Below are 57,073 nucleotides of genomic sequence, written 5' to 3'. Positions count from 1 at the left end.
CGTGCGCTTCGACGCCAATATCGACCCGAAGACGCACGAGCTGATCGACTCTCCGCGCACGGACGCTGCGCGCGCCTTCGTGAACAAGGTCTGGAACGCAAGTCGCTTCGTGCTATCGAACCTCGAGGGCTACACGCCGGGCGAGCCTCGCGTGACCGGCCCCGCCGACGCGTGGATCTTCTCGCGTTTGGCCGAGCTTTCCGAGAGCGTGACCAAGGGCATCGAGACCTACCAGTTCGGCGAAGTGGCTCGCGACCTGCATGGCTTCTTCTGGAATGAATTCTGCGACTGGTACATCGAGTTCTCCAAGGCCTCGCTTCATGCGGAGGGCGAACAGCGCCTGCAGGTCCAGCGCAATCTGGTCTATGTGCTCGATAACGCCTTGCGCCTGCTGCATCCGGCCATGCCGTTCGTGACCGAAGCTATCTGGGAGAAGGTTCCTCACGGCGATGCGGCACCGGCCCTCATGATGGCGTCTTGGCCCGAGCCCGAAGGCCTGGCTCGCTGGAAGGACGAGGACGCAGAGCGCGCCATGGGCATGGTGTGCGGCATCGTGTCGGCGGTTCGCTCCGTTCGCGCCCGGTACGGCATTTCCCCCAAGCAGGAGCTTGCCGTCACGGTGAAGGCCGCCACGGACAAAGATTCGTCTTTGATCGATGAGCAGCGTGCCTTGATCGAATCGCTTGCGCGCCTTTCCGGCATGCAGGTTTCCACGGATGCCGGAAAGCCTGCAGAAAGCGCTGCGACGCTCGTTTCCGGCTGCGAGGTCTATTGCGAGCTTTCCGGTCTGGTGGACTTCAAGGCCGAACGCGACCGCTTGGTCAAGGAGCAGGAGAAGCTTCAGAAAGAGATCGCGAAGGTGGAGAAGAAGCTCTCGAATCCGGGTTATCTGGCGAAGGCAAAACCCGAAATCATCGAGAAGGACAAGGCGAAGCACGCCGAGCTCGAGGCGAAGTTCGATCTTCTGGCAAGCCAGATTGCCGAGCTTGCCTAAACGGCATCGCGCCGAAAGAAAGGCCATCGATCGCGTGCCGCATTCTTTGCGACGGATATGACAGAAAGACGCGTCCTTCGGGGCGCGTCTTTCGCTGTCGGCGTCTGTTTCGGCGCATGGCGCTCTTCTCGGGGGGGCTTCGTGCGCGATGCCGTCCTGCGATGCGACCTGTCTGCAACGTGAAACGGGCGGGTCGTCATCGAATCTTTCGTACTTTTCGCGAAGGGTCCATATCTTTGCTACAATGATGAGCGGTAAAAAGCGGAATGAAGGCTCTCGTTTTTACGGAGAGCAATGAAAAGGAAGCGAAATGAGCGAGATTCTCTCTCAATTATGGACCCCGGAACTGCAGATGGCCATGACGGTCTTTGTTGTCATGCTGGTTATTCTGTACGTTTTGTCCGTTGTGTGGGTGGTGCGCGATGCGTATCTTCGCGGAACCATGTGGTATGTATGGGCGATTGTGGCCCTGGTTCCTGTGGTTGGCATCATCGCATACTGCCTCTTGCGCCCTCCGCTGCTGCAGATCGACCGCGACGAGCAGGAGCTGGAAGTGGCTTTGAAGCAGCGTCAGCTTATGCAGTATGGCGAATGCGGCAACTGCGGGTATCCCGTCGAAGCAGACTATATCCTGTGCCCGAATTGCCATCAGCGCCTGAAGAACCAATGCGTGAAATGCGGTCATGCCCTCGATCCTTCCTGGACGGTCTGCCCGTATTGCGCAACCTCCTTGCCTGCGGCGCCGGCTCGTCGCGGTGCTCGAACTACCAGCCACCCGCATCAGCAGGCGGCACCTCAGGCAAATCCGGCCGGCAAAGCCCCTCTGCAAGGCGCCACGCGTCAGCAGGAGCGATAACGGTTCTTGGTTGCAAAAGCCGCCTCGACGGGCGGCTTTTCTTGTAGCGCATTATGCCTTGCATGATGCGAGCATTCCGTCTCGCCGAACGATGCGGGTGGACCGCCCGCTTGCCGCAGCATCGCCGTTTCTTCAGCCTGCGGTTGAATGTACGGTATTGATTATGCGTATTCGCATTTTGAGAGGAGATAATCCATGAAGGCCCTTTACAACGACGGCTCTGTCGCTGAAGTCGCGCAGGACGAGGTAACGCACATCGTTCGTCATTCTGCCGCGCATATCATGGCCCAGGCCATCAAGCGCCTCTATCCCGAGGCCGATTTCGCCTACGGCCCCGCAACCGACAACGGCTTCTACTACGATGTCGACCTGGGCGATAAAAGGCTTTCCGAGGACGATCTTCCCGCTATAGAGGCGGAGATGAAGAAGATCGTGAAGGAAAACCTGAAGTTCAGCGCTTTCGAACTTCCTCGCGCCGAGGCTATCGCTTTGATGGAAGAGCGCGGCGAGAAGTACAAGGTCGAGCATATCGGGGACCTGCCGGAAGACGCCCGTATCACCTTCTTCCAGCAGGGCGATTATATCGACATGTGCGTCGGCCCCCATATCACCTATACCAAAGCTCTCAAGGCGTTCAAGCTTACGAGCGTTTCCGGAGCGTATTGGAAGGCCGATTCCAACAATAAGATGCTGACGCGCGTGAACGGCACTGCGTTCGCGACGAAAGAAGAGCTCGACGCTCATCTGACGATGATCGAAGAGGCGAAAAAGCGCGATCATCGCAAGATCGGTCGCGAAATGGACCTTTTCATGATGCGCGACGAAGCCCCCGGCTTCCCGTTCTTCCTGCCCAACGGCATGATTCTCAAGAACGCCCTGCTTGATTACTGGCGCGAGATCCATCGCAAGGCGGGTTATATCGAAATCTCCACGCCCCAGATTATGAACCGCCATCTCTGGGAGACTTCCGGCCACTGGGATCACTACAAAGACAATATGTACTCCACCACGATCGATGACGAAGAGTACTGCATCAAGCCCATGAACTGCCCGGGCGGCGTTCTCGTGTACGCCTCCAAGCCGCGCAGCTACCGTGATCTTCCCATTCGTGCGGGCGAAATCGGCCTCGTTCATCGCCATGAGCTCAAAGGTGCGCTGCACGGCCTGTTCCGCGTGCGCTGCTTCAACCAGGACGATGCGCATCTCTTCGTGACGCCTGAGCAGCTCACCGATGAAATCGTGGGCGTGGCGAACCTCATCACGTCGGTCTACGACAACTTCGGCTTTACGTATCATGTCGAACTTTCCACGCGTCCTGAGGATTCTATGGGCTCCGACGAAGATTGGGAGGCTGCGGAGCAGGGTCTCAAGACCGCTCTCGACAAGCTTGGCATGGACTACGTTATCAACGAAGGCGACGGTGCTTTCTACGGTCCGAAGATCGACTTTCATCTGGAAGACTCCCTGGGTCGTACGTGGCAGTGCGGCACCGTGCAGCTCGACTTCCAGATGCCGCTGAATTTCGAAATCGACTACACTGACGCTGACGGCTCCAAGAAGCGTCCCATCATGCTGCATCGCGTATGCTTCGGCTCCGTCGAGCGTTTCATCGGCATTCTTATCGAGCATTTCGCCGGCAAGTTCCCCACGTGGCTTGCTCCTATCCAGGTGAAGGTTCTCCCCGTGTCCGAGAAAAGCCGCGACTACGCTCATGCGGTGGCTCAGAAGTTCGACGAAGCGGGCGTGCGCGTGGTCGTCGACGATCGCGATGAGAAGATCGGCTACAAGATTCGCGAGGCGCGTGGCATCGACCGCGTTCCCTACATGCTGATTCTCGGCGAAAAGGAGGCCGAGGAGGGCAATATTTCCGTACGCGATCGTTCCAACGAAACGGTCCAGAAATCCGTCGAGGACTTCATTGCGGAAATTACCGAGGAGATTCGCACGCGCGCATAGCCTGCGTGTCGCTTCTATTGCAACGCCTCGTTCTCGGGCAGTCGCATAGAGGGCGTGGCCGAACGGCGGAGTCGAAGGGCTCCGCCGTTTTATTGTGCGGCCCATTGAACCTTGTCAATGGCGCAGATGTAAAGTGGGTCGTTGCGGCGCAGGCTCCTGTCGGACGCGCGTTTCGGCGGCGACTGCGTTAGGACGTGCGTTTCGGCAGCGAATGCTTCCGGAGACGCGCTTTTGGCGAATGAAGCGAGGTTTGACGTAAGGAGGAAGAATGGTCGGGCCGACGTACTCTCTGCACGCGATCGTGCTGCGCAAGACGAAGCTGGGCGAATCGGATTTGATTCTGACCCTGCTCGCCGAGGATGGACGCCAGGTGCGCGCCGTGGCCAAGGGCGCGCGCAAGCCGAATTCCCCGTTCTCCTCCCGGCTTGAAATCTTTGCTGAAGTGGAAGCTCTCATGGCGTCGGGGAAGAGTCTCGATATCGTCAAGGAAGTGCGCCTTGTCGACGCCCATCAGGGCATCGTTTTTGACGCGCAGCATGCTGCGGCATGCGCTCCTGTGGTGGACCTTGCATCGCGCCTCACGCAGCCTGACCTTGCGTCGCCGAAGATGTTCGCGCTTCTCTCTTCGGCGCTTGGCCACGCTTGCTCCTGCAATGCCGAGGAGGCGTTGGCGGTATGCGCCGCCTTTATGCTGAAGGCCTTCTCCTTCGCGGGATTTCGCCCATGTTTCGATCGCTGCGTCGGCTGCGGAGTCTCCATGCCTTTATCGTGCACGGAAACGGCGCGAGACACCGTTTTGTTTTCTGCGGCGGAAGGGGGCGTGGTCTGTTCGAGATGCCTTCTGTTCTCGGATGCGCAGCGCATTCCCGTCGAGGTCTTATCGTGGGCGCATTTCCTGCTTATGTCGACGTTCGACGATGTCGTGGCTTCAAGGCCTCCGTGCAGGGTTATGTTTGAAATATTGCATCTCTGCCAATCTTGGGTGCGCGAGCATGTGGGTTCCCGCCTGAAATCGCTCGATTTCCTGTTCGTTTCCGGGCTGTTCTGATGGCCCGGCGCCTCAAGTCTCGAGAGGTCTTGCGCTCTCAAACCGTAATGCCCTGGGGCGGGGCGTTTTCGCTTTATGCGCAGGATGTGCTTCAGTTCGTCCGCTCGCGTATGCGCGGGCTTGGGAAACATGAAAGGTAATCGTTATGCTTGATGAACGAATTATCGAAAGCTGCAAGAGCCATATCAGGAATCTGAGGGGCTTTGATCGCTCGGAGTTCGTCTCCGTCGAAAAGGGACGTTTCGAGATGCGCGCGTACCCCGGCGCCGATTGTGCGAACGAATACGACAACGTTCACGGGGGCTTTCTTCTCGCCCTGGCGGATGAGGCCGCTTCGGGTGCGGCCGATACGTACGGCTACGACAATGCGACCATGACTGTTTCGGCGAACTTTCTTCGTCCCGCCCGAATCACGGACGAATACCTGTCAGTTGTAGCCGTTGTCCAGCATGCGGGAAAGCGCACTGTTGTGGCGGAGGTCTCTATAGCGCGTCCGAATGGGGAAGTGGCCTTCAAGTCGACGTACACGATGGCAGTATTTGAGACGCGGATTGGAGAGTAGGGAGCAACATGAAGATAGCGGTGCTGTGCGTGGGCAACAGGCTTATGCTCGATGACGGCGCGGGTCCGGCCGTATACGACGAATTGAATGAGCGCTACTTGCTTCCTGAGAACGTGGCGCTTTTCGATGCCGGATGCATGAGCATGGACCTTCTTCCCGTCGTGCGCGATTACGACTTCGTCATTGCTGTCGATGCGGTCGATGTTCCCGATGCGAAACCCGGTACGGTATACCGCTTCGCCCCTGACGAGATAGGCGGGCACGGCATCATGCAGTCGCTGCACGATCTGCGTCTTATCGACCTTATTCAGGCTGCGACGCTACTGGGCTACGAATGCGACGGAATGTGCTTCGGGGTGCAGGTTGAAAACATGAGCCCCGCCACTCTGACCGAAGGCCTTACCCCCGATGTTTTTGCCGCGCTGCCTCTTCTGGTGGATTGCGTGCTCGCGCAGCTCATAGACCTTGGCGTCGAGGTTCGCAATGCGGACGGAACGGTTTTCGTTCCGCCGACCGAGGGCGGAAACGTGGAGGGCGCCCCGTGCGGCGATACGAGCATGGTGGACGATGTAGCATTGCGTGCGATAGGCGAGGAGGCCGGACATGTCGAAGAAAATCGCTAAGAAGGAGGCGCAGGCGCTTCGCCGGAAAGAGGTCGAGGAGATGAACGCGGGCGTTCCTCGGCTCAATATCGGAGCTCTGTTTCTTCCGCCGATTTGGGGGTGCGCCCATGGGCTCTGGGTGTCCATAGCGTTCTATCCGCTATGGCTTGTGGCCGATACCTGCTTCGTGAACGCCTTAGCGGAGCGGACGCCTCTTGCTGTCGTTCTCGGCATTGTCGTGTTCGTGGCGCTTACGGCAGTCACGTTTGCGTTCGCCGTGCTTTCCCAGCCCTATGCGTTCAACCGGGCTTTGTCCATGGGCGTTTCGAAAGAGACCTATCTGAAGCGACAGAAGATCTGGGCCGTTGTTTCTGTCTTGGTGGGAATTGGTCTTCTTGCTGCTGCAACCTATTACAACCTCGTTCTGAACACCCGTCTCGCAGGACTTCTTTAATATCAACTGCGAATCTATACACTGTAAAATTTCGTAAAACTCAGGCTTTTAGGTATTTTGGGCCATGTTTGAAAAAATATAATAAAGCCTGAACAAAAGCTTATTTTACGTTGTATAGATAATAAGTGCGACTGAACCTTGAGGAGGCAATTCCTCTGGACAGGGCGTTTCTCCGAACAGGTCAATTCCTCTGGACGGACCATTCCTCTGGACAGGGCCTTGATTAGGGTTGGCCCATCCGCATGGCGCTGAGTTTCTTGCGGCGGCTGTATTTTCGTCCGTGTGGTCAATAGGGGTCTATAGGGGGAACAGCATGCGTGTATTTCGGCGTTTGTGGTCAATAACGAACGATACGGGGAATGATGTGGCAACATCTTTTTGGGCGATCCGGTCAGAGACTCAGGCCCGCCTCCCTGAACCCGACCGGGGTCATGTAGCCCAGCGTCGAGTGCAGCCTGCAGTTGTTGTACCAGTTCACCCAGTCGAACAGCTCGGTCCTCAGATGCTCCTCCGAGGCGAAGGGGCGCCCCCGCACCAGCTCTCGCTTGAGCACCCTGTTCGTCGACTCGACCACTGCGTTGTCGTGGGGGTTGCCGGGGCGCGAGACCGACCTCTCGATGCCGAAGGCCGAGAGCAGCGCGTCGATCTCCGAGTTGCAGAACTCCGACCCTCCGTCGCTGTGGAACATCTCGACTTCGTCTAGCGGGAAGTCCACGTTCGAGAACGCCGCCTTGACCAGGCGCGCGTCCTTGCGCCGCCCGCACGAGCTGCCGACTATCTCGCGGTTGCACAGGTCGACCAGGAGGCAGACGTAGCACCACGAGCCGCCGGCGCGGACGTAGGTGAGGTCGGCCGCCAGGTGGGTGCGCGGGGGGTGGCCGTCGAACCTCCTCGCCAGCACATTCCCCGCGGAAGGCGGCTGCGCGGGCCCGCGGCCTCCCCGCGGGGCGCGTCCCGAGTACGCGCTCGCCAGGCCGTTCTCCCTCATGATGCGGCATATCCTGCGCCTCGAGGCGACGACTCCCGACCTCGCGAGGACGATCTTCAGCCTCCTCGCCCCGTATCCGCCGCGGGACGCCTCGAAGGCGCCGACCACGTCCGGCTCGATCGGGTCGGGGGCCTTCGGGCGCGGCGGGTGCGCGAGCATGTGGTAGTAGGTCGAGCGCGGGACGCCCAGGATCCTGCACTGCGCCGATACCGGGTAGCGGCGGGCGTTGGCCGCTATCACCGTCACTTTCGTGCGAATATCAGCGCCGCTTGTTTTAAAACATCGACCTCCATCCGCAGTCGCGCGTTCTCGCGCTCGAGCTCGAGCAGCCTCGACTCCTCGGGCGTGCGGTTGTCCGCCGCGGGGGGGGAGCCGGTCTCGTGGACGAGCTTCACCCAGCGCCGGAACGTCGACCTGCCGAGATCGTACTCGCGCATGATCTCGGCGGCGGGCTTCCCGCCGTCGTAGAGCGCCACGATCTGGCGCTTGAACTCCTCGGTGAACTTCCTCGGGTGCTTCGGGTCGCGCATCGGAGCCTCCTTCCGCAAAGGGCCCTCCGTCCCTCATGAAACCGTCCAAAACAGTATAGCCACATCAGAACCCGGTTGTTGCAAACAGGGAATCATTGCCGCTCTGAACAGGGGAAATGCAACCGCTCTTTTATTGCCTTGCAGCCTTTGGGAACTATTGGCGGCAAACGGTAGCAATATGGCGGCAAGCGGTGACGGTTTTTCTCCCGATAAGTGCATTTTGACCACGAACCCAATTGGGTACCATGCCGCATCCGGTTGTGCATGGACGCGGGGCGCCCGCCTTTACGCTTGCGTGAAAAAGCCGCCAAGTAGGCGGCTTTTTCGTGTGGGTCCGGACGATTTCGTCAGGCGGTCTCTCGCATGATGCGCAGGCGTCCTTCCGTATGGTGGCAGGCGGGCGTAAGCAGGTGGGTCTAAGAGAGAAAGCGCATAGGGTACCTCTAGGAAACGCGGGTTGCGTTGTCAGGATTGATGGACATGCTCTGGAAACGGTGTTCCATGAAGTCGTTGTCGTAGTGCTCGGCACAGAAGCGCTCGATTGCGTTGGTGGGCTCATGGCCGGCTTCGCGCTGGTACCAGGAGTCCAGGGCGAACAAAGTCATGGCGCCGTTCGCGATCATGAGCGCGGCGCATACGGTGGTGACGCTGTAGCGCCAATTCCAGGGAATCATGTTGACGAGCTTGAGCATGCGCGGCAAAAGCAACTTGACCCATAGGCAGCCGAGGACTCCCCACATGCACATGAACACGAAGTTCGTGCGGCCGTCTATGGAAAGGAAGGTTCCGGTGTAGTCCCACGCCACGATGCCGAAGGCGAACTGCATGAACCAGCTCGTCAGGTACTCGAAGGCGCCGCCGATAATCGCGCTTACCAAGAAGATAATCGCAATGGGTTTATTGTGGAAGCGGTTGAGGGCCACGGTCATCAGCACGGCTCCGAATCCGTAGATGGGAGAAAACGGTCCGTAGAGAACGCCGGCTCGGTCTTGGTAGCCACCGAAGACGATCGCGTGATACACGGTTTCGATGAGCAGGCCCAGAACGCAGCATACGACGAAAATCCAGAACAGGTTGAAGAAGTCGAGTTCGATGTAACCCTTGCCGGTCTCGTCTCGTCCGAGCGTTCCTTCCTCGGCCCGTTCCCTTGTCTCCATGTCGCGCAGCTTTCGACGCAGCTCTCGCTCTTCGGAGAGGGAGGGGTCAATATAGACCATGAGCGCAATGGCCAAAACCAGGCGGATAAGCGATGCGATGATGCCCTGGAGGCTGAATCCGTAGACCATGACATCGCAGAGGAAAAGGGAGATGTCCAAAATGATGAGCGTCTCCAGAGCATGCCGTGCCAAGCGGCGCTTGTTGCGCAGCAGATACACGCCGAGCGCTATATAGAGCACGCCCGATACGGCGGTGAGCGCCACTTCCACGCCGAAGATGACGAGGGTGGTGGTGTCGTAGTCGGACAAAGACTTGGTGAAGCCTTCAGAGATTCCGAAGGCGGAAAGGGCGATGGTGGCCACGGTGAGCGAGCCGACGACGATGAGCAGGATGCCGAACACCTTCAGCACAAGGGGGATTTTCTTCCTTGAAGGCTGTACGAGGGAAGGCGCGAGGTCTTGGGCGTGCTTGGTCATGGTTCTTTCTCCTTCAGGGTGTTGCAGCCAGGAGCGCTTGCGGCCGGCTGCGCGCGTCGCACGCCGAGGCGGGCTCGACTTGGCGTTGGCTTCGACGAAAAAACGAAGAATGCGCATCGGGCGGATGCGCGGATTCGGACGTGCCGTTTAAGTGTACCCGTCGCAGCTTAAGGAAACGATGACGCTTTGGTGACAAGGTCCGAGAACGGCGCCGAGATGCAAGAGCGCATGTCTGCCTCTCATGTGTAAAAGCCTTCCTATATTCACGAGGATGCATTTTTTCATGAAAAGGGGTTACGGACGAGGCGAGGAACGGCTATACTGTCAAACGTCCTTTAAGACGGTACAGAGAGACCGGCAAGGCCGCGCGAACGGTGCCTGGCAAACACGCGCAAACATACGGCACCCACGAAGCCTTCGCCTCCTCGGCCAAGGCATTTTTTATGCCCTGGTTCGGAGGCAACCGAGGTCAGTCTGTACGCACTCGTATACGAAGAGAGGAGAGTGTGTATGAAAGACACCTACCAGGTGAAGTCCGTCGTCATGGACGACGTGGAAATCGAGCGTTCGCTCACGCGCATCGCTCATCAGATCCTGGAGGCGAACCACGGCGCGCAGGATATCGCGCTTGTGGGAATCGTCACCCGAGGAGACCTGCTCGCCAAGCGACTGGTCGAAAAGATCGAGCAGATCGAAGGAGCAAAGGTACCCCTGGGCAGCCTTGACATCAGCTTCTATCGCGATGACTTCATGACCAATTTCGCCCCTGAAATCCATGCGACCCACATTCCGTTCGACGTCGACGGCAAACGCATCGTTCTTGTGGACGACGTTCTCTACACGGGCCGCACTATCCGCGCGGCGCTTGATGCCGTCATGGATCTCGGTCGTCCCGAGGTCATTCAGCTCGCCGTCCTGGTCGACCGAGGCCATCGCGAGCTTCCTATTCGCGCCGACTACGTGGGCAAAAACGTCCCGTCTTCCCGCGACGAGAACGTGCGTCTTTTCCTCGAAGAGGTGGACGGCACGTCGGCGGTTGAGATTTTGGACATGAAGCCGGGCGAGCGTGCTGGCTCGGCACCCCTCGGAGGTGAATAGCGATGGCGTTCAACCATAAGCATCTTATTGACATCACGGAGTATTCCGACACCGATATCATGACCATTCTTGAAACCGCGAAGGCGTTTCATGAGGTCAACCAGCGTGCTATCAAGAAGGTTCCCACGCTGAAGGGCAAGACGATCGTGAATATGTTCAACGAGCCGTCCACCCGCACGCGCAGCTCCTTCGAGCTCGCCGAGAAGCGCCTGTCCGCCGACAGCCTCAACTTCGGCGGCTCTTCCACGGCAACCGTGAAGGGCGAAAGCCTCATCGATACGGTGGCAACCCTGAACTCCTACAAGATCGACATGGTGGTCGTGCGCGACAAGCATGCGGGCGCTCCCCACATCATCTCTCAGCATACGCCGGCTTGCGTCATCGACGCCGGCGACGGCAAGCATCAGCATCCCACCCAGGCGCTGCTCGATCTCTATACCATCTGGCAGCATAAGCAGTCCTTCGACGGCCTCAAGGTCGGCATCGTTGGCGACATCGGACACTCCCGCGTATGCGGCTCTCTGGTTCCCGCGCTGAAGATCATGGGCGCAGAGGTCACGCTGATCGGCCCCGGCACGCTCATGCCGGCCCGCCCCGACGTGCTCGGCGCCGACCATGTGACCGCAGACCTGGACGCCGCTCTCACCGAGCTCGACGTTGTCTACATGCTGCGCATCCAGCGTGAACGCCTCGAGGGCGCTCCGTTCCCGAGCCTGCGCGAATACCACCAGCTTTTCGGCCTGACCAAAGAGCGCGAGAAGTTCATGAAGCCCGACGCCATCATCTGCCACCCCGGTCCGATCAACCGCGGCGTCGAATTCGACAGCTACATGGCCGACCATCCGCAGCGCTCGGTCATTCTGGAACAGGTCTACGCCGGCATCTGCGTGCGTATGGCTGCAATGTATCTGCTTTTGGGAGGTGCCGACAATGGCCTTGATTCTTAAGAACGCTCACGTCGTCGATCCGTCTGTCGAGCTCGACGGAGTCGTCGACGTCCTGATCGAAGGCGATAAGATTGCTCGCGTCGCCGAGAACATCGAGGTCGAGGGCGCCGAGGTTCGCGACCTGTCCGGCAAATACCTTGTTCCCGGCCTGGTGGACATGCACGTGCATCTGCGCGAGCCCGGTTTCGAGCACAAGGAAGACATCGCAAGCGGCACGCGCGCTGCTGCCAAGGGCGGCTTCACCGGCGTATGCGCCATGCCTAACACCAACCCCGTTGCCGACAACGGCGTCGTGATCAGCTACATGATCGCCCGCGCCGCCGAGGTGGGCAAGTGCCGCGTCTATCCCTCCGGAGCCATGAGCAAGGGTCTCAAGGGCGAAATTATCTCCGAGATGGGGGACATGGTGGCTCGCGGCGCTGTCGCCTTCACCGACGACGGCCGCGGCATCCAGGAAGCCGGCATGATGCGCCGCGTCATGGATTACGGCAAGATGTTCGGCAAGGTGTTCATGAGCCACTGCCAGGACGAAAGCCTGGTCGGTGCTGGCCAGGTCAACGAAGGCGTCGTCTCCACGCGTCTTGGTCTGCTCGGCTGGCCGGCGCAGGGCGAAGAGCTTCAGATCGCGCGCGACATCATGATGTGCGAGCTGACGGGATGCCCGCTGCATATCCAGCACATCTCCACCGCCGCAGGTCTTGATATGGTTCGTGCCGCGAAGGAGAAGGGCCTGCCGGTTACCTGCGAGGTTACCCCGCATCACCTGTTCCTTTCCGAGGACGACATTGATTCTACCTATAACACCTCGCTCAAGGTCAACCCGCCGCTGCGCACGCAGGAAGACCGCGAGGCTTTGATTGAAGGCGTCAAGGACGGCTCCATCGACGCCATCGTCACCGACCATGCTCCCCATGCGGAATGGGAGAAGGCGCATGAGTTCGAGTACGCCCCCTTCGGCATGACCGGCCTCGAGACCAGCCTTGCGCTTGTTCTCACCAACCTGGTCAAGCCGGGCGTGATCGATTATTCCGAGATGGTCGAGCTTATGGCCATCGCTCCTCGCGAGATTCTCGGCCTCGAGCCCGTCAAGATCGCGGAGGGAAGCGTCGCCGACATCACCGTCTTCGACCCGACGGTTGCCTGGACCGTCAACGACGACGAATTCGTCTCGAAGTCCAAGAACTCCGGCTTCATCGGATTCGAGCTTGAAGGCCGTGCGACCGACGTCTTCGTCGGCGGCGTGGCAACGCTTGAGAACGGCGAAATCGTCGAATAGCTCGAACGAGCGCTCACTTCTTCGGTGGGGCTCCTGGTTTGAGCTCCCGACTTCTTTCGTGGCAGAGGGGACGTGCGCAAGCGCGTCCCCTTTCTTCGCGTTTGCTTTTGAGGGTCGCTGCGAGGTCTTGCGGCGACGATGCGCAATGTCGGCGTATTCTGCTACTTCGCGCAACGTGGAGTCCCGCTTGAGCAAAGGCGGGTACAATAATGCCATGCGCGCCGAAACGTGTCGTTTCAGCGCGCGCAATACGTGTCCAACTCAGAGAGACAAGGTTTCGACATGTGTGATTGCAGCCCATCGAAACACTTCGACGAGAAAGCCCGCGTGCTTGCCAACGAGCAGCTGGGTCCTCGTCTGTATAAGATCACGCTTGCGGCGCCGAGGATGGCCCGTGCCATTCGCCCCGGCCAGTTCGTCCACATGCAGCTTCCCGGTATGGAGGCGCATATTCTTCGCCGCCCGTTCTCGGTGTATCGCTCCAATGTTCAAGACGGCACGATCGAGATCATCTACCAGGTAGTAGGCGAGGGCACGGCCTTCATGACGCAATACGCCGAAGGCGTCGAGTGCGCCTTAATCGGCGCTATGGGTCGCGGGTGGCAGCCTGTTGACGGCAACATCCTGCTTGTCGGCGGCGGCGTTGGCGCGGCTCCGTTGTTCCTGTTCGCCGAAGAGCTGGCGCAGGCGGGTCGTTCTTTCGAGGTGATTCTGGGCGCTCAGACCGAATCCATGCTGGTTACGCGCGCCGATTACGCGCAGCTCCTCGGACGCGATCCTATTCTGGCTACTGATGACGGCTCGGTCGGATTCTCTGGTTTTTGCACCGAGCCGGTGCGCGAAGCGCTTGCGACGGGCGAGTACGATGCCGTGTATTGCTGCGGCCCCGAGCCCTTGATGCGCGCCGTCGCCGGCATTGCCGAGGACGCGCAGGTGCCGTGTTGGATTTCCATGGAGAAGCGCATGGCGTGCGGTGTGGGCGCGTGTCTCTCGTGCGTGGTGGAAACGGTTGCGGGCAAGAAGCGCTCCTGCGTGGACGGCCCGGTCTTCAACGCGAAGGATGTGGTGTGGTAATGTCGCTGAATCTCGAGGTCAATCTGGGCGGGCTCGTCATGCCCAATCCCGTAACCGACGCGTCGGGCACGTTCGCCGCAGGCCGCGAATACTCCGATTTCGTCGACGTATCCCGCATGGGGGCTATCACCACCAAGGGCGTCTCGCTCAATGGATGGGAGGGCAACGACTCTCCTCGCATCGCCGAAACGCCGAGCGGCATGCTCAACTCCATCGGTCTGCAGAATCCCGGCGTGAAGCATCTGTGCGAAGTGGACCTTCCGTGGATTAAGGCCCAAGGGATTCCTTCCATCGTGAACGTTTCGGGCCACAGCATCGAGGAATACGTGCAAGTTCTCGAGGCTCTCGAGGAAGACGGCCAGGCCGATGCGTACGAAATCAACATCAGCTGCCCGAACGTCGACGCTGGCGGTCTGACCTTCGGCACGCACGTTCCCAGCGTGACTGCGGTGGTTTCCGCTTGCCGCGAAGTGGCGACCAAGCCGATGATCGTGAAGCTGTCTCCCAACGTGACCGATATCACGGAAATCGCGCGCGCCGCCGAAGCGGCCGGCGCAGACGCCATCTCGTTGATCAACACGCTTTTGGGCATGGCGATCGATGTCGAACGCCGCCGTCCCAAGCTTGCCCGCGTCGTCGGCGGCTTGTCGGGCCCTGCGGTCAAACCCGTTGCCTTGAGGATGGTGTGGCAGTGCCATCAGGCCGTCAAGGTTCCCCTTCTGGGCATGGGCGGCATCTCTACGGGCGAAGACGCCATCGAATTTATGCTCGCCGGCGCCACCGCCGTTGCCGTGGGCACGGCTAACTTCGTCAATCCCCATGCAGAAAACGACGTGCTCGACGGCATGATCGCGTATTGCGAGCGTCAAGGCGTCAAGGACATCAACGAATTGATCGGAGGACTCCAGTGCTAGCAGCTTACGAAAGCACCCCGCGTGCCGACCGCGTTATCGTGGCTTTGGACTGCGATCGCCAGACGGCGCTCGACCTTGCGAAAAAACTCCAGGGCAAGGCAAAATGGCTCAAGGTGGGCATGACCTTGTACTACGCAGAGGGTCCGCAGATCGTCGAGATCTTCAAGCTTTTGGGCTTCAAGGTTTTTCTTGACCTGAAGTTCCACGATATCCCCCATCAGGTGCAGGGCGCGGCGGCTTCCGCGGTCGAAGCTGGTGCCGATATGATCACCATGCATGCCGTAGGCGGCATTCCGATGATGCAGGCGGCTCAGGCTGCCGTCGACGAATCGGGCACCGAGGCCGATACCCTCGCCATTACGGTTCTTACCAGCATGAACGAAGAGACGCTTGCTCAGACGGGTGTTTCTCGTGGGGTCGGCGAGCAGGTGAAGGCGCTTGCTGCCTGCGCTCAAGAGGCGGGCCTTTCGGGCGTCGTCGCTTCGCCTCAGGAAGCCGCCATGCTGCGCGAGCTGCTGGGCCCTGATGCGTTGATCGTTACTCCGGGTGTGCGTCCTGTCGGCGCTGCGCTGGGCGACCAGAGCCGCGTTGCCACGCCGAAGGCCGCCTTTGACGCGGGCGCTTCTCATATCGTGGTGGGCCGCCCGATTACGCAGGCGGACGATCCCGCAGCCGCCTTTGATGCCATCGCTGCCGATCTTTAGGCGTGTGACCAGGGACGCAGGTTACCTTGCGCACATGCGCCGTGTCATGTAATATCCACACCTTGATGCTTGTACGGCGGTATTTTCAACGATAATGCCGCCGTAATTGAAAATACGGGCAAGACTTGTTGAAACGTGCGTCTCATGTGGTATTATCCCGTATCGCTGCATCGAGAGGCAGCAGATATCGAAGGAGAGAATACAATGGCAATTCCTCAATTGAGCGCTGAAGAGCGTCAGGCAGCTTTGGAGAAGGCAAAGGCCGCCCGTATCAAGCGTGCGCAGGTCCGTGACGACCTCAAATCCGGCAAACTGTCTTTGGAGGATGTCCTTGGCATGAAGGACGACCCCGTGGTTGGCCGCATGAAGGTCTCCACGCTCATCGAAACCCTCCCCGGCTACGGCAAGGCGAAGGCCGAGAAGATCATGGCCGAGCTGAAAATCGCCGAAAGCCGCCGCCTCAAGGGCCTTGGCGAGCGTCAAGAAGCAGCTCTGCTCGATCGTCTTCGCTAACGTAAAGGAGCATCCATGCGTACAGGGAATCTTTTCGTCGTGTCCGGACCATCTGGCGCTGGCAAAGGAACGCTTGTTTCTCGCGTGATCGAGAGGGTTCCCGATGCATGGCTTTCCATCTCAGCCACCACGCGCGATCCGCGCGAGGGGGAGGTGGATGGCGTTCACTATCTTTTCAAGTCGGATTCCGATTTTGATTCGCTGGCCGAACGGGATGGTTTTCTCGAGTGGGCTCAGGTGCACGACCATAAATACGGCACGCCGAGGGCTATGGTCGAGGAGCATATTGCCGCAGGCGATCAGGTCATTCTCGAGATAGACGTTCAGGGCGGCTTCCAGATTAAAGAAAAGGTTCCTTCCGCGCACCTGGTCTTCATCGAGCCCCCTTCGCTCGAAGAGCTTGAACGAAGGCTTCGCGGTCGCGCAACGGAAACCGAGGAGAGCATCAAGTTGCGTATGAAGAATGCAGAGCTAGAGCTTTCTCGGAAAATGGAGTATGATATACAATTCGTGAACGACAATCTTGATGTATGCACGGATGAACTTGTGGCATATATCGAACGTCAAGCAGAGAATTAGACGAGGAACGTATCTATATGAGCATCATCGATCCCAAAATTGACGTCTTGTTGGACGCCACCGACAACGACCGTTTTCTTCTGTGCTCTTTGGCATCGAAGCGCGCGCATGATATCAACGACATGATGCGCGGTCAGCGCGATCGCGCCATTCAGCTTTCCAGCGCCGTCGAAATTGCCAAGGCAAACAACAAAAAGCCGCTTTCCATGGCTTTTTCCGAAATTGCTCGCGGCGAGGTCTCCTACGACCCCGAGACCATCGATATTTCTCAGCATTAAGCACTGCTTGTGAATGTGTCTTATTAAAGGCTCGCTTCTAGCGAGCCTTTTTACGATATAAGGGAGCACCATGCCTCATTTTCAGCGAATCAGCCTGGTTCATTATCATGAGCTGGGACTCAAGGGCCACAATCGTTCCACGTTCGAGCGCCATCTCATGCGCAATCTCTCCTCCTTGCTCGAGGACGCGCCCGTCGAAAAGGTGACGCGTATTTCCGGTCGCGTTCTGGTCATGTACCAGGCGTCCGCAGACGCTTCGGAAATCGCCGAGGCGGCAGACCTTATCGCGCGCGTCCCCGGCGTTGCGCGCGTTTCGTGCGGCTTTGTGTGCGACCGCGAGCTCGACCAGATGTACGCCGCGGCGGATGCGGCCCTTTCGGAAGCAGGGGCCTTCGATACGTGGAAGGTGGTCGCGCGTCGCAACCACACCGATTTCGAAATCGACTCCATGGAGATGAACCAGCTGGTGGGGGCGTATCTGTGTGAACGCTACCCCGATAAAAAGGTGAAGATGAAGCATCCCGACGTGGAGGTGCACGTCGAGGTGGTACAGGGCCATTCCTACATTTACGCGCAAAGCATTCCCGGCGTGGGCGGCTTGCCGGTGGGAACGGCGGGCAAGGTCGTGTGCCTGATGTCTTCGGGCATCGATTCTCCTGTGGCGGCGTGGCGCATGGCTCGTCGCGGGGCCACCTGCATAGGCGTTCACTTCTCCGGTCGCCCCCAGACGGCGTCGACATCCGAATATCTGGTCGACGATATCGCCCATGTTCTCGAGCGCTTCGGCGGCATAGCTCGCGTATACGTGGTTCCGTTCGGCGATTACCAGCGCGATATCGCGGGGATGGTTCCTCCTGCGCTGCGGATCATAATCTATCGCCGTCTCATGATGAGGATCGCCGAGCGAATTGCCCGTAGGGAAGGGGCGAAGGCGCTGGTGACGGGGGAGAGCCTCGGCCAGGTTGCTTCTCAGACCCTTGACAATCTCGCGGCGACAAACGCGGCGGTCGAGATGCAAATCTTCCGTCCGCTGATCGGCAGCGACAAGCTTGAAATCATCGCCGATGCGCAAAAGCTTGGCACGTTCGAGATTTCGAGCAATCCTGCTCCCGACTGCTGCACGTTGTTCATGCCGCGCAGCCCCGAGACCCATGCGAAGATCGCGGACGTCGAGGCTGCGGAAGAGGCGTTGCCGTGGCAGGAGTGGATAGAAGAGATCATGGAGAATCTCGAGCTGCACGAATACCGCTGCCCTTCGTCATACCGCGTTCGCGATGCGGCCCGTGCCGCCGAGCAGGCGCAATCCAGCTCAAGGGTCGCTGATGCCGACGCTGCAGTCTCGCAAGGAACGGTGCTGTTCGGGTAGGCGCGGCTGTATGCGCGGTGCGCACGAGGAAGGCCGTATGAATCTTGCACGGTGCCTACGCTGATTCGAGCAAGAAAAGGCGCGGTGGCGAGGCAAGGTTTCGAAAAGGTCGCTTTGGCACGATGGGGACAGGTTTCCCGTCGTGCAAAGGATGTTCGCCATGCCGTTTTCTCGCTCTGCGTACAACTTGAAATCAAGGCTTCATATCTCGCATATTCCCACGCCGGCGCTGGTTGGTGCCGGCGTTTTGCTTATCGCGGCGCTTGCGGGCGTAGCGGCGGGTTTCGTGTCTTTTTCGGGGAAGTCTCCCACGTTCGAGGTGGTAGCATCCGAAGACGCCGAAGGCTCCTTTGAAGCGAAGGAGGGCGCGGATGCCTCCGAAGAGGGCCAAGCGGCGCCTTCTTCGGAGCCGTCGCAGCGCTCGGGCGCCGATCAGGATTCTGCCGTTTTGCCGACGTTGGCGGTTCATGTTTCCGGCGCCGTCGCATCTCCGGGCGTGTATGAGCTCGAAGAAGGAGCTCGGGTGCGCGATGCTGTGGAAGCTGCGGGCGGTTTTGCTGCCGAAGCTTCTCAGGAATCCGTTAACCTCGCACGCAAAGTGTCGGATGGCGAGCAAATCTTTGTCCTCACCGTCGAAGAATTCGAAGCATCGCCGAGTTCGTCTTCCCCTTCATCGGGTTCTTCCGACGCCGGCGCGCAGGGTTCTTCCGGTGCAGGCGGTCTTGTCAACATCAACACGGCGGGTCTCGAAGCGCTTGATTCTCTGCCTGGCGTCGGGCCGGCAACCGCTCAAGCCATTCTCGATGAACGCGAGGCGAACGGGCCGTTCGCCTCGATCGAAGATATCCAGCGCGTAAGCGGCATAGGCGAGAAGAAGTACGAAAAGCTCAAAGGGAGCATCTGCGTATGATGCGCATGCTCGACGAGGGCGCCGTCGAATATGATCGCGTCGGAAAGGGCGATGCTGGCAGTACGTCCGAAGGAGCCGTTGTCTCGAGGGCGCCGAGCATTCCCGCTCGTCCGTCGTTTCCTCTGACTCTCGGCTGCGCCCTCGTGGTTTGGGCCGTTGCCGCGGCGTTGTTTTTCGTCACCTACCATCCTGGACAATCGCGCATTCCCGATTCTCTTCAGTCAGGTGTTTACGAATTCGAGCTGCTGGAGGATGCGCGGCAAGGCGATTTCGGATTCAGCGCGCTGGCTCGCATCTATCATGCGGGGAGATCTTACGATGTGCGCATTCTCTACGAAGGATCCGAGCGATTCATGGCGCGGGAAAGGGTGACGGCGCAGGCGTCGTTTTCCGATTTCTCGGATGCGTCCGACATGCGCTATGCGCAGCAGGGGGTTGTGGCGTCTGCTCGGCTGGATGATGTTGCCCTCGCCCCTGACCAGGGTCCTCTTGCCATTCTTTCCGGCCTGAGAAAGAAGGCCTGCGCCGCCTTCGACTCCATCGAAGGAAAGGGCTCCGCTCTGCTTCGAGCCCTGACCGCGGGAGACAGGTTGAACCTCGAAGAGGACGGCCTGTACGAGGACATGAAGGTGCTCGGGCTCGCTCATATCGTGGCGGTTTCCGGCTCGCACCTTTCGGTCGTTGCGGTTTTGGTGTCGGCCTTGCTCACGCGCCTCGGCTGTTCGAAAAGGCTTCTTTCTCTGACACTGTGCTTCTTCTATGCCTTCTATGCGGTCTTCACGGGCCTTTCGGCCCCCGTGCTTCGCGCCGCGGTCATGGCTTCGGTGGTCGTTCTTTCCATTTGGGCGAAGAGGCGCTCGCATGCGTTGTCGGCGTTGGGGGCGTGCGTATGCGTGCTCATCGCGCTTCATCCCGAAAATGCCCTGTCGCTTTCGTTTTTCCTCTCTGCTGCATCGACGCTCGGGGTGATCGTTTTCTCCCCTTTGTTCTCCTTCTGGATGGAGAAGCTGTGCTCGGGGCGTGTCCGTGCGCTTTGCGATGCGTTTGCCCTCACGTTTGCGGCGAGCCTTCCCATATTGCCGGCAACGGTGGCGGTCTTTTCTCGTCTTCCTCTTCTTTCCCCGCTTGCCAATCTGATTGCCGCTCCGGTGTTCACGGTATTTCTTACGGGAGGGCTTCTTGCTCTTGGGCTGCATGCGGTTGCGCCCGCTGCGGGGTCGGCGGCGCTTGCCATTCTCGCGCGCGGAGCCGATGTTTTTTGCGCCGGGGCCGAAGCGGCCGCGCGGCTTTCCTGGTCTTGCATTCCCGTTGCAGGGGATATGCTTGCAGTCGGTTTCGTCGTCGCGTGCGTTGCGGGGTTTTTGTGGGCGCGGTGGCCCGATCCAAGTGCGAAGGCGCTGCGCTTGGGACTGTGCTTCGTGCTTGCCGGGGGCGTTGCGTATCTGGCGGTGGTGCCGTATGCGGCGAAAGACGAGGTGGTGATGCTTGATGTGGGGCAGGGGGATGCGTTTTTGATACGAAGCGAAGGAGCGAGCTTGCTGGTGGATACGGGAAACCAGGAGCAGAAGCTGCTCTCGGCGCTTGCGCGGCACGGGGTTTCGTCTCTTGACGGCGTCGCTATCAGTCATCATGACGACGACCACTGCGGCTGCCTCGGCGTTTTGTCCGCGAATATCGTTGGAGACGTGCTGCTTTCCTCCGAAACCTTCGTCTGCGGCTGCGACGACTGCGTGCAGCTGTTGTCGGCTGCTCGAGATGCCGTAGGGGACGGGCGCGTGCGGAGCGTGAGCGTGGGCGATACGGTGCGCGTGGGGAAATTCACGTGCACGGTCGTCTGGCCGTATTCGTTCGAGGAGGAAGGAGGCAATGCGGACAGCCTCTGCCTTTTGGTGTCGTTTGACGCCCAGGCGGACGGCAGCCCCGAATCGAGCGTCCTTTTGACGGGCGATGCCGAGGCCGCCCAGGTACGTTCGATGATGGACGAGGCGCGTATCGGTGCGGTGGAGGTGTTCAAGGCGGGCCATCATGGAAGCAAGGCCGGGGTCGACGAAGGATTTGCGGAAAGAACCGGAGCTCAGGTCGTGCTTATAAGCGCAGGCAAAGGCAACCGGTACGGGCATCCTTCCAAGGAGGCTTTGAGCGAATTCGAAGAATCAGGCGCAAGGGTGTTTCGCACCGACACGCAGGGGGACGTAACCTGTCGGTTCGAGGGCGATAGGGTTTCGGTGTTCGCTCAGAAGCCCTGAGGCGACCTGCGCTATACTGTGCCTATGACTGATACTAATGCTCTTTTGCCCGCATACCTCATCAACGGAGAAGATGAACTCAAGCGCGAGACCGTGCTGAAGCGTCTTCATGCCCGCATTGCGAAATTGGGGGATATCGATTTCAACCACGACGTCTTCCACGGGGAATCGGCCTCGGGCGATGACATCGTCTCTGCCTGCAATACCGTCCCCTTCGCGAGCGATGTCCGCCTCGTGGTGGTCCATGCGGCCGACGCCCTGAAGAAATCCGACGCCGAAGCCTTGGTGACGTATCTTTCCGAGCCGTCACCAAGCACGGTGCTGTGCCTTGTGGCTCGTAAGCTCGCGAAGAATACACGCCTGTACAAGGCTGTTGCCGCCGTGGGCAAGAAGGCGGTTATCGACTGCGCGCCGATGAAGAAATACGAGCTTCCCAAGACCGTTCGCGCCATGGCGGTCACGCACGGTATCACTCTCGACGACGCGGCGGCGCAGCACTTGATCGAGCTGGTAGGGGAGAATACGGTTCATCTGGATGCCGAGCTGAAAAAGCTCGCCCTCTCCCATACGGCGGGAGGACGGCCCCTTGGCGTAGCCGAGGTCGATGCCATGGTGAGCCGCACCGCCGAGGTGAAGCCGTGGGAGTTTGTGGACGCTTTTGCCGCCCGCGACATGCGGCTTTGTGTAGACCTTCTGTCGAAGATGGACAGCGCGTCTCCTTATGCGCTCGTCGGCATGTGCGCGACGCGCTTGCGCGAGCTTGTGACGGCGCATTCGCTCGCGGCCCGCGGGCAAAGCGGGACGAAAGCCCTTGCGACCCAGTTGAAAGTGCCCGAGTGGCGCGTGAAAAACCACATGGGCTGGGCTAGGCGATGGAAACCCTCCGAGCTGCGCCATGCGTTCTCAAGCGTTCGCGAATGCGAGCGTATGATGAAAACCGGATCGGATCCGGATGAGACGTTTCTTCGGTGGCTGCTCGATACGTTTCGTGCCTGATGCAGAATATCTGGGAATTTCCTCTAATTGCAAAACTTCCCTTTGACGTGGGGAGTTGTTTCATATAAAGTATATCGTCGCTTGTGCGCCATGCGGGCCTTGTCCACATGCCCGTCGCGCCCGGTGATTCGGTGCTGCCGATGAGGGCGTACATACGTGCAAGCATGCGGCAAAAAGGCCGCGAAGCGAACAGGTTCGTCTGCTCGTTACACCCCAATGCAACTGGAGGAAAGAACTGTGGCAAACATTAAAAGTCAGAAGAAGCGTATCCTGACCGCCGAGAAAGCTCGCATGCGCAACCGCGCAGTCAAGTCCGAGCTGAAGACCGCCGTCCGCGCGGTCCGCGAGGCTGTTGCAGCCAAAGACGGCGTCAAGGCTTACGTTGCCGCTCAGCATGCATGCCGCCTGCTCGACAAGGCTGTTTCCAAGGGCGTCATCCACAAGAACCAGGCCGCCAACCGCAAGAGCGGCGTCATGGCTCTTGCCAACACCGTCGTGACCGCAGAAGACATCGCCGCTGCTCCTAAGCGCGAGAAGAAGATGCCGGTCGCGAAGGGCGGCACCAAGAAGGCTGCCAAGAAGGCCGAGCGTCAGGCTGCTTACGAGGCTGCTGCCAAGGAGAAGGCAGTCCGCCGCGAGGCTACCCTGAAGGCCGAGGCTGCTGCTCATGAGGCAAAGGCAAAGGCTGCCGCCGAGGCCGCTGCTGCCGAGGCTGCCGAAGAGGCAGAGGAAGCTGCTGAATAAGCATCTCGCGGTATTTCCGCACTTTTAAGGGGAAGGAGGCTCCGAGAGATCGGGGCCTCTCTTTTTATGCGCCGCCATCCAGGAAAGCTGGCGGGTCGTCCATAGCGCGCGTGCCGCGTCGCCGCTTCGTCGCATGCCTGTTTCCTGTTTTTTGAGGGAAGCCGCATCGAATCGGGTACCATAACAGGCGAAATCCAAGACAGGAGAACCGATGAATTACCATAATGTCAGTTTTGCTGCCGCGTACGGAACGTCGGGGCAGCTTCCGGCTTCGACGCGTCCCGAGGTCGCCTTCGTGGGTCGCTCCAATGTCGGCAAGTCATCCTTGCTCAATAAGCTTTTCAACCGCAAGAAGCTTGCCAAGGTTTCTTCGAAGCCGGGCAAGACGTCTACCATCAATTTCTTTAATGCCGAAAACTCTCATTTCGTAGACCTTCCGGGGTACGGATATGCCCAGGTCTCGAAATCCGAGAAGGTGCGTTGGGCCGAGATGATCAACGGCTATTTCGAGCAGGATCGCAATTTCACGCTCGTGGTCTCCCTGATCGACATTCGCCATCCTGCCACATCGCTCGATGTACAGATGGTTGAATTCCTCAAAGAGGCGGAATTGCCGTTCATGATCGTTCTCACCAAGGCGGATAAGCTAAGCAAATCGCAGATCATGCGTCAGAAGGCCGCGCTGCGAAAGCAGCTTTCCTTCGGTCCCGAGACGGAGGTTGTCGCATGCTCTTCGGAAAGCGGACTGGGCATCGACGAGCTCAAAAAGGCCATCGAGCGCCATCTTGCCGAGGCATAAAGAGCCGTTCGTCTTCGCGCCTTGCCGTTGAAACGATACAATACGCTGTGCGCATCGCAGGATATGATGCGCACCTTAAAGACGCTATTCAATTATTCGCGTGACATCGAAGGAACGTATAGGACATCATGGCAACCGATCCTCGCTTTATCAGAAATTTCAGCATCATCGCCCATATCGACCACGGCAAGTCGACGCTTTCCGACCGTATTCTCGAACTCACGGGAACGGTCTCGAAGCGAGACATGACCGAACAGCTGCTCGATAGCATGGATATCGAACGAGAGCGCGGCATCACGATTAAAAGCCAGGCCGTGCGCGTGGACTACACGTCCGACGACGGTCAGAAGTATCAGTTCAACCTGATTGACACGCCGGGTCATGTGGACTTCACCTACGAGGTTAGCCGCAGTCTTGCGGCATGCGAAGGCGCCGTGCTCGTGGTGGACGCCACTCAGGGCGTGGAAGCGCAAACGGTCGCGAACGCCATGATGGCGATGAACGCCGACCTGGAAATCATTCCGCTTATCAACAAAATCGACCTTCCCGCCGCCGAGCCCGAACGCGTGAAGGAAGAAATCGAAGACGGCCTCGCTATTCCTGCGGACGATGCGATTCTCGCCAGCGGCAAGACCGGCGCGGGTATTCCCGATCTTCTCGAGGCCGTAGTCCATATGATTCCTTCCCCCGAAGGCGATCCGAAGGCTCCCTTGCGCGCGCTTATCTTCGACTCTTACTTCGATGCCTACCGTGGCGTTGTTGCCTTGATTCGTGTCGTGGACGGCTCGATCAAAAAAGGAGATGCGGTTCGTCTGGTCAACGCGAAAACCGAGATGCAGGTCGAAGAGGTGGGCGCGCGCCGTCCCGCCGAGATTGCGCTTCCTGAGCTTTCGGTCGGCGAAGTAGGATATTTGGTCACTGGCTTGAAAGACGTATCGCAGGTCCGCGTGGGCGACACGATCACCTCCAAGGTTGGAGGCGTCGAAGAGCCGCTTCCGGGCTATCGCGAGGCTAAGCCCATGGTCTATACGGGCTTGTTCCCGATCGACGGAGACCAGTACGAGCCGTTGAAGGAGGCGCTGGAGAAACTCTCCCTCAATGACCCCGCGCTTATCTGGGAGGCGGAGAATAGCCATGCGCTCGGCTTCGGGTTCCGCGTGGGATTCTTGGGGCTGCTTCACATGGAGGTTATCAAGGAGCGTCTCGAGCGCGAATTCGGGCTCGACCTGATCGCTACCGCCCCGAGCGTGGAATACCACGTATACAAAACCAACGGCGACATGGTGAGCCTTCATTCCCCCCAGGATATGCCGGACCCTTCGCATATCGACCATGTTGAAGAGCCGTACCTGAAGGCGACCATCATGATTCCGCCCGACTACGTGGGCGCGGTTATGGACCTCACCGTCGCGCATCGTGGAACGTTCAAGACCATGAACTATCTGTCCACTACCACGGTGGAGATGATATGGGAGATTCCGTCGTCCGAGCTGATCTTGGATTACTTCGACCAGCTCAAAAGCCGCACGAAAGGCTATGCCAGCCTCGATTACGAGTATCTGGGCTATAAGCCGGGCGCGCTGCAGAAGCTTGATATCCTGCTTTCGGGCAAGCCGATCGATGCACTCTCTTTCATCGTCCATAAGGACAAGGCGTACGACCGCGGCCGCGTGCTGTGCGAGAAGCTCAAGGAGATCATCCCTCAGCAGATGTTCGAGGTTCCTATCCAGGCGGCGGTCGGCGGGCGCGTCCTGTCCCGCCAGACGGTGCGCGCAAAGCGCAAGGACGTCTTGGCCAAGTGCTACGGCGGCGACATCTCTCGCAAGCGCAAGCTGCTCGAGAAGCAGAAGGCCGGCAAGAAGCGCATGAAGGCCATCGGCAACGTAGAGGTTCCCCAGGAAGCCTTCATGGCCATCCTCAAGGTGGACGAATAGACCGGGTCTTTTTCGCGGCGGCTCCGCATGGCGCGGGGCCGCTGCTGTCGAAAGGGTGCGCTTATGGAGACGAAGAAGATGTATTCCGTGGTCTTTTCCGCCACGGGGTCGACGAAGACCATCGTAAGGCGGTTTTGCCGCGCTTTCGGCGTCGATGCGGAAGAGTTCGATATCACGCGCGAAAAAAGCCAGGTCAATCAAGCGTTCGATGCGGGCGATCTTGTGGTTTTCGGCGTTCCGTCGTACGGAGGCCGCGTTCCTGCCCCCGCGCTTGACAAGATTGCGGCGTGCGAAGGCAACGGCGCCTGCGCGGTTTTGGTGGTTTCGTACGGCAATAGGGATATCGACGACACGCTTCTAGAGCTTGCCGACGCGGTGGAAAAGGCCGGTTTCCGCGTTGTTTCCGCGGCTGCATTCGTCGCGCAGCATTCCATCTTCGAAAGGGTCGCGTCCGGCCGGCCCGATGCCGCCGATTTTGCGGACATAGACGCTTTCGCCAAAAAAACGAGCGAGAAGCTCCCGTCCGCCTCTTCGTGCGACGATATGTCTGTCGTGCGGGTGCCGGGCTCTCGGCCTTACCGTGAATTCGGGGGCGTGCCGTTCATTCCCGAGATCGTGGGAGCGTGCACCGCTTGCGCTCGGTGCGCTCTCGAATGTCCCGTGGGCGCCATCTCCTTCGAGAATCCGAAGTCGATCGATGCCGCCCGATGCATCTCGTGCATGCGATGCGTTGCGGTTTGTCCCCTGAAAGGACGTTCGGTGTGCGGCCTCAAATTCAAGATGGCGGCGGGTGTTTTCACGGCGAAGCATTCGAAGAGGCAAGGCTCCCGCATCTACCTCTAGGCATCCGCCGGAAAGCCGCGGTGCGGACGGGGCGTCCATGGCACGGTGCGCCTCGCGGGGCGCATTTTGCTTCGTGTCGGAGCGCGCGTTTCGATCGCGCTTCGCGTTCGTTTCGTGACGCGGGAAGCATTCACGGGCCCTCCGTGCGGGTGCGGTCTATAATTCCCGCGAAAGACAGCGAGAAAGAGGCGTTTATGAAGACGAACGAAACCATCAAGACGATTCTCGCGCGCCGAAGCGTGCGCTCGTTCACAGACGAGCCGATCGCGCGTGAAGACCTTGAGGCCATCGTCGCCTGCGGCCCTTGGGCTCCCAGCGGCATGAACCGGCAAGAATGGACGTTTACCGTTGTGCCTGATCGCAAGCGCATCGCCGTTTTGGCGGGCGTGATTGGCGAGGTCCTCGGCCGGGAGGGCTATGACATGTATTGCCCCGCAGCCATCGTCATCGTCTCTCATGTCAAGGAAAGCCCATGGGGCAAGCAAGACGATTCCTGCGCCATGGAGAACATGATGCTCGCCGCTACGAGCCTCGGCATCGGCAGCGTCTGGATCAATCAGCTCGAGGGGATATGCGACAACGCTCGTATTCGTGCACAGCTCGATGCGTTCGGCATTCCCGAAGATCACGAGGTCCACGGCCTTGCGGCCCTTGGCTATGCGGCCGATGACCTCCGCGTTCCTGTTCGTAAAGACGTCATCAGATGGGTGGAATAATGCCTCACGATCCCTATAAAGCGCTCTATATCCATCTTCCGTTTTGCAAGCATCGCTGCGCGTATTGCGATTTCGCCACGCGCGCCGTCGACCGCGATAGCCCAGAAATCGGCGAGTACATAGAGCGGCTCATTCTCGATATCCGCCGCAAGGCGAAAGAAGGCGAGCTTTCCGCGATAGAGACCGTCTACCTCGGCGGCGGAACCCCTTCCTATATCGGCTCGAAGCATCTTTCGAACCTGCTGTACACGCTCGGGGTTTCCATGGACTTGACGCCCGATGTGGAATGCTCCATGGAGGCGAATCCTGAAAGCATCACGCCCGAGCTCGTCCGAGACATCTATGCGTTGGGCGTCAACCGCCTTTCCATCGGCGTGCAGAGCTTCGACGACGGTCTGCTCAAGACGCTTGACCGCGTGCATGACGGGGCGCGCGCCGAAGAGGCCGTCCGCATGGCTCAGGAGCGTTTCGAAAACGTCTCGGTCGATTTGATGTGCGGCATACCGGGGCAGACGCCCGAGATGTTCCTCGAAAGCCTCCGCAAAGCTATCGATCTCGGAGTCACCCACGTGAGCGTCTACCCTCTGACGATCGAGGACCACACGCCTTTTCGCAACATGGTGGATGCCGGCGAGATAGAAGATGTCAACGAAGAGCACGAGGCCCTTATGATGGCCATGGCTCCCAACGAGCTTACGCCCGCCGGGTTCCATCGCTACGAAGTGGCAAGCTACGCAAAAGAAGGCTACGAATGCAGACACAACATAGCCTACTGGACGGGCGTTCCCTACCTGGGGCTGGGTACCTCCGCTGTCACCATGACGCAGAACTCTGCGCGCCGCATGCGCGTGCAGGACGGCGAAGTGGTTGACGACCTTGACCGCAGGCAGATGGCGGCAGAAGATCTCATGATGAAGATGCGCATGTGCCGTGGCGTCTCCGAGGACGAGGTCCGTGAAGCGGCGCTGCTTCTTCCCGAAGTGCTCGAGGTGTATCGCGGCATGGTGCGCGACAATCTGGTCGAGCGCAAAGGCGGCCGCTACATGCCCACGTTCGGGGGATGGCTTCTGGGCAACGAACTGTATGGGAGGCTCTATGAGCTGGCTCCGTAGCCTTTTGTCAGACCGGGTTTCCTCCGATGCGGTTCCCGTGCTGCTTGCCCCCATGGCGGGAGTGAACGACATCGCCTTTCGCCAGCTGTGCATTGAATGCGGGGTGGACCTTACCTATACCGAGATGGTTTCTTCGAAGGCGCTTTCGTTTGCCAACGAGAAGACGCGCCATCTGCTCGACCGTGCTTCCAACGAAAGCCGGGTGGCCGTGCAGCTGTTCGGCCATGAGCCGGATACCATGGCCCGCGAGGCCGCATGGGTCGAAGAACAGATGGGCGATGCGCTTGCGTATATAGACATCAACATGGGATGTCCGGCTCCGAAAATCGTGAAGAAGGGCGACGGCAGCGCGCTGCTGAAGACTCCCGATTTGGCATGCGATATCGTGCGCCGGGTTTCCGGGGCGGTTGAGCATCCGGTCACGGTGAAGTTTCGCAAGGGGTATTGCGCAGGCGAGGACTGCGCGGTCGAGTTCGCCCGCATGGTGGAAGACGCCGGGGCGGCCGCCGTGGCGGTTCATGGCCGCACAGCCGCCCAGTTCTACACTGGCGTTGCTGATTGGGACGTCGTCGCGCGCGTCAAGCGTGCGCTCAGCATTCCCGTAATCGGTAACGGAGACGTGAAAAGCGGTTCTGACGCTGTGGCTCTTGTGCGGCAGACGGGGTGCGACGCGGTGATGATCGGTCGTGCCGCGCAGGGTAATCCGTGGTTGTTCTCTCAGGTGAAAGCTGCGCTTTGCGGCAAGGACGAGCCTGCGCCGCCTTCCGCCGAGCAGCGCGTGGCCATGGCGCATCGGCATGCGGAGCTTCTTTCTCAGCGCATGGGGAACAACCTCGTGTACATGCGCAAGCATGTCATGTGGTATCTGAAAGGCATACCAGGCGCCGCCCGTGCTCGGGGCGATTTGAACCAATGCGTGACCATCGACGATTTTGATGCTGTGCTTGAGCGTTTGCTTGAAGACCGCGTGCGCATAGAGGCCGAAGAAGCGGCGTATCTAGGCGGCGATGCCTAACGAGGCTTGCGGGCTATGATGGAAAAAGCAAGCGGAATGCGAGGGAGGCCGTCTGGCATGCGCACGGTCGTTCCAGCCTTCAAGGTTGTCGTTGACGGCGTTTGTCGATTTTGACGGGACTATGCGCGCTCCTCGGTCGTTTTCAATGCATTGGGCGGGGCGTTTTTTGGGGTTCGTACGCGTGGTTTACATCTCGCGCATGTATGTCTCAAGAAAATCGATGAGTTCTTCGCCATCTGATTTATCGGCCAATCGGTAGACTATTTTTTCGCCATTGTGTTGCATGATTTCCGCATGCCAGATATCGCGTTCTTTTTGGGCGAAAATGCTCGATGCCGCTCCAAGCAATGCTCCCGGAAGCGGTCCGTATGGCGTATGCGACCATCCGAAAGCGCCTGCGGCTATTTTCATCAGGGGGTTTCCGGTATCCACTTTCTCGCTTTTGCTGAAAAGGCTGCAATTCGCTATAGATAAAGATTCGATGGTTTGTCCGAGCGAATCGACTATCTCAATGCCGTCCCCGTCCCGAGACATTCTCATTGTGCGCGGACGGCTTTCGATGGGGTTTCCGTTGTTGTCTTCGGTGATTTTCAACACGGTTATTTTGCAAGGCTTGATGTATACGCACTTTTTCGTGATTGTCGCGCTATAGCGTGGTTCGGGTTTTCAATTGGCTGCGTCTGCGGTGGTTTTTGTCACCGCTTCGAAGGCTTGGCCGATGCCGTCGGCCACCGCTGCGCCGGCCTGTTCGGCGATACGGAAGGCGTCGCTGGCCACCTGCCCTATGCCGCTTCCTATCCCGTTGGCAATATCGCTTGCGAATTTGAGTGGGTCGAATGGGGACATAGGCGTTCCTCCTTTATTCCTGTGTAACGCTACGGGGGTGCCTGCCGTCTCATGAGGCTATTTTCTTCTGATTGCTCCGATGAATCCACCGATTGCCTGCACGGTGTCGCCAACGATGCTTCAGAGATTTATGGCTCCATCGTTCGAAGAGGAGGGCTGAGATATGTCTTCGTGCCTGATGAATACCTTGATGGCGTTTGATGCGATGGCTGCCGTAGAGACGGCGTCGAAGCTTCCCCCGATAATCCCTCCTGCAACAGGAATCATTTTTCCGAGGTTGATGGCCCCTTTTTCGCCGAATTTCGTTATAAGCCTGAATCCGATTTTCTGATTGATTTTGGTAAGAGCTGCTCTTGGGATTTTCTTGATTGCGGCCTCGAGAGTTTTCTCTCCTATTTTTATGCCCGCATCTTTCACGATGTTGGAGGCTGCGCTTCCCGTGAGGCATATGTACGCCATGGTCTGCACTTGGTCTGTTTTGGGGTCGTATCCGCCGATTTTGGCGATGGCTGCTATCATGCGCATTTGCACATAGAGAACGCTGCTTAGATTGGCGGGTATTGCCACGGGCGGGGTGATGAGACCTCCGAGGCCGGCAATGAATCCCGATGTTCCGCATTTTGCAATCTGCGCGGTTGCGAGTTTTTTGGCCGCTTTTTCAGGCGAATTGCTTTTTTGGATATAGTCGTCGGCCAGGTCGTCGACCGGTCTGCTTACTTTGGGAATACCTGTAAGCGTTTTTTCGTAAATCGTGTCGAGAATCCGCCCGGCTTTCTCTTCATCGATTTTTTCGGAGGTGTTCTCTATTGCTTTCGCCATTGGCGGCTCCTTTCGCAAGCGGGTACGGCGTGGTATGCCGTACCCGTCCGTTTGCAGAACTTGTTTAATATCCAACCGCCGCGAGGGCCTGCTCTATCTGGGCGTTGTCGAACTGCATGTAGCGGAGCTCTTCGACCAAGCCGTCGCGCGACGCTCCCGACATGCTCAGTCTGTTTTTGGCGCACAGAATCGCCTGTTCGTTCCAATCGGCGCCGCAATAGTCGGCTGCAAACACTGCGTCTTCGTGCGTGTATCCGTCGTAGGTTTCAAGCCAATCGACGAGATAGGCATACGAGGGGTGCAGCCACGTCAAATAATCGCGGGTCTGCTTCAGGGCGTTTTGCTGGGAAAGCGTTACTTCCACGCTGTATTGCTCCCGCTTTATTTCCGATCCGCATACCGAGCAAATTAACGCCTTTTCTCCCGGTGTGACGGTTCCGTCGCTGTTGATCGCTGCGTCGACGACGATGCTCCAGTCGCCTTCGGTATGGGCGATTTTGGGAATTTCTTCCGTAATCGTCTGCTTGCAGCGTTGGCAGATGCCGTGCTTTTCGCCTGTTTCGGAACAGCTTGCCTCATGCACGGTTTCCCATTCGTCTACATCATGGCCAAGCGGGCTTGCGAAGGTTTCGTTGCAGCGCAGGCATATTTGCGGATCGAGACAAGTGGCTTCTTGTAGGTCGTGTCCAAGAGGTTCGTTTTGCGTTCTTCCGCATACGGCGCATTTTTCGGGTTCGGTGCAGGTGGCGGGCTTCCAATCGTGGAGACAAATGACGTGCGTTGCAAATAATGCGACTACGACAAATGCGGCTGCGGCGATACATGCTGCGGTGATTACGGCCGGTTTTTTCACCATGCGTGCTTTCTCGGAATTGTTTTCGGTCATGGTTTCCCTTTCTTTGTCTTAGATGATTGTCGGCATATCCGTGCTCAAGCGCCGTAGGCTAAGGCGGCTTGTTCGAAAAACGCGAGGAACTCTTCGCCATTGCGAAGTGCCAAAACAATGCGGGTGTATCCCTTCGACGCCCATTTGGTCGCAATGGCGGAAAACATCTCGGTCGAAATGGCATAGGGGATGCCGTCAAGGCTTCTATGGAGCATTTCGACCGCTCGCATGGCGTCGCCCCCGCGGGGGCTTTCTCCGCTCCTCCAGAGCATTTCAAGTGTTTCGACGCCGGCATGCCATGATGCGTCGTTGATTAGGCGGTCGGTTTCGGCCTGCTCGTTTCGGCTCGATTCGGCAATACGTGCGGCGATGCAGTCCACAAGTTCGGATGCCATCAGTCCTTCCAAGCCGCGTGCGTCCTCGGTTTCGCAATCGGCGCGAAGCGAGAAGATTTTTGTGCGTTCGACGAAAGAAATCGTTCTTGCTATCTCGATTTTGCGATCGATTTCGCAACGTTTACGCAAGAGCCGTTCTATATAGGCATCGGCCATTGGTCGTCCTTTCGTTTTCGGCATTGTGATGTCGCGAATCTGCGCGTCCTGCAGCCCGGCCTCTTTTGCAAGCTTTATGACGAGGATGTCGTAAAGCGAATCCTCATCGAAAAGTCGGTAGCCGTTTCCGGGGTTCGTCGTAGCGGGGAGGATTCCCGATCCGCTCGTTTTTCCTCGAGTGCTTGTTTTGGGTTTTTTGCTCCATTCCTGCAGGGTCCGTGCGGGAATTCCAGTCAGCTTGCTCAGTCGACCCGTTGTCCACATGCCTGGTACCTCGCTTTCGCCGACAACGCTAAACTGCGCAACACTTGCGCGGTCAAGGTTTTGCCGACGTATGCGTCGTCTATTGGGGTCTTGGGCTGAAATATCCATGGCTCTCCCTTCTTTCGATGAAGGCAGGCGGTTTGCGTCCTGCCGTAGAAGGGCTTGCGAATTTCGCGAGAAGGCGTCGGTGTTGCTTGCCGCGCGCGGCTGGTTCCCGTTCGACGTGACGGGTTCGTGACGTTTGCGCTTCGCGTTAGCACTCGTGTTTCAAGGCTGCTAGAATCACGTTTGTATGATTCAATGCGCATCGTTGCGCCACAACGTATGGAGGAGGTCTGACGTCTCGTGTTGTCCGATCGTCGACAGAAGGTGCTCCAAGCCCTTATCGAGGACTACATCGTCAATGCGCAACCTGTCGGTTCGCGCACGCTTGTCGATCGCTACAGCCTCGGCGTTTCCTCTGCTACGGTGCGAAACGAGCTTTCGGTGCTCGAGGACGAGGGGTATTTGACATCTCCCCATACTTCGGCTGGCCGCATTCCCACCGACGCGGGGTATCGTGCCTTCGTGGACGACCTGCTCGAAAGGGAGTTCGGCGACGAAACCGAAGGAGACGCATTCGACGAGCTGCGTGATGCGGCTACGAAGATGGACGATCTGATGGATAAAACCTCGGCGGCGTTGACGCGTCTTACCGATTGCCTGTCCATCGTGCTTGCGCCGTCGTTGCTTGCTACGTCGGTCAAGCAGGTGTCTCTCGTGTCGTTTACGCCGCACCGCGCTTTGATGGTGGTGGTCACCAACGACGGACAGGTGCTCGATCGTCATATCGAATTCGCCGACGAAGTCGCCTCCGACGAACTTGCAGGCGTTCAAAACGCCTTGAATGAGGTTCTTTCGGGCAAGTCCATGTCGGAAGTCCGCGGCATCGGGGCGCAGGAGGTCTGCGATGCTCTTTCGAGTCCTCTCGCGCACGTCGTCATCGACGAGCTTATGGCTTGCGTGGACGTGGAGGAATCGGGCCGTGCCCACAGACTGGGCATTTCGTCGCTTCTGAGCAAGCCTGAATTCAGCAACGCCGCCGCAGCGCTACCGGTGCTGCAGGTGCTCGAGGACGATACCGTTCTCATGCATCTTTTCGACGATGTCGCAAGCTCGGGCAATCCCCTCGAGGTGCGCATCGGCAGCGAAAACGATGCGAGCCAGCTTTCCGGCGTTTCCGTGGTGGCGGCCCAGTACGGCCCGTCCGACGCATCGGGCGTCGTCGCGGTCATCGGTCCGACGCGTATGGATTATTCGAAGGTCATCAAGGCTGTTCGCGCCGCGCGAAGCGCACTGCGCGACCTGTAGACAATAGGAAGGTAACCAATCGTTATGGCAAAAGACCTGTACGCGATTCTTGGCGTGTCCAAGACCGCTACCGACGATGAGATTAAAAAGGCGTTCCGTCGCAAGGCGCGAGAGCTGCATCCCGATGTCAATAAGGCGCCCGATGCCGAGGAGCGCTTCAAGGAGCTCAACGAAGCCTATGACGTGCTTTCCGATTCCACGAAGCGCGCCCAGTACGACCGCTTCGGCACCGTTCCGGGCGCGGCTTCGGGTCCTGGCGGCGGCGGATACCAGTATGTGGATTTCGACGATTTGTTCGGCGGCGGCTTCGGTGGCATGGGTGATTTGTTCTCGAGCTTCTTCGGCGGTGCTGCCGGCGGCCAGGCGAACGTACGCAAGGAAGGTCGCGATATGGGCGTCGGCCTGCGTCTGACGCTTGAAGAAGTGGCGGCGGGTGCGAAAAAGGAAATCGTCTACGACCGCCTCGCCCCCTGCGAAGCGTGCAGCGGCACGGGCATGGGCGAAGACGGCCATGAAATCGATTGCCCCGAATGCGGAGGTCGCGGACGCGTGGTGACGGTCCAGCATACGTTCTTGGGCGACATGCAGACGGCGAGCACCTGCCGCAACTGCGGCGGCACGGGCAAAGTCATCGAGAACCCCTGCGAGGAATGCGAGGGCCAGGGTCGCATCCCCGATCGCCAGCACGTCACCGTGGAGGTTCCCGCAGGCATCCGCGAAGGCCAGCAGCTGCGCGCGGGCGGCTTCGGCGAAGCGGGCATGCATGGCGCCAAGGCGGGCGACCTCATCGTGACGTGCCGCATTCAGCCGCACGAGTTCTTCGAGCGCGAGGGGGACAACCTTCATGCGCGCGCGAACATCAGCTTCATCCAGGCGACGCTTGGCGCGGAAATCGAAATAGACGGCATCTTCGAAGACGAAAAGGTGCAGGTGCGCATTCCCGAAGGGTGCCAGAACGAGCAAATTGTCCGCGTCAAGGGCATGGGCATGCCGCGCCTGAACTCCGATTCGCGTGGTGATATGTACGTGCATATCAACGTGCTCATTCCGAAGAAGGTCACCAAGAAGCAGCGCGAACTGCTCGAGAAGGTGGCGCAGGAATTCGGCGAAGACGTAGCCTACGCGCGCAGCCCCCTGCAGCGTTTGCGCGATGCGTTCAATTAAGGTGCGAGACGTGGCTGAAATCCTCGACGGCTGTGGCCGTGCATTTCATGTCGTCAACCTGGGCTGCAAGGTCAATCGCGTGGAAAGCGACGACTTTGCAGCTCGTCTGCTGTCCCAGGGCGCTTCGTGCGTCCCTCTTTCGGAGGCGAGCCTCATCATCGTGAACACCTGCACGGTGACGGGGGAGGCCGAGAAGAAAACCCGCAAGGCGGTGCGCCAGGCGCTGCGCGCGAACGATTCTGCGCGCGTTGTGGTGACAGGTTGCGCGGCGGCCATCGACCCTGATACGTACGCATCCATGAGCGAACGCGTGTCGGTGGTTCCCAAAGGGAGGCTGACGAGTCTTTTTGACGAGGCGGTTGCCGCGTCCGAGTCTTTGCGCGTGGGCGCCGAGTTTCCGACGCGCGTCGGCGTGAAGGTGCAAGACGGCTGCAACAACGCCTGCACGTATTGCATCGTGCACGTAGCGCGCGGCAAGGCATGGTCCCGTCCGCTTCCCGATATCGTCGAAGAGGTGCGCACGCTGGTTGGAGCAGGTGCGCGCGAGGTGGTCCTGACCGGTATCAACCTGGGGTCGTATCGCTTCGAAGGCGCCTCGCTCGCGGGGCTTTTGAAAAACCTCCTCGAAGCAACTCCCGACACGGTGCGTTTTCGCGTCTCGTCCGTCGAGCCGCGCGATGTCGACGACGCCCTGATCGACCTCATGGCGCGTTCGAACGGGCGCATCTGCCGCCATTTGCATCTGCCTTTGCAGTCGGGCTCGTCGCGCGTGCTCAAGGAAATGGCGCGACCGTACAAGGCCGACTATTTCGAGAATCTGGTAGCGAAGCTGCGCGCCGCCATTCCGAGCCTTTCGCTTTCGACCGACATCATCGTAGGTTTTCCGGGCGAAACTGAAGAGGATTTCCTGGAAACGTGTCGTGTGGCAGAGACGTGTCGATTCTCGAAGATTCATGTCTTTCGCTACTCGAAACGCGAAGGGACTCCTGCGGCTAAGCGCACAGACCAGGTGGCGCCTGAGGTGAAGGCCGACCGTGCGAAAAGGCTCGAGGCGCTGGGAGCCAAGCTGCGGGCGGATGATTTTGCGGCGCGCAAGGGAATGGTCGAATACGTTTTGGTGGAAACGGACGGCGCCGCGACGACGGAAAGCTACCATACGATCGCGGCGCCCGCGCAGACTTTGCCGGGAGATGTCGTGGAGTGTGTGCTATGAGCGAAAGACAGCCGAGCGGACTCGATCTGAAGGCGCAGAACAAGTTTTTCAAGTCGTTTCGCTACGCCGCGCAAGGCGTTGTCTCTGCGGCGGGCGAGCGCAATTTCAAGGTGGACATAGCGGCCGCGGCGTGCGCCTTGGCTCTGTGCGCCTTGCTGCAGGTGCCTCTGTGGGGATGGGCCGCCGTCGTCGTCTGTATCGGTGCGGTACTTGCCGCCGAATGCGTCAACACCGCCATCGAGGCGGTGGTCGACCTCGCATCGCCCGACATCCATCCGCTCGCCAAGCGCGCGAAAGATTGCGCCGCAGGAGCTGCGCTCATTCTCGCCGTTGCAAGCGTGGCCGTTGCCGGCATCGTGTTCGTTCCCGCCGCATGGGCGCTGTTTCTCGGGTGCTAGCCGAAAGGATAAGCCGTGTCTCTTCATCATTTTTTCCTCGACGACCAGGTTATTGCGGAAGAAACCCAGGCGGAGTTCGCCTTGCGCCTTGCCGCCGACGACCGCAAGCACGCCAAAGTGCTTCGTTTGGGGGCGGGCGAGCACATTAGCGTCGTCGATGCTGCACGCGATTACTTCGAGTGCGAGATCGTCTCGGCGGATTCCGGCGATATCGTCGTGCGTATCGCGCAGCGCCTCGAGGCCCCGGCGGACGAGCCGAACGTCATCCTGGTTCAGGGCCTAGCCAAGGGCGACAAGATGGACGACATCGTGCGCCACGCCACGGAAATCGGCATCGCCGGATTCGTTCCTTTGTCCTGCTCGCGCTCGGTCGTCAAGCTCGACGAGAAGCGCAAGGCTTCGAAAACGCAGCGTTGGCGCGCCATCGCCAAGTCGGCCGCCATGCAGAGTGGGCGCCTATCCGTTCCCGAGGTATGCGACCCTATGACGGTTTCGCAAGCGGCGGCGTTTCTGAAGAACGCGACGGCCGTGCTGGTATGCTGGGAAGAGTGCCCGGCAACGTCCACCATCGCCGGTGCGTTCGCCTCGGCCTTTGCCGAATGCGGGGTGGTAGACCCCCGCGATGCGCGCATAGCGGTGGTCGTTGGGCCCGAAGGGGGGCTTTCGGCGGAAGAGGTGGACACGCTTACCGAAGGGAGCCGCGCATGGCCCGTAACGCTTGGTCCGTCTATTCTGCGCACCGAGACGGCGGGCGTGGTCGCCCCTGCGCTGGTGATGTACGAATGCGGAGGAATGGGAAACGGAAAGAGGTAGTCGATGAACATCGCCGTTGAAATCGAACACGGGGCCGATATCGCCGAAGGGGTGGATATCGAAGGGATCGCCCGCTACGTGCTGGCCCAGGAAGGCCAGCCGGAAACCACCGAAGTTTCCATCACGCTGACCACTGACGAGGAAGTCCATCGTCTGAACAGGGAATTCCGCGGAATCGACCGACCGACCGACGTTCTTTCCTTCGAATGTGACGGATTCGACGACGATTTCGACGAGGGCGGCGCCTACGAAGATGCCGGCGTACCTGATGACGAGCCGTTTTTGCTCGGCGACATCATCATCGCCTCTGACGTTGCGCGTGCGCAGACCGAACAGTTCGGCACCACGCCCCAGCAGGAGCTTTATGTACTTCTGGTGCACGGTCTTCTCCATCTGTGCGGATGGGACCACGTCCATTCCGACGAAGAGGCGGAGGAGATGGAGGCTCGCGAGCGTGAGATGCTTGCCGGGTTCGGTCTGCCGGGAATCAGGTAGACATCGCCTCTGAGGCGACGGCGCTTTGAGGCAAGGGGGCAAGAAGGCAGGTTTCCGGCAATGATGCTGCGTATTTCGGACGGGCTTTTACTGGAAACACAGAAAGAAAGTCTTTATCGGGCGCGGCCATCCTGCTATACTTCTACGTCGGCTTCTCAAGCGCGCCGTTTCATGTCGGAGCAAACGGTACCACCCGTGGTCCGCAGCGTTTCCATCCGACCTCTGCTAGGGTGCCAGACAGTCCAGGGTCTTTAAGGGCTCGGCCGATTCGGGCATTGCGTGCGATGCCTCGCGTGCGAACGCGCAGGTCGAACCCGAAAGAGCGCTTAGGCCACGTCGTTGCAAACGAAATGAAAAGGAAACGAAACATGGATATCATTCGCGCACTCGAACAGCAGCAGATCAAGGAAGTTGCTCCTTTCAACGTCGGTGACACCGTCAAGGTTCACTATCGCATTAAGGAAGGCAACCGCGAGCGTATTCAGGTCTTCCAGGGCGACGTCATCCGTCGTCACGGTCATTCTTGCCGTGAGACCTTCACCGTCCGCAAGATCAGCTTCTCCGTCGGCGTCGAGCGTACCTTCCCGGTATACTCTCCCAAGATCGACAAGATCGAGGTCGTTCGTCACGGTGCCGTTCGTCGCGCCAAGCTGTACTACCTTCGCAACAAGGTCGGCAAGGCTGCGAAAATCAAGGAAAAGGCTTTCTAAGTCGTTTACCGCAAGGCTCGCTTCGGCGGGCCTTTTTTCTCGTAAGGGCCTTATGCCTCGGGGAGGGAATGTATCCGCGGCATGATTCGGGCGAGGGCTCGCTCGCGTTTCGATTGGGGCGAGAGATTCGTCCGCATGCAACCCGGGCGATTACGAAAGGGCGTACCCGCAATGCGCACACTGACAGAGATAAAGCAGGTCCTGCACGAGGCCGACCGCGAAGCGTACGAGGCCATGGCCCGAGCCTTGGCGGCCGATGAGCGCAAAGGGGTCAAGCAGGCCCTTGCCGCGACGCTTCGGCGTCTTGATGCGCAAGATGCCGAGCGCGCACGCCTTGAGGGCATGTACGCGTTCCAGCGCGAGTTTTGCGAATCCGGCCTGGTTGCGGGCCTTGATGAGGTGGGCCGCGGCCCGGTTGCCGGTCCTTTGACGGTGGCCGCCGTAGTGCTGCCCGACAATCCTCGGATCGAAGGGCTCAACGATTCGAAGCAGATACCCCCTGAGAAGCGTGAGCGCATCGCGAAAGAGGTCAAGGAGATCGCCCTTGCATGGGATATCGAGCACATTGCGCCGGCGTTCATAGACGAACACGGCATGTCGGCCTCGTTGCGCACGGCGTTCGCCCGCGCGGTCGCAGCCGTCGAAGGCCAGGGGTTCGTCTTGGACTGCGTGCTTCTCGATGGCAATCCGCTCGGCATCGATTCGCGTGAGCACAACGTGGTCAAAGGCGACGCGAAGTGCGCTTCCATTGCGGCTGCATCCATCATCGCCAAGGTCGAGCGCGATGCTCTCATGTGTGAATACGCCGAGCAGTTTCCAGGATACGGATTCGAAAGCAACAAAGGCTACGCGAGCGCGGAGCATATCTCCGCCATTTTGGAATTGGGCCTCAGCCCTCTTCACCGCGCATCGTTTTGTCGCGCCTGGACGCAAGAAAGCCTTTTCTAGCCGAGGAAAGCGTTTCGAAGCAGCTAACGTCTTGGGGCCGAATGGATGGTGGCATGCATCCGTTCGGCCCCAAGACGTTTTTTTCTGCGAAGCTTCGGTTCGATGAAGCTGCTTGGCTGGTTTTGGCCCGGTTTCGGCAAGGGGTTCGGCCGCGAGCCGCAAGGTCGGCGTCGCTTTCGCGCAAGGAAGCATGCCCTGCGCTGTCCAAAAAGAGGAAACCACTCGGTCCTATGCTTGGTTCTCCCGAGAGACAGGAGGCCGGTATGGGAACGAAGACGGATGTGCATGTGAAAGTTCGCGCGAATGGCGGCGAGCATAACGAGGGGCGCTGCTCGACAAAGGCCCGCATGGCGCGTGCACAAAATAGAATCGTCGCCGAGCGCGCCGCCGCAAGGCGTGCGGAAGAGGCGTTCGAGCAGGCGCACATCTGCGAAGACTGCGAGGAAGCGGGGGAGCCCCTCGAAGGAAGTCTTGGCGATCGAGGCGAGGAGGCTGCCTGCGAGCTGCTCAAACGCCGTGGCTACATCATCTTGGAACGCAATTGGACGTGCGTTGCCGGCGAGGCGGACATCGTCGCTCGCGACGAAGACGGAACTTTGGTGTTCGTCGAGGTGAAAACGCGATCGAGCTTGAAGCACGGCCTTCCCAGCGAGGCGGTCACGCCGAAGAAGCGTGCGCGCTACGAGCGAATAGCCGGGTATTTCCTGGCGGACTACGACGGCATGGAATGCCGCGTGCGCTTCGACGTAATATCCATTTTGGCCTTGCCGAACGGCCGCGCTCTGGTTCGCCATTACATCAACGCTTTCGGAACGGGGTGCTGAATGCATCTGCAGTGTGTGTTGAAATCGGCGACGATCGTCGGAGTGGCCGCATTGCCCGTTGACGTGGAGGTCGTGGTGTCGAACGGGCTTCCGGGCATGACGATTGTCGGAATGCCCGATGCGGCGGTGCGCGAGTCGCAGGAGCGCGTCCGCGCCGCCATCAGAGCCTGCGGCTTTACGATGCCCCAGGATAAAGTGGTGGTCAATCTGGCTCCCGGGTCGCTTCGCAAGGTGGGGGCTGGGTTTGACCTTCCCATAGCCGCGGCCATACTCGGCGCCACGGGGCAGGTCGATTCTCGCAAGCTCGAGCAATACCTTTGGGCGGGAGAGTTGTCTCTTGAAGGGGCGGTTCGCCCGGTGAAAGGGGTGATTGCGTACGCTTCGTGCGCGCGCGATCTGGGGCTGAGCCTCGCCGTTTCGTGCGATTCGCAGGATTGCGCGCCTCTTGAAGGGATCGAGCAATTCGGGTTTCGCTCGTTGGCAGGCCTGCGCACGCTCGATCCCGCTCCTTTGCGTCCGAAAGCCTATGAGCGGGGGCGGGCGCTGCTCGATTTCGGCGAGATACGCGGCCACGAGGCGGCGAAGCGGGCAATGCAGATCGCGGCGGCAGGAGGGCATGGGATTCTTCTCATGGGGCCTCCGGGCTCGGGCAAGACCATGCTTGCAAAGGCGCTGCCTTCCATCCTGCCTCCCCTCGGCGAAAAGGAACGCATCCAGGCGGCTATGGTCCATTCGGTCGCGGGCGAGCCTATCGGGGCCATTCTCGCGGGCGCGAGGCCGTTTCGTTGCGTGCACCATTCCGCAAGCATGGCTGGTCTGGTCGGCGGGGGAACGCCCGTCAGGCCGGGCGAGATTTCCCTCGCGCACGAAGGGGTCCTTTTCCTCGATGAGCTTCCGGAGTTTTCGCCTGCGGCCCTGCAGGCTCTCCGCCAGCCTATGGAGCAAGGATCCATCACGGTGACGCGCGCCGACGGGAGCGTGAAGATGCCGGCGCGGTTCATGACGGTGGCGGCGGCGAATCCGTGCCCGTGCGGGTATTTCGGCGACCCCGAACGGGCATGCACGTGCACCCCTTCCCAGGTGTCTCGCTATCAAGGGCGCATAGGCGGCCCGTTGCTCGATCGTATAGACATGCATATCGACGTGTGGAGGTGCGACCCGGGTTCTATCATCCACGGCGGCGAAAGTGCGGGAGCAGCTTCTGCCAAGCTGTCCGTTGGCGTATGCGCGGCGCGCGAATTCGCCCGATGGCGCATCGAGGTTCTTGGCGATGAGGATGGGGATTCGGCCGCCTCTTTGCTTTCTCGATGCAGACTCGATTCCTCCGGGGAGGCGCTTCTCGAGTCGGTCGCGAAATCGCAAGGCCTTTCGGGCAGAGGCATAGCGCGCGTGCTGTCGGTTGCGCGCACGATTGCTGACATGGACGAATCGAAAAGAGTGGGGGAAAGTCATCTTGTCGAGGCGATCGGTTTCAGGATGAGGGGGTGCTTGTGATGGGGACTGTGTTCGTGCGGAAGGCGAACAGGGTCGCGAATGGCCCCGTCCAGGAAGGCTTCGGGAGGTGGTTACGATGAGCGCGAGGGCTGTTGCCTCCCGCGAAGCGGGCACTGCATGCATAGCGGGCCCACGGTTCGAGATAGCGCGTGGCGATCCTGAATACCCCGCAGCGCTCGAAGCCCTTTCGAAGCCGCCCGAGACGCTGTATCTCATCGGCGATACTCAGGCGCTGCAGGAAGGTCTCGCCGTTGTGGGCGCGCGCAATGCGACGCCGTACGGCAGAAGCGCGGCTCGCCTGCTTGCCGGATGCGCCGCCCGCATGGGAATCTGCGTCATATCGGGCGGAGCGCGCGGCTGTGATTCATACGCCCATGAGGCGGCCATCGAGGCAGGAGGCAGGACGGTGGCGTTTCTGGGAGGAGGCTGCGACGTCGTGTACCCTTCGTGCAACAAAGGGCTCTTCAACCGCATCGTCGAATCGGGCGGGGCGGTGGTTTCGGAGCATCCGTGGAACTTTCCTCCCAAGCCGTATACGTTTCGGGCGCGCAACAGGCTTATAGCGTCTTTGGCCCGTGCGACGCTCGTGGTGGAGGCGGGGGTTCCTAGCGGTACGTTTTCGACGGCGGACGAGGCCCTTGCCGCGAACAAGGACGTGCTCGCCGTGCCTGGGTCCATCTTCTCGCCCACGTCGCGCGGATCGAATGCGCTTATTGCCCAGGGAGCAGGTCCGGTGGTGGACGAAGCGGAATTCGAGGAGCTTCTGACGAGGCTTTTCCCCGAGAAGGCGTATCCGAATGGTCGCGCCGCGCAGCTGACGATGCTCTTTTCCCGCGAGGAAGGGGGCTGCGCTGCTCCTTCGACAGGCGGTAGTTCTTCGGCTTTGAAGGCGTGCGACGATTCGGGCGGTCTGGTGATAAGCGCCTTGCGCGCCGACCCGATGCGTCTCGAACAGCTCGTGGAAGAGTTCGCAACGGGGGAATCGGGCCCGTTTGCCACGGTGGGGGATTTGATGGCGTGCGTGGGCAGGCTCGAGGCGCTTGGGGTCATAGAGCGTTTTCCCGACGGACGGTTCGGGTGCATGCGTGCCACCTGAGTTTCGTCGTCTCGCTCAGACGCGTGCGAGCTGTGCGACGGCTCTTTCGGCGCAGGTATGCGTGCCGATGGGGCCGTCATCGCGGCTGCCTGGTTCGGATGCGTGCGTGCTGTGTGGCGTTCGCCGCGTCGATGGGGTCGAAGAGCGTTGTGGTATGCTTTGCCGATGGAAAAAACAGTGAACATCATCGGTGCCGGCCTCGCCGGAAGTGAAGCGGCCTTGCAGCTTGCTTCGCGCGGCGTCCAAGTACGCTTGTATGAGATGCGCCCCGAAACGAAGACGGCGGTGCATCACGGATCGGATTGCGCTGAACTCGTCTGCTCGAACTCGTTGAAGAGCATGAAGCCGGAAAGCGCCGCGGGCATGCTCAAAGCGGAGCTTTCCGCCATGGGGTCGTTTCTCATCGAGCAGGCGCATCGCGCCCGTGTCGAGGCGGGAGGGGCGCTTGCGGTTGACCGCGATGTCTTCTCTGCAGGCGTGACGCGTCTGGTGAAAGACCATCCGAACATCGATTACATCGTGGGAGAGGTAAAAGAGCCCCCGTCGGATGCCGATGCCGTCGTTCTTGCCACGGGCCCGCTTACCTCCGACGCCCTGGCGTCATGGATAGCCCGCGAAACGGGGTCTGAGAACCTCGCGTTCTTCGATGCCGCGGCTCCGATCGTCATGGCCGACTCCCTTGATGAGACGGTGCTGTTCAGGCAGTCTCGCTACGAGTCGGATGCCGTCGGGGACTACCTGAACGCCCCGTTCACCAAGGAAAGCTACGATGCGTTCATCGACGAGCTCCTGAAGGCCGAGCGTGTCATCAAGAAGGATTTCGAGACGAACGATTTGTTCCAGGCGTGTCAGCCGATCGAGGAGATCGCCCGCAAGGGCCATGACGCTCCTCGGTTCGGTACGTGCAAGCCGGTCGGGCTTACCGATCCTGCAACGGGCCGTCGCCCCTGGGCGGCGGTGCAGCTTCGCGCCGAAAACTCGGATTTGACCGCCTACAATCTCGTCGGGTTCCAGACCAATCTGACCTTTCCCGAGCAACGCCGCGTCTTTCGCATGATTCCAGGGTTGGAGCATGCCGAATTCGCCCGCTACGGCGTTATGCATCGCAATACGTTCGTGTGCGCTCCGAAGCTGCTCGATGCGACGCTTCGCGTGCGCGAGACCTCTTGTCCTGTGCCTCTTCATATAGCGGGTCAGCTTTCGGGAACGGAGGGGTACTGCGAGGCCATCATGTCGGGTCTTTACGCGGCTCTGTGCGTCTACGCCGACCTGTCGGGATCGACCATGCCGCCCATGCCTCGCGACATGGCGTTCGGGGCATTGCTCGCTTACGCCACCGATCAAAACACCTGCGACTACCAGCCGATGCATGTCAATTTCGGCATTATGGAGCCTTTCGCCGAGCGCATCCGTAATAAGCAGCAGCGTTACGCCGCTTATGCCCAGCGCGGAGAACGCGCGCTTCGCGCGTACGTTGACGACCTGCGCGAAGCGGGGGTGCTCTAGGCCATGCCCCAGGATTTGTCGGAGGCGAACGAGCGCTACGCGGGGCTCGTCGACCGATTCTGCACGATGCTCGAGGCCGAAAGAAACGCCTCCCCGCATACCGTTCGCAGCTACAGGGCCGACCTTGCAAGCTACGGTTCGTGGGCCGATCGGGCGGGAGTCGATCCTTTAGGCGCCACGCATCGCGAGGTGCGCGGATACCTCTCCGAGCTCGACCGTGCCGCATATTCGCGGCGTACCATCAACAGGCATCTTTCCGCGCTTCGCTCTTTTTTCCGCTGGGCGGTCGCGCGCGGGCATGCGGAATCAGATCCCGTAAGCGTTCTTCAAGGGCCGAAGGCGGCGAAGCGCCTGCCGCGGGTCATATCTGCCGCCGAGATGGCGAAGCTGCTCGGCGCGTATGCGGGAAGCGACGAACCCGAGGATATGCGAAATAAGGCTATCCTTGAGTTTCTCTATGCATGCGGAGCTCGCGTCTCCGAGACCTCCGACCTGCTTGCTTGCGATGTGGATTTCGACCTCAAGCAGGCTAAGGTATTCGGGAAAGGCGGCAAGGAGCGAATCATTCCGTTGCACGATCTTGCCGTGGACTCCATGCGCACTTATGCGTGGATCGCCCGCCCTGCGCTGCTGGGCGGCAAGGAGTGCCCGCATTTCTTCGTGTCGACGCGCGGCAATAAGATGACGACCGACGCCTTGCGCAAGATGTTCAAGAAGAGCCTCTTGCTTGCGGGCCTGGATGCCTCCCTGAGCCCTCACGACATGCGCCATACATTTGCGACCGACCTTTTGGAGGGTGGGGCTGACCTGCGCAGCGTCCAAGAGATGCTCGGCCATGCCCGCCTGTCCACGACTCAGATCTATACGCACGTTTCCCCAGCGCGCTTGAAAAGCGAGCACCATCGAGCCCATCCGCGCGGTTAGTCCCCGCACGCAGAGCGCGAGGTTACGTTGAATACGGTATGGCATGCGGCGGATGCCTGCCTTAGCATGAGGTGATGATGAAAAACACGATGCATACCCTGCGGCAGAGGTTTTCCTCGTTTTCCGACGACGTGCAGCAGCGTCGCTTTCTCGATGCCGCTCGTCCTGCGGAAGAGGATGCCCTGCGCGCCAGCGACTGGGTTGTCGATGCGGGCATCGCCTTAATCGCGTTTTTGTTCGGCTGCGGACAACTTTTTCTCGCGTCGACGTCGGTCATCTACGTGGACGGTCCGTTTCGGGAGATGGCGGGGCTTGTCAACATCGTTCCCAACATGTACGCCTACGGCGCGTTGGCTTTCACGACGCTTCCGCTCGTGCTTCGTCGTGTGGCGCCGTGGCCGACGCTTGCGATCGTTCTCGCGTGCTTTTTTTTCTCGAGCGGCTACATGTCCGGATTCGCCCTTTCGGCGATCGGTCCCATGGTGGCCGTGTGCAGCCTGAGCTATCTGCTCGACAGGCGGCACGCCGTCGTTGCCGGCCTTCTTACGGCAACGGTGATGCTGCTTGCCCCCACGCCTCTTCCGAGCGAGACGCTTGCCACGGTCATGCGCACGCAAAACCTCATCTTCGTCGTTGCTGCGGCGCTTGCCGGATTCGCTCTCAGGACGTATCGGGCCTACATGGCGGAAACGCACCGTCGCCTGGAAGAGGCCGAGCGAAGCCGCGAAGAGCTTGCCGCTCGCCGCGTCGCCGAAGAGCGCGTGCGCATCGCGCGCGACGTGCACGACATCACGGCGCACTCCCTTTCCGCCGTGGCCATCCAGGCTGCCGCCGCTGAGCGCCTGGTCGATTCCGACCCTGCTGCAGCGAAAGAAGCCATTGCGGATATTCGCCTCGTGTCGAAAGGCGCCCTTGACGAGATACGCTCCATGATCGGCGTTCTTCGAGGGGACGAAAAGCCCGAGACCGCCCCTTCCGAAGGCACGGAGCGTCTGGCCGATGTTGTCGAATACCTTCGCAGGGCTTCTTTGGAGGTTACGTGCGCAACGAAGGGCTACCGCAGAGAAGACGTTCCCGCTATCGTGGATATGGCGCTGTTTTCCCTGGTGAGGGAGGCGGCAACGAACACCGTCCGCCATGCGCAGGCGAACTCGGTCGACATCCTCCTTCGTTCTACGGCAACGCAGGCATCCCTGGTCTTTTCCGATGACGGCGTAGGGCTCGCAGACGACGTTGCCGCATCGGCTCCGGGCCACGGGCTCGAAGGGATGAAGGAACGCATAGAAGCGCTCGGCGGCGTGTTTTCGATAGACGGTTCGCACGGCGGGTGCGTGCTGAAGGCTGAGATACCGTTGGAAGGCGGTCGGTATGGACTCTAGGGGTACGAATGCTCCAGATGTGATTCGCGTGGCGATAGCCGACGACCAGGATTTGGTGCGCAAGGGGTTTCGTCTCATTCTTTCGTCGTTTCCCGGCATCAAAGTGGTGGGGGAGGCCGTGGATGGGTTCGATGCGGTCGCGCTCGCCAAAAGGATGCGTCCCGATGTGCTGCTGATGGACATCCGCATGCCGCGGAAAAATGGGATTGAGGCAACGCGCCTGCTTTCCGACGACCCCGAAACGCGGCATACCGCCGTCTTGATTCTCACAACGTTCGACCTGGACGAATACGTCTACGACGCCCTTGCGGCGGGGGCGAGCGGGTTTCTTCTCAAGGACGTGGAGCCCGAAGAGCTCGCTCGCGCGGTGCGCGTCGTCGCACAGGGCGATGCGCTCATCGACCCTTCCATCACCCGCCGTCTTGTCGAGACCTATGCGCAATCGCGTCGCAAGTCCCGTTTCGACGGCTCGACCATCGATGGTTTGACCGAGCGCGAACGCGAGATTCTCTCCATGGTGGGTCGCGGCATGAGCAACGAAGAGATCGCGTCCGATTTTGTCATCTCGCCGGCCACCGTTCGCACGCACGTGGGGCGCATCATGAGCAAGCTCGATGCGCACGACCGCGCCCAGCTGGTCGTGGCGGCTTACGAGAGCGGTCTGGTGAAGCCGGGGATGTAAAGACACCAGGCGCTTTGCGCCGAAGCCTGTCGGCCGCAGCGCGATTGCGCGGCGCTTCGAAGGGCGTCGGTCACAGAGCGCGGCGCATTTTGTGCACCCGTTTTGGACGAACCGAGGAAATCACGTACTTTTGTTCGGCTCTGTTCCGCCATGCGCTACAATCGTGGCGCTGTAATTTCGCATACTCGGAAAAAGGGGCTTGATGTGGCAAGCGATTCCATCGTCATACGCGGCGCTCGCGAGCACAATCTGAAAAACGTCGACGTGGCCATCCCGCGTGACAAGCTGGTCGTGATCACCGGCCTGTCGGGAAGCGGAAAGTCGAGCTTGGCCTTCGACACCATCTATGCCGAAGGCCAGCGTCGCTACGTCGAAAGCCTTTCGGCCTATGCGCGCCAGTTCCTCGGGCAGATGAACAAGCCCGACCTCGATAGCATCGACGGTCTTTCTCCCGCAGTCGCGATCGACCAAAAGACTACGTCGAAAAATCCACGCTCCACGGTGGGCACGGTCACAGAAATCTATGACTATCTGCGCCTGCTGTACGCGCGCGTCGGCGTGCCTCATTGCCCCGAATGCGGCAGGGAAATCAAGAAGCGTACTACCGACCAGGTCACTGATGAAATCCTGGGGCTGGGCGAGGGCAAGCGCGCCATGATCTTGGCCCCGGTCGTGGTGGGGCGCAAGGGCGAGCATGCGAAGATACTCGCAGATCTTCAGAAAGAAGGTTTCTCCCGCGTCCGTATCGACGGCGAAGTCCGCAAGCTCGAGGGCGAGCCGATCAAACTCGACAAGAAATTCAAGCATACGATCGACGTCGTGGTCGACCGCGTCGTATTGAAGGCTTCTGCAACGAGCCGCATCGCGGAGTCGGTCGAAGTCGCCACGAAGCTCAGCGAGGGCCGCGTGGTCGTCCACGTTCTCGATGACGCCAAAGTCGCTGACGACCCGCAGAAGAGCACTCCTGGCTTCACAGGCGTTTCTGCGGGCGACCATTTCTTCTCGCTCGCGCTGGCTTGTCCTGAGCACGGCCACTCGATGGACGAGCTCCAGCCGCGCGATTTCAGCTTCAACGCCCCGTACGGCGCCTGCCCTGACTGCGCGGGCCTAGGTAGCCGCGAAGAGGTGGATCCGAGCCTGCTGGTTCCCGACCCGTCCCTTTCGCTGAACGAGGGCGCCATCGCGCCGTTTGCCACGGGCAATTACTATCCGCAGGTTCTTCGTGCGGTCTGCGCCCATATGGGCGCAGACCCTGCAACGCCGTGGGAAGACCTGCCCAAGAAGGTGCGCGATGCGCTTCTGTATGGCATTAAGGACGAAAAGGTGCGGGTCGATTACGTCACCGTCGACGGACGGGAGACCTACTGGTTCATCGACTGGGAGGGTGCCTGCGAGGCCGTCATGGGCCGCTACAAGGACGCGCAGTCCGATTCCCAGCGTGAGAAATACGAGAAATACTTCGCCACCATTCCCTGCGCCACCTGCGGCGGTAAACGCCTGCGCCCCGAGATCTTGGCGGTCACGGTGGGCGGCAGGAACATCCACGAGGTCTGCGAGCTCTCCGCCGCGGATTCCCTGGCTTTCTTCGACGGTTTGGCGCTTTCCGAGCGCGATGCCACCATAGGTTCGGCTATCGTGAAAGAGATTCGCGCCCGCTTGAAGTTTCTGGTGGACGTGGGCTTGGACTACCTCACGCTCGAACGCGGAACCGCATCGCTTTCCGGCGGCGAAGCGCAGCGAATACGCCTTGCCACCCAGATCGGAGCGGGGCTCATGGGCGTTCTCTACATCCTCGACGAACCCTCCATCGGCCTGCATCAAAGGGACAACGAGCGACTGATTGCGACACTGGAGCATCTGCGCGATTTGGGCAACACGGTCATCGTGGTGGAGCACGACGAAGACACCATCCGCCATGCGGACTTCGTCATAGATATGGGGCCCGGTGCAGGAGAGCACGGCGGTTACGTCGTCGCTGCGGGCACTCCGGAGGAGGTCGCGGCCGCCGAGGGAAGCTTCACGGCCGATTACCTCTCGGGAAGGCGGCGCATCGCCGTTCCGTCCGAGCGAAGGCGTCCGAAGCGCGGCTCGGTCAAAATCACGGGCGCTTCGGCGAACAACCTGAAAAACGTCACGGCGCAGGTGGAGATCGGCACGCTTACCGTGGTCACGGGCGTTTCGGGCTCGGGCAAAAGCTCGCTTATTACCGACACGCTTGCCCCTGCGCTGGCGAACCGCATCAATCGGGCCCATCACCGCACGGGCGCATACCGAAAGCTCACGGGATATGAGGCCCTGGATAAAATCATCGATATCGACCAGAGCCCCATCGGCCGCACGCCTCGCTCCAACCCCGCCACCTACATCGGGCTGTGGGACGATATACGCGCGCTGTTCGCCAGCACGCAGGAGGCCAAGGCTCGCGGATACGCGCCCGGCCGTTTCAGCTTCAACGTAAGCGGCGGCAGGTGCGAAGCGTGCAAAGGCGACGGCCAGATCAAAATCGAGATGCATTTTCTTCCTGACGTCTACGTGCCTTGCGAAGTGTGCGGAGGCAAGCGTTACAACCGAGAAACGCTGCAGGTGACCTATCGTGGCAAGACCGTCTACGACGTCTTGGACATGACCGTCGAAGAGGCACTCGAGTTCTTCAAAAACATCCCGGGCGTCGCCCGCAAGCTGCAGACGCTCTTCGACGTGGGTCTTGGCTATATTCGCCTTGGGCAGCCCGCCACCACGCTTTCGGGCGGCGAGGCTCAGCGCGTGAAGCTGGCGAGCGAGCTACAGCGTCGGCAGACCGGCAAGACCTTCTATATCCTCGACGAGCCCACGACGGGCCTGCATATGGAAGACGTGCGCCAGCTGCTTGACGTGCTTCAGCGCCTGGTGGACAAGGGCAACACCGTTCTTGTCATCGAGCACAATCTCGACGTGATCAAATGCGCCGATCGCATCATCGACCTCGGTCCCGAGGGCGGCGACCGCGGCGGCACCATCGTGGCGTGCGGAACCCCGGAAGAAGTGGCCAAGGTTCCCGAAAGCCACACGGGGCGTTTCCTGCGCGATTTGCTGTAGGGGGGATGCCATGCAGAAAGACGAGCATATGAAAGACGAAGGCGCCGAAGGCGATCTTTGCCAATGCGAAGAAGAGGCTTTTCGCTGCTCGGAAGAAGCGCGGCGTCTGCTCGAGGCACGCGACCGGTCGGCGGATGGTCACTCTCAGAGAAGGCGGGAGTTCATTGCGCTCGGCGTTTTCGGGGCGCTCGTGCTTGCCGGCTTCGTTATCCTGACGTCTTATATCAATGCGGGGCACAATCTCAACGTGGCCGCCACCAGCATTGACGATATCGCGGGGGATATGACGGGCTACGATGTCGTGCTTTTCGAGGGAACCGCTCTTCCCTCGTCGGATTCGGACGCATCTCCCGATTCGCCGGAGAACGAAGAGGGCGGGTCGGATTCGTCCTCGCAGACGGTCACCCTGGAAGAGGCGCGGACGCATTACAGCGAGAAGAACGCCTCCGTCATGGAAGTCGGTCCCGATTCGTTCCAGGATTACATGACCGGACGCATCGTTATGAAGCAGGGCCATACTTACGGCATTTTCAGTCTGACTCCGGATATGGTCTCCGAGCTGGTTGTCCCCAAACAGACCACCACGAAGACCACCACGACGCAGACCGAGACCTCCCCGGGGATTTTCGGCATCACGAACGAAACGGTCACTACGCGCACGACCGGCGCTTACGACAGCGTTTCCGACATCTTCTCCTCCGTCGACCCGGAATCGGTCGATCCAGGCCTTGTCGAGCATATCCAGGACATCCTCGACCGATTCGCTGCGGCGAAAGTGGATACGGTGATTGCTCTGACAACCGACCCGACGCCGTTTTGCGCGGTCGAAGGCGTGGACGTGGTCATCTCCTTCAAGCGCTGCGACCGCTTTTCCATGGCCGAGACCATCGACGGAACATTGTATTTCGATGCGCCTGAGGTAGGTGACGTCGGCGTTCTCATGATTGCGCCCGGCAATGTGGCGTCGACGAAGGTTCTTACGGAGGTGCCGTAGGACGCGGCGCCTGTTACGTCCGCATTTCCTCGGGTATTGTCGGCTTCTTTGAAGCGACAGCCTGGTAAGATGATGCGTCTCTTACGCTTTCGGATTCGCCGAATGGCTCCGAAAGCGCACAGGCGGGCTTGAACGCCCTATCGTCGACATCCAGGAGGCTTCATGAGCATAGCGAACCCTTCGCCGCAAACGGGATTGTTCGCGGCAATGAGCGGGCAATGCGGGGCGACGGCGCGCCGTCTTGGCGCAACCGCGCGAGGAACGTGTCCCGTGGATATGACGCGTGCGCATGTAGGCGTAGCTCATGCCCAAAGCTGCGGAAAGTGCGTCCCGTGCCGCATCGGCCTTGCGAGCATTTCCGATATGCTCGAGGAAATCATCGACGGGCGCGCGCACGAAGGAGCTCTTGAAGACCTCGAGGAGCTCGCGGAGCATATTCGCGTCAGTTCCGATTGCGCGATCGGATATCAGGCCGCCGAGCAGGCCTTGATAAGCATCCGCGCATTTCGCGAAGACTTCGAGCAGCATATGGCGCACGGCAGCTGCCTGCGCAGCTCGTCTCAAGGGGCGCCCTGCGTGGTGTCGTGCCCTGCCCATGTGGACGTTCCGGGCTATATCGCCCTTACGGCCGCAGGTCGCTTCGACGACGCGGTCGAGCTTATCAGAAAAGACAACCCGTTTCCTTCCGCTTGCGCGTACGTCTGCGAGCATCCGTGCGAGCACACGTGTCGTCGGGCCATGGTGGATGACGCCGTGAACATCCGCGGCCTGAAGCGCTACGCGGTGGACCACGCCTTTCGTCCTCGCGATGTGCGCCGCCTCGCTTCGACCGGCAAGCGAGTCGCCGTCGTAGGGGCCGGCCCGTCGGGTCTTTCTGCCGCGTACTACCTGGCACGGCTTGGGCATCGGGTCGATGTTTACGAGCGCCTCGAAAAGGCGGGCGGCATGCTTCGCTACGGAATTCCGAACTATCGCTTTCCGAAAGATATCCTCGACGAAGAAGTGCGCTCGATCGAACAGGCGGGCGTTGAGATTCATTGCGGCGTAGAAGTGGGCACGGACATATCGCTTTCCGAGCTCAGGAGCCAATTCGATGCGGTGTATGTGGCCATCGGCGCTCACGGCGATAAGAAGGTCGGCATGCCGGGCGAGGACGCTCGGGGCGTGGTGTCCGCTGTGCAGCTCCTGAGGGAGGTGGCGCAGGGCCGTCCATACGATTGGCGCGGAAAGAAGGTCTGCATCGTTGGCGGCGGCAACGTTGCCATGGATGCTGCGCGCACAGCCGTCCGCTTGGGGGCCGATCGCGTGACCGTGGTGTATCGCCGACGCGTGGCGGACATGACGGCGCTCGCGGAGGAGATCGAGGGCGCCGTTGCCGACGGATGCCATATCGCCGACCTGATGGCTCCTTTGCGCATAGAATGCAACGGCGAGGGCGAAGCTGTTTCGCTTGTGGTGCAGCCCCAGATTATCGGTCCCGTCAAAGGGGGCAGGCCTTCTCCCATGCCGGCCGATCGCGACGAGACGGCGTTGCCGTGCGATGTGGTGGTCGTGGCCATCGGACAGGAGATTCAGGCCTGTTCGTTTGAAAAAGAAGGAATGACGTGCAAGCGAGGGTCTTTCTTCGTCGAAGAAGACCTGAGCGCCGTTGCCATGGAGGGCATCTACGCAGGCGGCGATTGCATGAGGGGTCCTGCAACGGCGATTCTGGCTATCGCCGACGGTCAGACCGCAGCCAAAACGATCGATCGCGACCTGGGATTTCATCGCGAGCTCGTTTTGGATATCGACCTTCCTCCCGTCCGCCTCGAAGACCGCATAGCCTGCGGCCGCGCTGTTTTGGGCGAGCGTCCCGGCGAGGAACGCCGACGGGATTTCGAATTGGTCGAATACGGTTTCTCCGATCGCGAAATGCGCCAGGAGGCGGCGCGTTGTCTGAACTGCGATCATTTCGGGTGCGGAATCTTGCGCAAGGAAGGAAGGCTCGCATGGTAGGGAATATGGAGAAAGACGCATGCCGCGTCCAGTCCGATGCCTCGAAGGTCTGCGTGACCATCGACGATATAGAAGTGAGCGTTCCTCGTTCGGCAACGGTGCTCGAGGCGGCGCGCATCGCGGGGGTGGACATACCCACGCTGTGTTATCTCGAGCTTTATAACGAAATAGGTGCATGCCGTATATGCCTCGTCGAAGTCGAGGGCATAGACCATCTGGTGGCCGCGTGCAACAGTCCCGTGTTCGACGGGATGAAAGTCCGCACCGATACGCAGCGCGTGCGTTCTTCGCGCAAGATGAACCTGAAGCTCATTCTCTCGCGTCACGACCGACGCTGCCCCACATGCTTTCGAAACGGAACATGCCGCCTGCAGGAGCTCGCCGACACCATGGGTATCCATGAGGTTTCGTTTAAGACTTCGTTTGACGAGTCTCCCGTCGACGATCGCTACCCCTTGGTGAAAGAGCCTGCGAAGTGCATCTCCTGCTTGCGATGCGTCTCGGTGTGCTCGAAGGTGCAGGCCCTGTCTGTGTGGGGGCTTGTGGACTCCGGCTCGCGCAGTCGCGTCGACGCGGTGGCGAAGGACGACTGCTCCTACTGCGGGCAGTGCATCACGCATTGCCCTGTTGGGGCCCTGCATGAGCGCAGCGACGTCTCGCGCGTGTTCGACGCCATAGACGACCCCGAGATCACCACTATCGCCCAGATCGCCCCGTCCGTGCGAACCTCCTGGCATGAGGGGCTCGGCCTTGCGAAGGACAAGGCGAGCGTTGGGCGTATGGTGGCTGCCGTAAAAAGCCTGGGCTTCGATTACGTCTTCGACACCGACTTCGCCGCAGATGTCACCATCATGGAAGAAGGCAGCGAGCTGCTTGACCGTTTGGGCAAAGGCGGCGATGGCCCCATGTTCACGTCGTGCTGCCCGGGTTGGGTCCGCTTTCTCAAGGCGCGATACCCGGAACTTGTCTCGAAGCTTTCCACGACGAAATCGCCCCAGCAGATTTTCGGCGCCTTGGCGAAGACGTACTATGCGAAGCTTCTCGGCGTAGACCCGTCTCGTCTTTTCGTCGTGTCATACATGCCCTGCGTCGCCAAGAAAGCGGAATGTGCATATCCGGGCATGGACGCCGCAGGAACCGGCTTCGACGTTGACGCGGTTTTGACGGTGCGCGAGCTGACGAGACAGATTAAATCGAGATTCTTGAACGTTGGGCTTCTCGAAGAACGCGACTTCGACGCTCCGCTCGGCATCGCCTCGGGAGCCGGCCATATCTTCGGCGTGACGGGCGGTGTCATGGAGGCGGCATTGCGTTCCGCCTATTATCTGGTTGCGGGAAAGAACCCTCAGCCGGATGCCTTCAAGGAAATTCGCCACGAAGGCGCCGAATTCGGCTGGCGCGAAAAGACTTTCGACCTTGCGGGGCGCTCGCTGCGCATTGCCATCGCGAGCGGTCTTTCCAACGCCGACGCGCTTTGCGCCGCCATACAACGCGGAGACGTACATTACGATTTCGTCGAGGTTATGGCGTGCCCGGGAGGGTGCGCGGGAGGCGGCGGGCAGCCGATCCATGAAGGAAGGGAGCTTGCTGCGGAGCGCGGAGGCGTTCTGCGGGCGATCGACGCGAAGAGTGCTATTCGGTTCAGCCATGAAAACCCTGCGGTCCAGGCTTGCTACGAAACGTTTTTGGAGAAGCCTTTATCGGAGCTGGCCGAAGAACTGCTCCATAGCGACCATGTCGATTGGTCCATGCCTTGTGCGGTCTGCTCCGACGGAACGATTGCGTCCCGCTAGCGTTTTTTCTACGTGAAGCAAGAGGGCGATGCGGATCCGCATCGCCCTCTTGCTTGCCATCTCTCCTGCTTTCAGGTCGTGGTTTTGCCTTCTTATCCACGAATCCTTCATAAATGAGAAGAAAAGCGCATTGGATTGGTCGAGTGAGGAAAAACTTTATGAAAAACGGCTTCCAATCTTTCGCAGTATGCAGGAAAACTGCATGTATGCATCGTAAAAAATAATATATGACCTGGGATTATAGTGAGTTTTAACAAGCTTATAAGACCTATTGATTACAATTATGCAAACAAGTGAATGTTATAAATAAAAACTGGCCGTTTAACCCCTCGAATTTTCGTTTGTTCGGTGATACCATGGCGCCATCGGCAGGGAAGGATTTGCTAGACCAAAGGAGTGATCAGAATGACCGAACGTGAAGCAACCTTGAAGACGGCTTGCACCCCTGTACTGTATACCATCGCATCTATCTGGGCTCTTTCGTGTATTGGAGTTATTGCTCTTCTTATTTTGGGAGCATTCTAGGAGTTGGTATTCAGTCGCCTACGTTCGGTATGCTCTCTGATTTCACGTAGTACCTGTGCCGATATGCGTGAAATTGCATAGAAATGGCGTCTTGATTCATGACGAATGAAAACCGGAAGTGTCGCCCGGTTTTCGGATAGATTGCAACTCGCAAAAACCCTTCCGTTCGGAAGGGTTTTTCTTGTCTTCGGCGGCGTGCTGACCCTCGTTCGTAACGGTTGCGTGTCAATTCGTGCATCTCAAGCAACGGCCTGGCTCGAAGGGGCATGGAGGCGTCTGCGCCTGCGGCAGGCAACGGGGAAAGCCCCGCGCACACGAGGTCTTCGGCGCGCAGCAGCCTGACGCCTCATAAAGAAAACGGACGCGCCGCGAGTGCGGTGCGTCCGTTTGGATAAGGCGATGGAAGACGATGCTTCGGAATTAGACGATGCCCTGGGCCATCATGGCGTTGGCAAGCTTGTTGAAGCCCGCGATGTTCGCGCCTACGACGTAGTTGCCAGGAGCGCCCACCTCGTTGGCTGCATCGTTGGATGCGTGGAAAATGTTGACCATGATGCCGTTGAGCTTGGCGTCTACTTCGTCGAAGCTCCAGGAAAGGCGCTCGGAATTCTGGCTCATTTCAAGACCGGACGTTGCAACGC

55 protein-coding genes (2 of these 55 cut by a window edge) are annotated in these 57,073 nt (G+C 59.7%); 46 read left to right on the top strand and 9 right to left on the bottom strand.

Annotated features, from left to right (window positions below):
* The 7 genes from HMPREF9451_RS04935 to HMPREF9451_RS04905 all read left to right on the top strand — a co-directional run.
* Positions 1-994: the 3' end of a valine--tRNA ligase gene (locus HMPREF9451_RS04935; protein ID WP_009139205.1), read on the top strand. It extends 1,679 nt beyond the left edge of the window; 994 of the gene's 2,673 nt are visible here — the last part of the coding sequence; its start codon lies off the left edge, out of view; the stop codon is at positions 992-994.
* Between the two features lie 310 nt (positions 995-1,304).
* Positions 1,305-1,850 carry a zinc ribbon domain-containing protein gene (locus HMPREF9451_RS04930; protein ID WP_009139204.1) on the top strand — a complete coding sequence of 182 codons (546 nt, stop codon included), beginning with the start codon at positions 1,305-1,307 and terminating at the stop codon, positions 1,848-1,850.
* 195 nt (positions 1,851-2,045) lie between these two features.
* Positions 2,046-3,806, top strand: coding sequence for a threonine--tRNA ligase (gene thrS / locus HMPREF9451_RS04925; protein WP_009139203.1), 1,761 nt, complete (start codon positions 2,046-2,048; stop codon positions 3,804-3,806).
* A gap of 268 nt (positions 3,807-4,074) precedes the next feature.
* On the top strand, positions 4,075-4,854 hold the full coding sequence (gene recO, locus HMPREF9451_RS04920) for a DNA repair protein RecO (protein WP_009139202.1): 780 nt from the start codon (positions 4,075-4,077) through the stop codon (positions 4,852-4,854).
* Positions 4,855-4,999: 145 nt separating this feature from the next.
* A complete protein-coding gene (locus HMPREF9451_RS09410) occupies positions 5,000-5,416 on the top strand; it encodes a PaaI family thioesterase (RefSeq protein WP_009139201.1) in 417 nt (138 codons plus the stop codon).
* Positions 5,417-5,424: 8 nt separating this feature from the next.
* Positions 5,425-6,039, top strand: a complete 615-nt coding sequence (locus tag HMPREF9451_RS04910) for a hydrogenase maturation protease (protein ID WP_009139200.1) — start codon at positions 5,425-5,427, stop codon at positions 6,037-6,039.
* The gene (locus HMPREF9451_RS04905) at positions 6,020-6,472 is read left to right on the top strand and encodes a hypothetical protein (RefSeq protein ID WP_009139199.1); all 453 of its coding nucleotides are present in this window, start codon (positions 6,020-6,022) and stop codon (positions 6,470-6,472) included. The genes HMPREF9451_RS04910 and HMPREF9451_RS04905 overlap by 20 nt, the downstream gene beginning before the upstream one ends.
* Positions 6,473-6,863: 391 nt before the next feature.
* Here HMPREF9451_RS04905 and HMPREF9451_RS04900 read toward each other — a convergent pair whose 3' ends face one another.
* The 3 genes from HMPREF9451_RS04900 to HMPREF9451_RS04890 all read right to left on the bottom strand — a co-directional run bounded on the left by HMPREF9451_RS04900 (position 6,864) and on the right by HMPREF9451_RS04890 (position 9,624).
* A complete protein-coding gene (locus HMPREF9451_RS04900) occupies positions 6,864-7,700 on the bottom strand; it encodes an IS3 family transposase (RefSeq protein ID WP_040626065.1) in 837 nt (278 codons plus the stop codon).
* 2 nt (positions 7,701-7,702) lie between these two features.
* Positions 7,703-7,990, bottom strand: a complete 288-nt coding sequence (locus HMPREF9451_RS10290) for a transposase (RefSeq protein WP_009139197.1) — start codon at positions 7,988-7,990, stop codon at positions 7,703-7,705.
* A gap of 443 nt (positions 7,991-8,433) precedes the next feature.
* A complete protein-coding gene (locus tag HMPREF9451_RS04890; RefSeq protein WP_009139196.1) occupies positions 8,434-9,624 on the bottom strand; it encodes a putative ABC transporter permease in 1,191 nt (396 codons plus the stop codon).
* Positions 9,625-10,134: 510 nt separating this feature from the next.
* On the opposite strand from HMPREF9451_RS04890, the gene pyrR reads away from it, so the two are divergent.
* The 20 genes from pyrR to dusB all read left to right on the top strand — a co-directional run bounded on the left by pyrR (position 10,135) and on the right by dusB (position 29,688).
* Positions 10,135-10,722, top strand: a complete 588-nt coding sequence (gene pyrR / locus HMPREF9451_RS04885) for a bifunctional pyr operon transcriptional regulator/uracil phosphoribosyltransferase PyrR (protein ID WP_009139195.1) — start codon at positions 10,135-10,137, stop codon at positions 10,720-10,722.
* Between the two features lie 2 nt (positions 10,723-10,724).
* A complete protein-coding gene (locus HMPREF9451_RS04880) occupies positions 10,725-11,669 on the top strand; it encodes an aspartate carbamoyltransferase catalytic subunit (RefSeq protein ID WP_009139194.1) in 945 nt (314 codons plus the stop codon).
* Entirely contained in the window at positions 11,653-12,945 is a 1,293-nt protein-coding gene (locus HMPREF9451_RS04875; protein ID WP_009139193.1) for a dihydroorotase, read from the top strand. The genes HMPREF9451_RS04880 and HMPREF9451_RS04875 overlap by 17 nt, the downstream gene beginning before the upstream one ends.
* Positions 12,946-13,227: 282 nt before the next feature.
* Positions 13,228-14,019 (top strand): dihydroorotate dehydrogenase electron transfer subunit, encoded by a 792-nt coding sequence (locus HMPREF9451_RS04870; RefSeq protein ID WP_009139192.1) that lies wholly within the window; start codon positions 13,228-13,230, stop codon positions 14,017-14,019.
* Positions 14,019-14,933, top strand: coding sequence for a dihydroorotate dehydrogenase (locus HMPREF9451_RS04865; RefSeq protein ID WP_040626063.1), 915 nt, complete (start codon positions 14,019-14,021; stop codon positions 14,931-14,933). Before HMPREF9451_RS04870 ends, HMPREF9451_RS04865 begins: the two co-directional genes overlap by 1 nt.
* On the top strand, positions 14,927-15,637 hold the full coding sequence (gene pyrF, locus HMPREF9451_RS04860; RefSeq protein WP_009139190.1) for an orotidine-5'-phosphate decarboxylase: 711 nt from the start codon (positions 14,927-14,929) through the stop codon (positions 15,635-15,637). Before HMPREF9451_RS04865 ends, pyrF begins: the two co-directional genes overlap by 7 nt.
* A 204-nt stretch (positions 15,638-15,841) precedes the next feature.
* Positions 15,842-16,150, top strand: coding sequence for an integration host factor, actinobacterial type (mihF, locus tag HMPREF9451_RS04855; protein WP_009139189.1), 309 nt, complete (start codon positions 15,842-15,844; stop codon positions 16,148-16,150).
* A gap of 15 nt (positions 16,151-16,165) precedes the next feature.
* On the top strand, positions 16,166-16,729 hold the full coding sequence (gmk, locus tag HMPREF9451_RS04850; protein WP_009139188.1) for a guanylate kinase: 564 nt from the start codon (positions 16,166-16,168) through the stop codon (positions 16,727-16,729).
* Between the two features lie 17 nt (positions 16,730-16,746).
* On the top strand, positions 16,747-17,007 hold the full coding sequence (locus HMPREF9451_RS04845) for a DNA-directed RNA polymerase subunit omega (RefSeq protein WP_009139187.1): 261 nt from the start codon (positions 16,747-16,749) through the stop codon (positions 17,005-17,007).
* A gap of 70 nt (positions 17,008-17,077) precedes the next feature.
* Complete coding sequence (thiI, locus tag HMPREF9451_RS04840) at positions 17,078-18,373, top strand: tRNA uracil 4-sulfurtransferase ThiI (RefSeq protein WP_009139186.1); 1,296 nt, start codon at positions 17,078-17,080, stop codon at positions 18,371-18,373.
* Between the two features lie 160 nt (positions 18,374-18,533).
* Positions 18,534-19,283 (top strand): helix-hairpin-helix domain-containing protein, encoded by a 750-nt coding sequence (locus HMPREF9451_RS04835; RefSeq protein ID WP_009139185.1) that lies wholly within the window; start codon positions 18,534-18,536, stop codon positions 19,281-19,283.
* Positions 19,280-21,529 (top strand): DNA internalization-related competence protein ComEC/Rec2, encoded by a 2,250-nt coding sequence (locus HMPREF9451_RS04830; RefSeq protein ID WP_009139184.1) that lies wholly within the window; start codon positions 19,280-19,282, stop codon positions 21,527-21,529. Before HMPREF9451_RS04835 ends, HMPREF9451_RS04830 begins: the two co-directional genes overlap by 4 nt.
* A 24-nt stretch (positions 21,530-21,553) precedes the next feature.
* Positions 21,554-22,525 (top strand): DNA polymerase III subunit delta, encoded by a 972-nt coding sequence (holA, locus tag HMPREF9451_RS04825; RefSeq protein ID WP_009139183.1) that lies wholly within the window; start codon positions 21,554-21,556, stop codon positions 22,523-22,525.
* Positions 22,526-22,762: 237 nt separating this feature from the next.
* A complete protein-coding gene (rpsT, locus tag HMPREF9451_RS10205) occupies positions 22,763-23,269 on the top strand; it encodes a 30S ribosomal protein S20 (RefSeq protein ID WP_009139182.1) in 507 nt (168 codons plus the stop codon).
* A 211-nt stretch (positions 23,270-23,480) separates the two neighbouring features.
* The gene (gene yihA / locus HMPREF9451_RS04815; RefSeq protein ID WP_009139181.1) at positions 23,481-24,068 is read left to right on the top strand and encodes a ribosome biogenesis GTP-binding protein YihA/YsxC; all 588 of its coding nucleotides are present in this window, start codon (positions 23,481-23,483) and stop codon (positions 24,066-24,068) included.
* Between the two features lie 128 nt (positions 24,069-24,196).
* Positions 24,197-26,002 (top strand): translation elongation factor 4, encoded by a 1,806-nt coding sequence (gene lepA, locus HMPREF9451_RS04810; RefSeq protein WP_009139180.1) that lies wholly within the window; start codon positions 24,197-24,199, stop codon positions 26,000-26,002.
* 63 nt (positions 26,003-26,065) lie between these two features.
* Positions 26,066-26,845, top strand: a complete 780-nt coding sequence (locus tag HMPREF9451_RS04805; RefSeq protein WP_040626061.1) for a 4Fe-4S binding protein — start codon at positions 26,066-26,068, stop codon at positions 26,843-26,845.
* A gap of 194 nt (positions 26,846-27,039) precedes the next feature.
* Positions 27,040-27,561, top strand: a complete 522-nt coding sequence (locus HMPREF9451_RS04800; protein ID WP_009139178.1) for a nitroreductase family protein — start codon at positions 27,040-27,042, stop codon at positions 27,559-27,561.
* Complete coding sequence (gene hemW, locus HMPREF9451_RS04795) at positions 27,561-28,673, top strand: radical SAM family heme chaperone HemW (RefSeq protein ID WP_009139177.1); 1,113 nt, start codon at positions 27,561-27,563, stop codon at positions 28,671-28,673. Before HMPREF9451_RS04800 ends, hemW begins: the two co-directional genes overlap by 1 nt.
* A complete protein-coding gene (dusB, locus tag HMPREF9451_RS04790; RefSeq protein WP_009139176.1) occupies positions 28,657-29,688 on the top strand; it encodes a tRNA dihydrouridine synthase DusB in 1,032 nt (343 codons plus the stop codon). The genes hemW and dusB overlap by 17 nt, the downstream gene beginning before the upstream one ends.
* A gap of 186 nt (positions 29,689-29,874) precedes the next feature.
* On the opposite strand, the gene HMPREF9451_RS09820 is transcribed toward dusB, so the two are convergent.
* From HMPREF9451_RS09820 to HMPREF9451_RS04765, 5 genes are all read right to left on the bottom strand, one after another.
* Positions 29,875-30,120, bottom strand: a complete 246-nt coding sequence (locus HMPREF9451_RS09820) for a hypothetical protein (RefSeq protein WP_148508522.1) — start codon at positions 30,118-30,120, stop codon at positions 29,875-29,877.
* 234 nt (positions 30,121-30,354) lie between these two features.
* A complete protein-coding gene (locus HMPREF9451_RS04780) occupies positions 30,355-30,534 on the bottom strand; it encodes a hypothetical protein (protein ID WP_009139174.1) in 180 nt (59 codons plus the stop codon).
* Between the two features lie 120 nt (positions 30,535-30,654).
* Positions 30,655-31,353 (bottom strand): EcsC family protein, encoded by a 699-nt coding sequence (locus tag HMPREF9451_RS04775; protein WP_009139173.1) that lies wholly within the window; start codon positions 31,351-31,353, stop codon positions 30,655-30,657.
* A 64-nt stretch (positions 31,354-31,417) separates the two neighbouring features.
* Positions 31,418-32,239, bottom strand: a complete 822-nt coding sequence (locus HMPREF9451_RS04770) for a hypothetical protein (protein ID WP_009139172.1) — start codon at positions 32,237-32,239, stop codon at positions 31,418-31,420.
* A gap of 44 nt (positions 32,240-32,283) precedes the next feature.
* Entirely contained in the window at positions 32,284-33,162 is an 879-nt protein-coding gene (locus HMPREF9451_RS04765) for a MerR family transcriptional regulator (RefSeq protein ID WP_009139171.1), read from the bottom strand.
* Between the two features lie 237 nt (positions 33,163-33,399).
* Here HMPREF9451_RS04765 and hrcA point away from each other — a divergent pair, with 237 nt between their 5' ends.
* The 19 genes from hrcA (at position 33,400) to HMPREF9451_RS04670 (ending at position 55,907) form a co-directional block, all read left to right on the top strand.
* On the top strand, positions 33,400-34,404 hold the full coding sequence (gene hrcA, locus HMPREF9451_RS04760; protein ID WP_009139170.1) for a heat-inducible transcriptional repressor HrcA: 1,005 nt from the start codon (positions 33,400-33,402) through the stop codon (positions 34,402-34,404).
* 24 nt (positions 34,405-34,428) lie between these two features.
* Entirely contained in the window at positions 34,429-35,568 is a 1,140-nt protein-coding gene (gene dnaJ, locus HMPREF9451_RS04755; RefSeq protein ID WP_009139169.1) for a molecular chaperone DnaJ, read from the top strand.
* 10 nt (positions 35,569-35,578) lie between these two features.
* Complete coding sequence (mtaB, locus tag HMPREF9451_RS04750; RefSeq protein WP_009139168.1) at positions 35,579-36,781, top strand: tRNA (N(6)-L-threonylcarbamoyladenosine(37)-C(2))-methylthiotransferase MtaB; 1,203 nt, start codon at positions 35,579-35,581, stop codon at positions 36,779-36,781.
* Positions 36,778-37,179 carry a diacylglycerol kinase family protein gene (locus tag HMPREF9451_RS04745; protein ID WP_009139167.1) on the top strand — a complete coding sequence of 134 codons (402 nt, stop codon included), beginning with the start codon at positions 36,778-36,780 and terminating at the stop codon, positions 37,177-37,179. Before mtaB ends, HMPREF9451_RS04745 begins: the two co-directional genes overlap by 4 nt.
* A gap of 15 nt (positions 37,180-37,194) precedes the next feature.
* Positions 37,195-37,992 carry an RsmE family RNA methyltransferase gene (locus HMPREF9451_RS04740; protein WP_009139166.1) on the top strand — a complete coding sequence of 266 codons (798 nt, stop codon included), beginning with the start codon at positions 37,195-37,197 and terminating at the stop codon, positions 37,990-37,992.
* A 3-nt stretch (positions 37,993-37,995) separates the two neighbouring features.
* On the top strand, positions 37,996-38,487 hold the full coding sequence (gene ybeY / locus HMPREF9451_RS04735; protein ID WP_009139165.1) for an rRNA maturation RNase YbeY: 492 nt from the start codon (positions 37,996-37,998) through the stop codon (positions 38,485-38,487).
* Positions 38,488-38,855: 368 nt separating this feature from the next.
* Entirely contained in the window at positions 38,856-39,197 is a 342-nt protein-coding gene (gene rplS / locus HMPREF9451_RS04730; RefSeq protein WP_009139164.1) for a 50S ribosomal protein L19, read from the top strand.
* A 171-nt stretch (positions 39,198-39,368) separates the two neighbouring features.
* Positions 39,369-40,145 carry a ribonuclease HII gene (locus HMPREF9451_RS04725; protein ID WP_040626057.1) on the top strand — a complete coding sequence of 259 codons (777 nt, stop codon included), beginning with the start codon at positions 39,369-39,371 and terminating at the stop codon, positions 40,143-40,145.
* A gap of 263 nt (positions 40,146-40,408) precedes the next feature.
* The gene (locus tag HMPREF9451_RS04720; RefSeq protein ID WP_009139162.1) at positions 40,409-40,969 is read left to right on the top strand and encodes a YraN family protein; all 561 of its coding nucleotides are present in this window, start codon (positions 40,409-40,411) and stop codon (positions 40,967-40,969) included.
* Entirely contained in the window at positions 40,970-42,463 is a 1,494-nt protein-coding gene (locus HMPREF9451_RS04715; protein WP_009139161.1) for a YifB family Mg chelatase-like AAA ATPase, read from the top strand.
* 76 nt (positions 42,464-42,539) lie between these two features.
* Positions 42,540-43,559, top strand: a complete 1,020-nt coding sequence (dprA, locus tag HMPREF9451_RS04710) for a DNA-processing protein DprA (protein ID WP_009139160.1) — start codon at positions 42,540-42,542, stop codon at positions 43,557-43,559.
* 165 nt (positions 43,560-43,724) lie between these two features.
* Positions 43,725-45,065 (top strand): methylenetetrahydrofolate--tRNA-(uracil(54)-C(5))-methyltransferase (FADH(2)-oxidizing) TrmFO, encoded by a 1,341-nt coding sequence (trmFO, locus tag HMPREF9451_RS04705; protein ID WP_040626055.1) that lies wholly within the window; start codon positions 43,725-43,727, stop codon positions 45,063-45,065.
* A 3-nt stretch (positions 45,066-45,068) separates the two neighbouring features.
* A complete protein-coding gene (locus tag HMPREF9451_RS04700) occupies positions 45,069-45,989 on the top strand; it encodes a tyrosine recombinase (RefSeq protein WP_009139158.1) in 921 nt (306 codons plus the stop codon).
* Positions 45,990-46,078: 89 nt separating this feature from the next.
* Entirely contained in the window at positions 46,079-47,368 is a 1,290-nt protein-coding gene (locus tag HMPREF9451_RS04695) for a sensor histidine kinase (RefSeq protein WP_083851848.1), read from the top strand.
* Positions 47,358-48,050: a response regulator gene (locus tag HMPREF9451_RS04690; protein WP_009139156.1), complete on the top strand. Its 693-nt coding sequence runs from the start codon at positions 47,358-47,360 to the stop codon at positions 48,048-48,050. The genes HMPREF9451_RS04695 and HMPREF9451_RS04690 overlap by 11 nt, the downstream gene beginning before the upstream one ends.
* Positions 48,051-48,254: 204 nt before the next feature.
* Positions 48,255-51,125, top strand: coding sequence for an excinuclease ABC subunit UvrA (gene uvrA, locus HMPREF9451_RS04685; RefSeq protein WP_009139155.1), 2,871 nt, complete (start codon positions 48,255-48,257; stop codon positions 51,123-51,125).
* Positions 51,126-51,135: 10 nt separating this feature from the next.
* Entirely contained in the window at positions 51,136-52,119 is a 984-nt protein-coding gene (locus HMPREF9451_RS04680; protein ID WP_009139154.1) for a hypothetical protein, read from the top strand.
* Positions 52,120-52,281: 162 nt separating this feature from the next.
* The gene (locus HMPREF9451_RS04675) at positions 52,282-54,114 is read left to right on the top strand and encodes an NAD(P)-binding protein (RefSeq protein WP_009139153.1); all 1,833 of its coding nucleotides are present in this window, start codon (positions 52,282-52,284) and stop codon (positions 54,112-54,114) included.
* Entirely contained in the window at positions 54,108-55,907 is a 1,800-nt protein-coding gene (locus HMPREF9451_RS04670; protein WP_009139152.1) for a [FeFe] hydrogenase, group A, read from the top strand. Before HMPREF9451_RS04675 ends, HMPREF9451_RS04670 begins: the two co-directional genes overlap by 7 nt.
* A 945-nt stretch (positions 55,908-56,852) precedes the next feature.
* Here the strand turns inward: HMPREF9451_RS04670 and gdhA are convergent.
* On the bottom strand, positions 56,853-57,073 hold the 3' portion of the coding sequence (gdhA, locus tag HMPREF9451_RS04660; RefSeq protein WP_009139150.1) for an NADP-specific glutamate dehydrogenase. 1,111 nt of this gene lie beyond the right edge of the window; the window shows 221 of its 1,332 coding nt (coding positions 1,112-1,332); its start codon lies off the right edge, out of view; it ends in the stop codon at positions 56,853-56,855.

Source organism: Slackia piriformis YIT 12062 (assembly GCF_000296445.1).
GTDB classification, from domain to species: domain Bacteria; phylum Actinomycetota; class Coriobacteriia; order Coriobacteriales; family Eggerthellaceae; genus Slackia; species Slackia piriformis.
This window is presented reverse-complemented; position numbering and strand designations above follow the sequence as displayed.

Bases quoted from the DNA above. Each gene is read 5' to 3' on its own strand.
- HMPREF9451_RS04930 (WP_009139204.1), top strand. From the start codon at position 1,305: ATGAGCGAGATTCTCTCTCAATTATGGACCCCGGAACTGCAGATGGCC.
- thrS (WP_009139203.1), top strand. From the start codon at position 2,046: ATGAAGGCCCTTTACAACGACGGCTCTGTCGCTGAAGTCGCGCAGGAC.
- recO (WP_009139202.1), top strand. From the start codon at position 4,075: ATGGTCGGGCCGACGTACTCTCTGCACGCGATCGTGCTGCGCAAGACG.
- HMPREF9451_RS09410 (WP_009139201.1), top strand. From the start codon at position 5,000: ATGCTTGATGAACGAATTATCGAAAGCTGCAAGAGCCATATCAGGAAT.
- HMPREF9451_RS04910 (WP_009139200.1), top strand. From the start codon at position 5,425: ATGAAGATAGCGGTGCTGTGCGTGGGCAACAGGCTTATGCTCGATGAC.
- HMPREF9451_RS04905 (WP_009139199.1), top strand. From the start codon at position 6,020: ATGTCGAAGAAAATCGCTAAGAAGGAGGCGCAGGCGCTTCGCCGGAAA.
- HMPREF9451_RS10290 (WP_009139197.1), bottom strand. From the start codon at position 7,990: ATGCGCGACCCGAAGCACCCGAGGAAGTTCACCGAGGAGTTCAAGCGC.
- HMPREF9451_RS04890 (WP_009139196.1), bottom strand. From the start codon at position 9,624: ATGACCAAGCACGCCCAAGACCTCGCGCCTTCCCTCGTACAGCCTTCA.
- pyrR (WP_009139195.1), top strand. From the start codon at position 10,135: ATGAAAGACACCTACCAGGTGAAGTCCGTCGTCATGGACGACGTGGAA.
- HMPREF9451_RS04880 (WP_009139194.1), top strand. From the start codon at position 10,725: ATGGCGTTCAACCATAAGCATCTTATTGACATCACGGAGTATTCCGAC.
- HMPREF9451_RS04875 (WP_009139193.1), top strand. From the start codon at position 11,653: ATGGCCTTGATTCTTAAGAACGCTCACGTCGTCGATCCGTCTGTCGAG.
- HMPREF9451_RS04870 (WP_009139192.1), top strand. From the start codon at position 13,228: ATGTGTGATTGCAGCCCATCGAAACACTTCGACGAGAAAGCCCGCGTG.
- HMPREF9451_RS04865 (WP_040626063.1), top strand. From the start codon at position 14,019: ATGTCGCTGAATCTCGAGGTCAATCTGGGCGGGCTCGTCATGCCCAAT.
- mihF (WP_009139189.1), top strand. From the start codon at position 15,842: ATGGCAATTCCTCAATTGAGCGCTGAAGAGCGTCAGGCAGCTTTGGAG.
- gmk (WP_009139188.1), top strand. From the start codon at position 16,166: ATGCGTACAGGGAATCTTTTCGTCGTGTCCGGACCATCTGGCGCTGGC.
- HMPREF9451_RS04845 (WP_009139187.1), top strand. From the start codon at position 16,747: ATGAGCATCATCGATCCCAAAATTGACGTCTTGTTGGACGCCACCGAC.
- thiI (WP_009139186.1), top strand. From the start codon at position 17,078: ATGCCTCATTTTCAGCGAATCAGCCTGGTTCATTATCATGAGCTGGGA.
- HMPREF9451_RS04835 (WP_009139185.1), top strand. From the start codon at position 18,534: ATGCCGTTTTCTCGCTCTGCGTACAACTTGAAATCAAGGCTTCATATC.
- HMPREF9451_RS04830 (WP_009139184.1), top strand. From the start codon at position 19,280: ATGATGCGCATGCTCGACGAGGGCGCCGTCGAATATGATCGCGTCGGA.
- holA (WP_009139183.1), top strand. From the start codon at position 21,554: ATGACTGATACTAATGCTCTTTTGCCCGCATACCTCATCAACGGAGAA.
- yihA (WP_009139181.1), top strand. From the start codon at position 23,481: ATGAATTACCATAATGTCAGTTTTGCTGCCGCGTACGGAACGTCGGGG.
- lepA (WP_009139180.1), top strand. From the start codon at position 24,197: ATGGCAACCGATCCTCGCTTTATCAGAAATTTCAGCATCATCGCCCAT.
- HMPREF9451_RS04805 (WP_040626061.1), top strand. From the start codon at position 26,066: ATGGAGACGAAGAAGATGTATTCCGTGGTCTTTTCCGCCACGGGGTCG.
- HMPREF9451_RS04800 (WP_009139178.1), top strand. From the start codon at position 27,040: ATGAAGACGAACGAAACCATCAAGACGATTCTCGCGCGCCGAAGCGTG.
- hemW (WP_009139177.1), top strand. From the start codon at position 27,561: ATGCCTCACGATCCCTATAAAGCGCTCTATATCCATCTTCCGTTTTGC.
- dusB (WP_009139176.1), top strand. From the start codon at position 28,657: ATGAGCTGGCTCCGTAGCCTTTTGTCAGACCGGGTTTCCTCCGATGCG.
- HMPREF9451_RS04780 (WP_009139174.1), bottom strand. From the start codon at position 30,534: ATGTCCCCATTCGACCCACTCAAATTCGCAAGCGATATTGCCAACGGG.
- HMPREF9451_RS04775 (WP_009139173.1), bottom strand. From the start codon at position 31,353: ATGGCGAAAGCAATAGAGAACACCTCCGAAAAAATCGATGAAGAGAAA.
- HMPREF9451_RS04770 (WP_009139172.1), bottom strand. From the start codon at position 32,239: ATGACCGAAAACAATTCCGAGAAAGCACGCATGGTGAAAAAACCGGCC.
- HMPREF9451_RS04765 (WP_009139171.1), bottom strand. From the start codon at position 33,162: ATGGATATTTCAGCCCAAGACCCCAATAGACGACGCATACGTCGGCAA.
- dnaJ (WP_009139169.1), top strand. From the start codon at position 34,429: ATGGCAAAAGACCTGTACGCGATTCTTGGCGTGTCCAAGACCGCTACC.
- HMPREF9451_RS04745 (WP_009139167.1), top strand. From the start codon at position 36,778: ATGAGCGAAAGACAGCCGAGCGGACTCGATCTGAAGGCGCAGAACAAG.
- ybeY (WP_009139165.1), top strand. From the start codon at position 37,996: ATGAACATCGCCGTTGAAATCGAACACGGGGCCGATATCGCCGAAGGG.
- rplS (WP_009139164.1), top strand. From the start codon at position 38,856: ATGGATATCATTCGCGCACTCGAACAGCAGCAGATCAAGGAAGTTGCT.
- HMPREF9451_RS04725 (WP_040626057.1), top strand. From the start codon at position 39,369: ATGCGCACACTGACAGAGATAAAGCAGGTCCTGCACGAGGCCGACCGC.
- HMPREF9451_RS04720 (WP_009139162.1), top strand. From the start codon at position 40,409: ATGGGAACGAAGACGGATGTGCATGTGAAAGTTCGCGCGAATGGCGGC.
- HMPREF9451_RS04715 (WP_009139161.1), top strand. From the start codon at position 40,970: ATGCATCTGCAGTGTGTGTTGAAATCGGCGACGATCGTCGGAGTGGCC.
- dprA (WP_009139160.1), top strand. From the start codon at position 42,540: ATGAGCGCGAGGGCTGTTGCCTCCCGCGAAGCGGGCACTGCATGCATA.
- trmFO (WP_040626055.1), top strand. From the start codon at position 43,725: ATGGAAAAAACAGTGAACATCATCGGTGCCGGCCTCGCCGGAAGTGAA.
- HMPREF9451_RS04700 (WP_009139158.1), top strand. From the start codon at position 45,069: ATGCCCCAGGATTTGTCGGAGGCGAACGAGCGCTACGCGGGGCTCGTC.
- HMPREF9451_RS04695 (WP_083851848.1), top strand. From the start codon at position 46,079: ATGCATACCCTGCGGCAGAGGTTTTCCTCGTTTTCCGACGACGTGCAG.
- HMPREF9451_RS04690 (WP_009139156.1), top strand. From the start codon at position 47,358: ATGGACTCTAGGGGTACGAATGCTCCAGATGTGATTCGCGTGGCGATA.
- HMPREF9451_RS04680 (WP_009139154.1), top strand. From the start codon at position 51,136: ATGCAGAAAGACGAGCATATGAAAGACGAAGGCGCCGAAGGCGATCTT.
- HMPREF9451_RS04675 (WP_009139153.1), top strand. From the start codon at position 52,282: ATGAGCATAGCGAACCCTTCGCCGCAAACGGGATTGTTCGCGGCAATG.
- HMPREF9451_RS04670 (WP_009139152.1), top strand. From the start codon at position 54,108: ATGGTAGGGAATATGGAGAAAGACGCATGCCGCGTCCAGTCCGATGCC.